The 57,671-nt window shown below is 48.7% G+C and carries 47 protein-coding genes, 1 pseudogene and 1 other annotated feature (1 of these 49 running past the window's edge); of the genes and pseudogenes, 44 read left to right on the forward strand and 4 right to left on the reverse strand.

The features are described from left to right. The first annotated feature begins 137 nt into the window (after window positions 1-137). The 13 genes and pseudogenes from Q0612_RS09835 (at window position 138) to Q0612_RS09895 (ending at window position 16,001) form a co-directional block, all read left to right on the forward strand. Window positions 138-881 carry a 16S rRNA (uracil(1498)-N(3))-methyltransferase gene (locus Q0612_RS09835; RefSeq protein ID WP_298884113.1) on the forward strand — a complete coding sequence of 248 codons (744 nt, stop codon included), beginning with the start codon at window positions 138-140 and terminating at the stop codon, window positions 879-881. Between the two features lie 6 nt (window positions 882-887). Beyond that, a complete protein-coding gene (mtaB, locus tag Q0612_RS09840) occupies window positions 888-2,201 on the forward strand; it encodes a tRNA (N(6)-L-threonylcarbamoyladenosine(37)-C(2))-methylthiotransferase MtaB (protein ID WP_298884115.1) in 1,314 nt (437 codons plus the stop codon). Between the two features lie 30 nt (window positions 2,202-2,231). Further along, a complete protein-coding gene (locus Q0612_RS09845) occupies window positions 2,232-2,636 on the forward strand; it encodes a hypothetical protein (protein WP_298884118.1) in 405 nt (134 codons plus the stop codon). Between the two features lie 69 nt (window positions 2,637-2,705). Next, complete coding sequence (locus Q0612_RS09850) at window positions 2,706-3,044, forward strand: histidine triad nucleotide-binding protein (protein WP_009145890.1); 339 nt, start codon at window positions 2,706-2,708, stop codon at window positions 3,042-3,044. 118 nt (window positions 3,045-3,162) lie between these two features. Further along, entirely contained in the window at window positions 3,163-3,339 is a 177-nt protein-coding gene (rpsU, locus tag Q0612_RS09855; RefSeq protein WP_021720854.1) for a 30S ribosomal protein S21, read from the forward strand. Between the two features lie 15 nt (window positions 3,340-3,354). Further along, window positions 3,355-3,804 carry a GatB/YqeY domain-containing protein gene (locus Q0612_RS09860; protein ID WP_298884122.1) on the forward strand — a complete coding sequence of 150 codons (450 nt, stop codon included), beginning with the start codon at window positions 3,355-3,357 and terminating at the stop codon, window positions 3,802-3,804. A gap of 234 nt (window positions 3,805-4,038) precedes the next feature. Next, window positions 4,039-4,350: a hypothetical protein gene (locus tag Q0612_RS09865; protein WP_298884124.1), complete on the forward strand. Its 312-nt coding sequence runs from the start codon at window positions 4,039-4,041 to the stop codon at window positions 4,348-4,350. A gap of 94 nt (window positions 4,351-4,444) precedes the next feature. Then, window positions 4,445-6,241: a DUF262 domain-containing protein gene (locus Q0612_RS09870; protein WP_298884127.1), complete on the forward strand. Its 1,797-nt coding sequence runs from the start codon at window positions 4,445-4,447 to the stop codon at window positions 6,239-6,241. 3 nt (window positions 6,242-6,244) lie between these two features. Continuing rightward, entirely contained in the window at window positions 6,245-7,024 is a 780-nt protein-coding gene (locus tag Q0612_RS09875) for a hypothetical protein (protein ID WP_298884132.1), read from the forward strand. A 155-nt stretch (window positions 7,025-7,179) separates the two neighbouring features. After that, window positions 7,180-8,094, forward strand: a pseudogene (locus Q0612_RS09880) (class I SAM-dependent DNA methyltransferase); the annotation flags it as partial. Between the two features lie 647 nt (window positions 8,095-8,741). Further along, complete coding sequence (locus Q0612_RS09885; RefSeq protein WP_298884134.1) at window positions 8,742-10,088, forward strand: restriction endonuclease subunit S; 1,347 nt, start codon at window positions 8,742-8,744, stop codon at window positions 10,086-10,088. 45 nt (window positions 10,089-10,133) lie between these two features. Then, window positions 10,134-10,835, forward strand: a complete 702-nt coding sequence (locus tag Q0612_RS09890; RefSeq protein ID WP_298884137.1) for a LytTR family DNA-binding domain-containing protein — start codon at window positions 10,134-10,136, stop codon at window positions 10,833-10,835. Window positions 10,836-11,189: 354 nt separating this feature from the next. Beyond that, the gene (locus Q0612_RS09895) at window positions 11,190-16,001 is read left to right on the forward strand and encodes a YadA-like family protein (RefSeq protein WP_298884139.1); all 4,812 of its coding nucleotides are present in this window, start codon (window positions 11,190-11,192) and stop codon (window positions 15,999-16,001) included. Window positions 16,002-16,726: 725 nt separating this feature from the next. Here Q0612_RS09895 and Q0612_RS09900 read toward each other — a convergent pair. After that, window positions 16,727-17,212 carry a hypothetical protein gene (locus Q0612_RS09900; RefSeq protein ID WP_298884142.1) on the reverse strand — a complete coding sequence of 162 codons (486 nt, stop codon included), beginning with the start codon at window positions 17,210-17,212 and terminating at the stop codon, window positions 16,727-16,729. A 249-nt stretch (window positions 17,213-17,461) separates the two neighbouring features. On the opposite strand from Q0612_RS09900, the gene Q0612_RS09905 reads away from it, so the two are divergent. The 6 genes from Q0612_RS09905 to Q0612_RS09930 all read left to right on the forward strand — a co-directional run bounded on the left by Q0612_RS09905 (window position 17,462) and on the right by Q0612_RS09930 (window position 23,876). After that, the gene (locus Q0612_RS09905; RefSeq protein ID WP_298884145.1) at window positions 17,462-17,935 is read left to right on the forward strand and encodes an NfeD family protein; all 474 of its coding nucleotides are present in this window, start codon (window positions 17,462-17,464) and stop codon (window positions 17,933-17,935) included. A gap of 4 nt (window positions 17,936-17,939) precedes the next feature. Continuing rightward, window positions 17,940-18,947 (forward strand): flotillin-like protein FloA, encoded by a 1,008-nt coding sequence (gene floA / locus Q0612_RS09910; protein WP_298884149.1) that lies wholly within the window; start codon window positions 17,940-17,942, stop codon window positions 18,945-18,947. 14 nt (window positions 18,948-18,961) lie between these two features. Continuing rightward, window positions 18,962-19,528 carry a hypothetical protein gene (locus Q0612_RS09915; RefSeq protein WP_298884152.1) on the forward strand — a complete coding sequence of 189 codons (567 nt, stop codon included), beginning with the start codon at window positions 18,962-18,964 and terminating at the stop codon, window positions 19,526-19,528. A 37-nt stretch (window positions 19,529-19,565) separates the two neighbouring features. Beyond that, window positions 19,566-21,041, forward strand: a complete 1,476-nt coding sequence (gene pap, locus Q0612_RS09920) for a polyphosphate:AMP phosphotransferase (protein ID WP_298884155.1) — start codon at window positions 19,566-19,568, stop codon at window positions 21,039-21,041. A 75-nt stretch (window positions 21,042-21,116) separates the two neighbouring features. Further along, window positions 21,117-22,832: a radical SAM protein gene (locus Q0612_RS09925; RefSeq protein ID WP_298884158.1), complete on the forward strand. Its 1,716-nt coding sequence runs from the start codon at window positions 21,117-21,119 to the stop codon at window positions 22,830-22,832. Window positions 22,833-23,063: 231 nt separating this feature from the next. Beyond that, the gene (locus Q0612_RS09930) at window positions 23,064-23,876 is read left to right on the forward strand and encodes an SH3 domain-containing protein (RefSeq protein WP_298884162.1); all 813 of its coding nucleotides are present in this window, start codon (window positions 23,064-23,066) and stop codon (window positions 23,874-23,876) included. A gap of 70 nt (window positions 23,877-23,946) precedes the next feature. Here Q0612_RS09930 and rpsT read toward each other — a convergent pair whose 3' ends face one another. Beyond that, window positions 23,947-24,210 carry a 30S ribosomal protein S20 gene (rpsT, locus tag Q0612_RS09935; protein WP_293388447.1) on the reverse strand — a complete coding sequence of 88 codons (264 nt, stop codon included), beginning with the start codon at window positions 24,208-24,210 and terminating at the stop codon, window positions 23,947-23,949. A 193-nt stretch (window positions 24,211-24,403) separates the two neighbouring features. Between rpsT and Q0612_RS09940 the strand changes: the two genes are divergently transcribed. From Q0612_RS09940 to glmM, 6 genes are all read left to right on the forward strand, one after another. Continuing rightward, a complete protein-coding gene (locus Q0612_RS09940) occupies window positions 24,404-24,778 on the forward strand; it encodes a MerR family transcriptional regulator (protein ID WP_298884166.1) in 375 nt (124 codons plus the stop codon). A gap of 155 nt (window positions 24,779-24,933) precedes the next feature. Beyond that, entirely contained in the window at window positions 24,934-26,733 is a 1,800-nt protein-coding gene (gene lepA, locus Q0612_RS09945) for a translation elongation factor 4 (RefSeq protein WP_298884169.1), read from the forward strand. A 48-nt stretch (window positions 26,734-26,781) separates the two neighbouring features. Then, window positions 26,782-27,621: a diadenylate cyclase CdaA gene (cdaA, locus tag Q0612_RS09950; protein ID WP_293811114.1), complete on the forward strand. Its 840-nt coding sequence runs from the start codon at window positions 26,782-26,784 to the stop codon at window positions 27,619-27,621. Then, window positions 27,618-28,550, forward strand: a complete 933-nt coding sequence (locus Q0612_RS09955; RefSeq protein ID WP_298884176.1) for a YbbR-like domain-containing protein — start codon at window positions 27,618-27,620, stop codon at window positions 28,548-28,550. The genes cdaA and Q0612_RS09955 overlap by 4 nt, the downstream gene beginning before the upstream one ends. 6 nt (window positions 28,551-28,556) lie before the next feature. After that, a complete protein-coding gene (locus Q0612_RS09960) occupies window positions 28,557-30,161 on the forward strand; it encodes an NAD(P)/FAD-dependent oxidoreductase (RefSeq protein ID WP_298884179.1) in 1,605 nt (534 codons plus the stop codon). A 278-nt stretch (window positions 30,162-30,439) separates the two neighbouring features. After that, entirely contained in the window at window positions 30,440-31,780 is a 1,341-nt protein-coding gene (gene glmM / locus Q0612_RS09965) for a phosphoglucosamine mutase (protein WP_298884182.1), read from the forward strand. A 467-nt stretch (window positions 31,781-32,247) separates the two neighbouring features. Here glmM and Q0612_RS09970 read toward each other — a convergent pair whose 3' ends face one another. Together Q0612_RS09970 and Q0612_RS09975 are read right to left on the reverse strand one after the other, a co-directional pair. Continuing rightward, entirely contained in the window at window positions 32,248-32,388 is a 141-nt protein-coding gene (locus tag Q0612_RS09970) for a hypothetical protein (protein WP_021720876.1), read from the reverse strand. Window positions 32,389-32,417: 29 nt separating this feature from the next. After that, complete coding sequence (locus Q0612_RS09975) at window positions 32,418-33,128, reverse strand: EcsC family protein (protein ID WP_298884187.1); 711 nt, start codon at window positions 33,126-33,128, stop codon at window positions 32,418-32,420. A gap of 222 nt (window positions 33,129-33,350) precedes the next feature. Between Q0612_RS09975 and Q0612_RS09980 the strand changes: the two genes are divergently transcribed. The 19 genes from Q0612_RS09980 to holA all read left to right on the forward strand — a co-directional run. Continuing rightward, complete coding sequence (locus Q0612_RS09980; RefSeq protein ID WP_298884190.1) at window positions 33,351-33,881, forward strand: hypothetical protein; 531 nt, start codon at window positions 33,351-33,353, stop codon at window positions 33,879-33,881. Between the two features lie 1,070 nt (window positions 33,882-34,951). Further along, window positions 34,952-36,781, forward strand: coding sequence for a glutamine--fructose-6-phosphate transaminase (isomerizing) (glmS, locus tag Q0612_RS09985; protein ID WP_293808214.1), 1,830 nt, complete (start codon window positions 34,952-34,954; stop codon window positions 36,779-36,781). A gap of 117 nt (window positions 36,782-36,898) precedes the next feature. Further along, window positions 36,899-38,146 carry a WYL domain-containing protein gene (locus Q0612_RS09990; RefSeq protein ID WP_298884194.1) on the forward strand — a complete coding sequence of 416 codons (1,248 nt, stop codon included), beginning with the start codon at window positions 36,899-36,901 and terminating at the stop codon, window positions 38,144-38,146. Beyond that, complete coding sequence (locus Q0612_RS09995) at window positions 38,133-39,062, forward strand: WYL domain-containing protein (protein ID WP_298884197.1); 930 nt, start codon at window positions 38,133-38,135, stop codon at window positions 39,060-39,062. Before Q0612_RS09990 ends, Q0612_RS09995 begins: the two co-directional genes overlap by 14 nt. A gap of 203 nt (window positions 39,063-39,265) precedes the next feature. Then, complete coding sequence (locus Q0612_RS10000) at window positions 39,266-41,239, forward strand: proton-conducting transporter membrane subunit (protein ID WP_298884200.1); 1,974 nt, start codon at window positions 39,266-39,268, stop codon at window positions 41,237-41,239. Then, window positions 41,236-42,126, forward strand: coding sequence for a respiratory chain complex I subunit 1 family protein (locus Q0612_RS10005; protein ID WP_298884202.1), 891 nt, complete (start codon window positions 41,236-41,238; stop codon window positions 42,124-42,126). Before Q0612_RS10000 ends, Q0612_RS10005 begins: the two co-directional genes overlap by 4 nt. Window positions 42,127-42,136: 10 nt before the next feature. After that, window positions 42,137-42,766: a hypothetical protein gene (locus tag Q0612_RS10010; RefSeq protein WP_021720884.1), complete on the forward strand. Its 630-nt coding sequence runs from the start codon at window positions 42,137-42,139 to the stop codon at window positions 42,764-42,766. Window positions 42,767-42,774: 8 nt separating this feature from the next. Then, window positions 42,775-44,250: a proton-conducting transporter membrane subunit gene (locus tag Q0612_RS10015; RefSeq protein WP_298884206.1), complete on the forward strand. Its 1,476-nt coding sequence runs from the start codon at window positions 42,775-42,777 to the stop codon at window positions 44,248-44,250. A 4-nt stretch (window positions 44,251-44,254) separates the two neighbouring features. Next, window positions 44,255-45,763 carry an NADH-quinone oxidoreductase subunit C gene (locus Q0612_RS10020; protein ID WP_298884209.1) on the forward strand — a complete coding sequence of 503 codons (1,509 nt, stop codon included), beginning with the start codon at window positions 44,255-44,257 and terminating at the stop codon, window positions 45,761-45,763. A 12-nt stretch (window positions 45,764-45,775) separates the two neighbouring features. Beyond that, the gene (gene nuoB, locus Q0612_RS10025; RefSeq protein ID WP_298884212.1) at window positions 45,776-46,498 is read left to right on the forward strand and encodes an NADH-quinone oxidoreductase subunit NuoB; all 723 of its coding nucleotides are present in this window, start codon (window positions 45,776-45,778) and stop codon (window positions 46,496-46,498) included. A 161-nt stretch (window positions 46,499-46,659) separates the two neighbouring features. Next, complete coding sequence (locus Q0612_RS10030; RefSeq protein ID WP_363186529.1) at window positions 46,660-47,142, forward strand: N-acetyltransferase; 483 nt, start codon at window positions 46,660-46,662, stop codon at window positions 47,140-47,142. A 168-nt stretch (window positions 47,143-47,310) separates the two neighbouring features. After that, window positions 47,311-48,063: an exodeoxyribonuclease III gene (locus tag Q0612_RS10035; protein WP_298884217.1), complete on the forward strand. Its 753-nt coding sequence runs from the start codon at window positions 47,311-47,313 to the stop codon at window positions 48,061-48,063. A 270-nt stretch (window positions 48,064-48,333) separates the two neighbouring features. Then, entirely contained in the window at window positions 48,334-50,346 is a 2,013-nt protein-coding gene (uvrB, locus tag Q0612_RS10040) for an excinuclease ABC subunit UvrB (protein ID WP_298884220.1), read from the forward strand. A 61-nt stretch (window positions 50,347-50,407) separates the two neighbouring features. Further along, window positions 50,408-50,604 (forward strand) — a binding site (T-box leader). 60 nt (window positions 50,605-50,664) lie between these two features. Next, window positions 50,665-53,154, forward strand: a complete 2,490-nt coding sequence (gene leuS / locus Q0612_RS10045) for a leucine--tRNA ligase (RefSeq protein ID WP_298884223.1) — start codon at window positions 50,665-50,667, stop codon at window positions 53,152-53,154. Window positions 53,155-53,844: 690 nt separating this feature from the next. Beyond that, entirely contained in the window at window positions 53,845-54,219 is a 375-nt protein-coding gene (locus Q0612_RS10050; protein ID WP_298884226.1) for an endonuclease domain-containing protein, read from the forward strand. A gap of 235 nt (window positions 54,220-54,454) precedes the next feature. Further along, window positions 54,455-55,114: a helix-hairpin-helix domain-containing protein gene (locus Q0612_RS10055; protein WP_298884228.1), complete on the forward strand. Its 660-nt coding sequence runs from the start codon at window positions 54,455-54,457 to the stop codon at window positions 55,112-55,114. Continuing rightward, window positions 55,114-57,261, forward strand: a complete 2,148-nt coding sequence (locus tag Q0612_RS10060; protein ID WP_298884231.1) for a DNA internalization-related competence protein ComEC/Rec2 — start codon at window positions 55,114-55,116, stop codon at window positions 57,259-57,261. The genes Q0612_RS10055 and Q0612_RS10060 overlap by 1 nt, the downstream gene beginning before the upstream one ends. 63 nt (window positions 57,262-57,324) lie before the next feature. Next, window positions 57,325-57,609 (forward strand): helix-turn-helix domain-containing protein, encoded by a 285-nt coding sequence (locus Q0612_RS10065; RefSeq protein WP_040564469.1) that lies wholly within the window; start codon window positions 57,325-57,327, stop codon window positions 57,607-57,609. A 15-nt stretch (window positions 57,610-57,624) separates the two neighbouring features. After that, window positions 57,625-57,671 carry the beginning of a DNA polymerase III subunit delta gene (gene holA / locus Q0612_RS10070; protein WP_298884238.1) on the forward strand. It continues 1,024 nt past the right edge of the window, so 47 of the gene's 1,071 nt are visible here — the first part of the coding sequence; it begins with the start codon at window positions 57,625-57,627; the stop codon falls past the right edge of the window.

Consider the following 57,671-nt stretch of genomic DNA (forward strand, 5'->3'; position numbering starts at 1 on the left):
TCGCCTTACAGGCGACAGCTCCCCCCGAGGGGAGCCTCTCTTGTCCTTTGTGATTCTTTTCTTGCCTCTCCTAGGGGAGAGGTGCCGAACGTAGTGAGGCGGAGAGGGGTATCAATTTTTATAGAAAGGAAACCTATATGCATCGTTTTTTTGTACCGCAATTATATAATGAAACAATGACTATTGAGGGCGTGGATGCACGTCATATCAGTAAGGTGCTGCGCATGCAGCCGGGTGCTCAGTTGCAGATTGTGAGTGACGACGGCGTGAGCGCGCTGGCGGAGATTACAGCGATTGACAGCGAGTGTGTGACTGTGCATTGCTTAGAGAAGCTGGCGGAAAGCCATGAGCCTGCGGTGCGCCTGATTTTGGCGCAGGGCCTGGCGAAGGGCGAGAAGATGGAGTTCATCATCCAGAAGGCTGTGGAGATGGGCGCTTACAGCGTTGTGCCTGTGGCTATGGAGCATTCCGTAGTACGCCTTGACGGTGCGAAGGCTGCCAAAAAGGTGGAGCGCTGGCAGAAGATTGCCGAGTCCGCGGCCAAGCAGAGCAAGCGTGATATTATTCCCGAGGTGCAGCCTGTGCAGACTATGGCACAGATGCTGGCGGCGAATGACTGCGCTGTAAAGATTATTGCTTACGAGTGCGAGGATAAAAAGAGCCTGAAGGCGGCGCTGAAGGAGGCGCAGGCGAAGGGCGCGCTGACAGATTTGCTGCTGATTATCGGTCCTGAGGGCGGCATCAGCGAAGCGGAGCTGGATGCTGCACGCGCAGTAGGCGCTGTGCCTGTGTCGCTTGGCAGACGCATTCTGCGCGCGGAAACGGCAGGACTTGTCGCTATTTCAGCGATTTTTTATGAAACAGGAGATTTAGGAGATTAAACATAGATGAGAAAAATTGCATTTTATACGCTGGGCTGTAAGGTTAATCAGGCCGATACTGCCAGCATGGAGGGGATTTTCCGTGCGTCAGGCTATGAGGTTGTGCCTTTCGGTGAACCGGCAGACGTTTATTTAGTTAATACCTGCGTTGTTACCAATACAGGTCAGCGCAAATCGCGTCAGATTATCAACCGCGCTGTGCGTCACAATCCGCTGTCCCTGGTGGTTGTCACCGGCTGCTATCCGCAGACTGCGCCGGAGGAGGTGCGTGCTATAGAAGGTGTTGATGTAATCATCGGCAATCAGGAGCGCGGCCGCATTGTGGAGCTGGTTGAGGAGGCGCTGGAGCACAAGCGCACGGAGATTCTGGACAATGTGCAGCAGATGACTGTGGACACTAAGTTCGAAGAGCTGGGCGTTGGCACGGAAACAGATAAAACCCGCGCCTTCCTCAAAATTCAGGAGGGCTGCAACCAATACTGCACCTACTGCATTATCCCGTTTGCCCGCGGTCCGCTGCGCAGCCGCAGCCTGGAAAGCATCCGTGAGGAGGTCGGCAAGCTGGTTGCCGCAGGCTACAAGGAGGTTGTGCTCATCGGCATTCACCTTGGCTGCTACGGCAAGGAGCTGGCGAAGGAAGGCAAGCACGTTACGTTGTATGACGCAGTAAAGGCAGCGCTGAGCGTTGAAGGCGTGCAGCGTGTGCGCCTCGGTTCTTTGGAATCCGTGGAGGTGGAGCCGTGTCTGCTGCAGCTGATGGCACAGGAGCCGCGCCTGCAGCGTCACCTGCATTTGCCGTTGCAAAGCGGCTGCGACAAGATTTTGCGCGCTATGCACCGTCCTTACGATACCAAACGTTTTACAGAGCTGGTGAACGAAATTCGTGCGCAGGTGCCTGATGTGGCCATTACTACGGACGTTATCGTGGGATTCCCCGGCGAAACCGAGGAGGACTTTGCGACTACTTTGGAATTTGCCAAGCAATGCGGCTTTGCCAAAATGCACATCTTCCCGTATTCCAAACGCAAGGGAACGCCTGCTGCCGAAATGCCAGAGCAGGTGGACGAGGCAGTGAAGAGCGAGCGTACGGCGCGTCTGGCGAAGGTGGACGAGGAGCTGCATCAGCGAATGCTGCAGAGCACTGTCGGCAAGGTGGAAGAGGTGCTGTTTGAGCAGCCTGTGGACGATGAGCATATGGAGGGCCTGTGCGGTCCGTATCTGCGCGTTGTTGTTCCGGGAACCAAGAAGCTGGCCAACACCATTGCCAAGGTAAAAATTACCGGCATTAAAGAGGATTTTTTGTTGGGCGAATTGAATTAGTATATTATTATTCTAATAGGAGTGATAATAATGATGTTAACTCGTTTTGTGAAAAAAGGTTCTTTGTTATTAGTGCTTTCATTAGTTTTTGTTTCGTCGTTTTTTGTCGGCTGCTCAGCAGAAGTACAGAATTCTAATTCTGTATATGAATTGTATCCGACAACAAACATGTACAATTTTTTGAAATTAAATACCAGTGATGGCAGAATTACCCAGGTACAATATGGCATCAATAAAGACGAAGCCAGATTTGAATGCTCGTTAAATTCTTTACCGCTGGTTGATGCGTCACAGGCACAAAATGGCAGGTTTAAATTGTATCCTACGCAAAATATGTATACGTTTTTGCTTTTAGATACGATAAACGGAAGAACCTGGCAGGTTCAGTGGTCTTTTGATGAGGACAGAAGAGGTATTGTTGGAGAAATAAAATAAAAATTAGCAGGATTTTATTTTAAAAAGTAGAATATAACTAGATACGATAAATGAGAGGAGGGACATGAAATGGCTGAGGATTGTATTTTTTGCAAAATCATTAAGGGCGATATCCCTTCTACCAAAGTGTACGAAGATGATAAAATGATTGCTATCAATGACGTTGCTCCGGCTGCTCCGGTTCATGTGCTGCTGATGCCTAAGGACCACACAGCTAACATCACTACTGCGGACCCCGAGCTGGTTGCATATATGCTGGGCAAGGTTAAAATGATCGCTGAAAAGACCGGAATTGCCGAAAAAGGCTTCCGCGTTGTTATCAACACCGGCGATGAAGGCGGTCAGACAGTAAAACATTTACACATTCACGTAATTGGCGGCAAAGCTTTGGGTTGGCCCCCGTGCTAAACCTTGACAATGCTTGTCTTTTCTTGTATAATTAATCAGTAAGTGTTTTTAGCTGGCAACAGCTGAAAACTTAATTTGCATATACACTTCCCTAAGTGTGTGGAGGGAGGGAGAACAGATGGCAGAAATTAAAGTTGGCAAGAATGAAACTTTAGACAGCGCACTGCGCAGATTTAAAAGAGCAACCCAAAAGGCAGGCATTCTTTCTGAGGTAAGAAAACGCGAGCACTATGAAAAGCCGAGCGTTGCACGTAAGAAAAAATCCGAAGCAGCCAGAAAACGTAAAACCAGATAATTGGAGGCGGGCTGTATGTCTATAAAAGACCAATTGACTGCTGATATGAAGCAGGCCATGAAGGACAGAGAAGCAGGTAAACTGCGTTTGTCTGTTATCCGCATGGTGCGTGCTAATATTAAAAACGTTGAAATCAATGACAAAAAGGAACTTACAGATGATGAGGTTCTGGCTGTCTTGATGAAAGAGGTCAAAATGCGTCAGGATTCTGTTGAGGAATTCCAAAAAGCAGGTCGTGACGAATTGGTTGCCCAAGCTAAGGAAGAAATTGCTATACTGAAAAAATATCTTCCGGAAGCTCTCAGCGATGACGAGCTGAAGGCTATCGTGGCAGAAGTTATTGCTGCTGTTGGTGCTACAAGTCCCAAAGATATGGGCAAGTTAATGCCGGCAGTTATGGCAAAAACCAAAGGCCGTGCAGATGGCAAACGTATTAACGTTATGGTTCGTGAATTGCTCAAATAACAACTGATAACCGTGCTAAGAGAAATCTTGGCGCGGTTATTTTACTTTATAGGGATTATGGGTGAGAGAACTGTATGCTTTTCCTGCGCGGAAAAGTATACAGCTTTTTTATTGCGGCATCTGTGCAGGCAATATCCGCTGTTTTGCGAAAACATATTCAGCAGGTAAATTTTATTTTAAGGCGAATATAAATATATTATTATCATTTTTACAGCTCAAAGGAGGCCGTTTTTTATGGCATCTGGCTTCAGCTTTTTACGCACACAATTTCCCGGTCTGGAAAAAACAGGCGAGTTTGCGGAGCGCTATTTGTACAGCGATTCCAATTCCTGCCTTTTTAAGCTGGGACTGCTGTGCGAAGATATCGTTAATAAAATGTTTGATTTTGACAATATAGCAATGCCTTATCAGATGAAGGATACACTGGTAAACAAAATCCGGTATCTGGTTTGCGGATTTGCGTCAAAGCGGCAATATACCGCGCGCTATGGCAGGCTGGCCTTCTTCTCTAGGCTTGAAAGAAATGCTGCAGGAAAATACTGCTGAGGGCAACGCTGCTTACAATCAGGAGATATTTTTATAGGAATAATTTTCGTGATATAATTACAGAAAAAGATACCGTTAGGAGGTTCTCCAAAAGATGGCTCGATACAATGTAAGTAATTATACCGTAGAGGCACTACTGGCAAGCATTAAGTCCAAGGAAATTGCAATACCAGAAATGCAGCGTCCATTCGTATGGGATGCTTCCAAAGTTCGTGATTTGCTGGATTCCTTATATAAAGGGTTTCCTGTTGGGTATATTATTGTCTGGCAAAATCCTAAGGTGAAACTTAAGGATGGAACAACCGCTGCCGGCAAAAAAGTATTGATTGATGGGCAGCAACGTATCACGGCACTGACTGCGGCGATTGTCGGGCAAGAAGTCTTAGATGATCACTACAAGTGGAAGACGATAAAAATCGCCTTTAATCCCATTGATGAGACTTTTGAAGTAGCCAATTCCGCTAACCAGCGTTCCAGTAAATGGATATCAGATATTTCTGAAGTCTTCAAGATGACGTTTGACTCGTTTAATTTCGTCAACCAGTTTTGCCAGAAGAATGAAATAACAGATCAGGCATCGAAAATCAATGATATCATTAACAGATTGAAGGCAATTCAGAATAATAGCCTTGGTGTTATTACCTTGGCGGACGATTTGGATATTGATAGCGTTACGGATATTTTTATCCGCATCAACTCTAAGGGCGTGGTACTGTCACAGGCTGACTTTGTCATGTCGAAAATTTCCTCGAATACTGAGTATGGAGGAAACATAACCAGAAAGACTATCGATTATTTTTGTCATTTGCTGGAATCTCCAGCTGATTTGAAAGACATTCAGACCAACGACAAAGAATTCGCATCACTGCCAGATTTCTCTGCTATAAGATGGGTGGCAGAAAAGGTGTCACCTATATATAAAACATCTTATACCGATATTTTGCGTGTAGCATTTACTTATAAGTTCAAGCGCGGGAAACTGTCTGATTTGGTAAGCCTGCTCTCTGGACGTGATTTTGAAACGCGCGAATTCCAAATAGAAATAGAAGAGGATTCTTTTAGAAAATTGCATGAAGCAGTATTACAGACCGTAAATAAAACAAACTACGAACGCTTTCTGATGATTGTTGAGTCTGCTGGCATTGTCAGGGGGAGTCTGATTCGCTCGCAAAATGTTTTGAACTTTGCCTATGCGTTGTACTTGGCGTTGCGTGAGAGAAAAGTTGACAGTTCTATCATTGAAAAGATTGTACGTCGGTGGCTGGTTCTCTCCATTTTGACCGGACGTTATTCTGGTTCTCCGGAATCGACGTTTGACTATGATATTAAACGGTTCTTTTCTTCGGATGATCCTATGGCCTATTTGAAACTCACAGAGGCTGGCGATCTTTCTGATGCGTATTGGAATGTCAATCTTGTACAAAGGCTCGATACATCTGTCACCAGCAGTCCGTATTTCAATATGTTCCTTATCGCGCAAGTTAAGGCTCACGATAAAGGCTTTTTATCTGAGCAGATTAGTGTAGAAAGCATGTTGGAAAACAGGGGTGATATTCATCATCTCTTCCCTAAGAATTATCTGACTAAAAATGATTTGCCTAAAGGACAGTACAATCAGGTCGCAAACTATGTGTATTTGCAGCAGGAAATCAATATAAAAATTAGCGATGCAGCGCCTCGTGAGTATATGGCAACTGTTATAGAGCAGTGCAAGACGGGGAAGCCGATATATGGAGGAATTACCGATTTAGACAAACTCAAGGAAAACTTACAGCAGAACTGTATCCCAGAAGGCTTTGAGTTTATGGATATCAACAACTACACTGAATTTCTGGCAAAGCGCCGCGAACTGATGGCGGAAAAGATTCGTGAATATTACGAGGCGCTATAAGTTATGAAAAAATCAAGACTGGAAATAAAGCCAATAAGAAGAAATCTTAGCAGGGTGCTTGATTCAGCCAGGAATGGAAATCCAGAATCCATGCTTAAGTTGGGAAAGCATTATTCGTACTTAAAGTTTGTTGATGAAAAGTATGAAGGCGATAATGCGCTTCTGTTGGGCGTATATTGGCTAAGCAAGGCCGCTCAAAACGGCAAGTGGGAAGCTTGCTATTGGTTAGGAGCCGCGATAGAAACTACTCGTAATAATAACAGTAGCGGTGCCTATTTAAGTGCTTATATTGAGAGGGAGAAGCAAGAAAATACCATATGGCAGAGTGTAATGTCCGAGTTGAACACCGAGGGCTTTTATGAAAATGCCGTGCCGGTATACTACAATGATGTTTGCAAAAACAATGTGGCCGCTATATTGCTTTGGGAGCGTTTTCATTTTGGCTACAGCAGTGGAAGTTTGGACTCACTTGACTGCCAGTATTATAAATGCGCAGCTGAACATGGTATCATTGAAGCCAAGGCCTGTTATGGGGCTTTTAGCAAAAGAGCATGGGATACTTGGTGTTATTGGCTACAAGATGAGTCTCCGGAAGAAGCACTAAAAACGCTAAAAGATGAAGGACGGTCGATTGATTCAATTTATTACTATTACGAAACCGCCAGATACTGGTTGGTGGAGGCACTGAGGGACGGTTACGATGAGGCAATATCAGATTTAAGTAGCCTGATTGCTACTCAGCATATGCTAGATAAATTACGCGAGCCAATTGCCTCGAAATAAAAACTTCATAGAGAAATTTCCGCCGAAGGTAACTACACCCTCGTAACGATGCACCTAGTGTCGTTACGAGGGTGTTCATTTTCTGGACATGTGCGGGCTCGTCGTTTCGGAGTATCGGAATTAAATTCGTTACATTGTATTAATGATAGTCTCCCAACGATCCTGCCTGCGGTACCTTTGGCTTTATGATTGCGGCAAGCAATTTTGTGCGTGAGCAGACGAACGATTTCTTTGATTTGGATGAGGAAACGGCGGAGTTTGAATATACGCAGGCCTTCACCGGCTGCGAGCTGGTGCATGATACGCACCGCTTGGCGCTGATGAACGCCATGCTGCATGACATCCAGAGCAAAATTATTTTGGGCGATACGCTTTCCAACGTGGGCAAGGAGATGCAGGGCTATGACGTAGTGCTGACCAATCCGCCATTCGGTACGAAAAAAGGCGGCGAGCGTGCAACGCGCGACGACTTTACTTATCCGACGAGCAACAAGCAGCTGAACTTTTTGCAGCACATTTACCGCAGTTTGAAGGCTGACGGCAAGGCGCGTGCTGCCGTGGTACTGCCGGATAATGTGCTTTTTGCCGACGGTGACGGCGAAAGGATTCGTGTCGACTTAATGGATAAGTGCAATTTGCACACTATTCTGCGCTTGCCGACAGGTATTTTTTACGCGCAGGGTGTCAAGACCAACGTACTTTTCTTTACGCGCGAAAAAACGGATAAGGACAGCACTAAGGCTGTGTGGTTTTATGATTTGCGCACCAATATGCCGTCCTTCGGCAAGACGAACCCGCTGAAGGCGAGTGACTTTGCCGGCTTTGAGGCGGCCTACACGGCAGAGGACAGAAGTAAGGTAGAGGACGAGCGCTGGCAGTGCTTTACGCGTGAGGAAATTGCGCAAAAGGGCAACAGTCTGGACCTTGGCCTGATTAAGGATGACAGCGTGCTGGATTACGAGGATTTGCCGGACCCGGCGGAAAGTGCGGCGGAGGCTGCGGAAAAGCTGGCGGAGGCCGTGGATTTGCTGCAGAGTGTGGCGCAGGAGCTGAGGAGCTTGCAAAGATAAAGGTAGAGATTGAAGAATGAAGAAAGAAAAAGGCTCCCCTCGGGGGGAGCTGGCGCCCGCAGGGCGACTGAGAGGGGAGTGCTGTTATTATGCTTAGCAATAAAACCCCTCTCCGTCATCGCTACGCGATGCCACCTCTCCCTAAGGAGAGGCTTTCCTGCATCCTGCGCACAAATTCAAAGCTTGCAAAGCTAGGGATTGTGTGGTATATTAGACATAGAAAAGACAAAAAGTTTTAGAAAGCCACTTCTTACCCCGCAAAGTGTAGGAGTGGTTTTCTTTTTATTGAGCACAATTTGAAGCTTGCACAGCAATGAATTATGTGGTATATTAGATATAGAAAAAGACAACCGCCCACAAGGTGGATTGCCGAATTTTGTTAAGAAAAATCCGCTCCGCGCTCGGGAAAGTTGAGGGGCGGTTTTTCTATGTCCGGATTATCTACAATATTGAAAAATAAATGTAAGTAATGCCAGAATGAACATTCCGAAGAGCATTAAATCTTGAAAGGAATAGTTCTTCATAAGCATCACCCCCATTCGTAGAGAATGAAGGCAACACCACCCTGCAACACGGTTGTCAAAAACATTTTATCATAAATTTTAATTTAAAGCAACAAAACGTTTGCTTATAAAGGAGAGCTGGCAATGCCAAAGAAAAAGACAGCATTGACAATAGAAGAACGCTTGCAGCAGACGCTGGTGCCTGCGGAGGAACAGCCTTATGAGGTGCCGGAGAATTGGGTGTGGGTGAGGCTGAAGAGCGTCGCTTCTTGGGGTTCTGGTGGTACTCCGTCAAGAAAGCATGAAGAATATTATAATGGCGATATTTTATGGATAAAGACTGGCGAATTAAATAATGGTTGGATTTACGATACAGAAGAAAAAATAACTGATGAAGGATTGAAAAAATCTAGTGCAAAATTGTTTCCACCATATTCAGTTCTGATTGCCATGTATGGTGCGACGATTGGTAAAGTTGCAATTTTAGGTGTTCCTGCTACAACAAACCAAGCCTGTGCTTGTGCTGTTTGCAATAAATCTTTGTTGTATATGTATTTGTTCTATTATTGCATATCTCAAAAAAATGTATTTATAGAAAAAGGCAAAGGCGGAGCACAACCTAACATATCTCAGATTATTTTAAAACAACATCCCATCCCTCTTCCTCCACTCTTCGAACAGCAACGCATAGTTGAGCGCATCGAGGAGCTTTTTGCCAAGCTCGACGAAGCAAAGGAAAGACTACAGGAGGTTGCGGACAGCTTTGCTGTGCGCAAGGCAGCAATTTTGCACAAGGCATTTACGGGCGAGCTTATTGGAAAGCAAGTAACTGAATTAGTTCCATTGGAAAATTTAGTTGATTTAATTAAAATAGGACCATTTGGATCGTCTTTACATGAATCAGATTATATTGAGAATGGTATTCCTTTAGTTAATCCAAAACATATAGTTCAACAACGTATAGTACCTCAATCAAAGATATCTATATCAGATGAAAAAGCAGAAGAATTATCTTCATATAAGCTAAAGGAGAATGATATAGTCCTTGGTAGACGTGGAGAAATGGGACGTTGTGCACCGATTAGTAATAGAGAAGAAAATTGGATTTGTGGTACAGGTAGTATGATTATTCGCTTAAAGAAAGAGTATGATGCAAAGTTGTATTCTTTGATTTTAGGAAGTCAGGCGACTGTAACTTATCTTGAAAATTCTGCTGTTGGTTCTACGTTAAAAAATCTTAATGAGAAAATAGTTAGGAAAATACCAGTTCCTCAATTTTCTAGTGAAGAACAGCACGAAATCGTGCGCCTCATCGACGACCTGCTGGCGCGTGAGCGCTCTGCACAGCAGGCAACGGAGCGGGCCTTGGCAAGCATCGACCTGATGAAGAAATCCATCCTCGCGCGTGCCTTCCGCGGTGAGCTGGGCACGAACAAAGCGAGCGAAGCGAGCGCGCTGGAGCTTTTGCGGCAGGTGCTGGCGGAAGGCTGAGCATAAGCAAAGAAGAGTATGTTATTATAGGAAAAGAGTGATATTATGCGTATTGTGGCTTGTGATGATGATGTAAGCGAGCTGGAAGAGCTTAAACGGCAACTGCAGGAAATAGGCAGGAAGTATCAGCTGCTTTTGGATATACGTACATTTACTGAAGGGGAGCAGTGCTGTGAATACTTGTTTTTAAATAGCGCTGACATTGTCTTTATGGACATCTATCTGAAGTCTGGTAATGGCGTGGAGTTTGTGCGGCGGTTGCGACAGCACAGGCTTAACTTTAAGCTGGTCTTTCTTACTTCCAGCAATGACTTTGCCATCGAAAGCTATGAGCTGGATGCGGCGTACTATTTGCTGAAGCCTTTGCAGCCGGAAAAGCTGGAGCAGGCGCTGCAGCGCTGCGGTGTTTTTGACAAGGAAGAGTATGTTACTTTTGATACTGCGGTGGAGATGGTAAAGCTAAAGCCCAAGGACATTATCGTTGTAGAGGTGCAGGATAAATACTGTTATATTCACACAGTGCAGCGTACCTATAAGGTGTACAGCTCCATCAACAAGCTGCGGGAAAAGCTGACGCAGGATTATTTTCTGCTGACCTATCGTAGCGTGCTGATTAATATGCATTATGTAGAGGGTGTTTACAGCAATTATTTTTTGCTGGGTAATGGCTTCAAGGCACCAATCAGGGTGCGCGACAGCGCAGCTGTGCGCAACGCCTATATGCAGTGGGCGCTGCTGCAGGATTAAGGATACTTTGTTATAAAGAAAGAGAACCTCCGTTACGGTCATGAAGACTGTTGCGGAGGTTCTTTTTAGTGGGTAGTAAGTAGTGGTTAGTGTGGAGTGGATAGTGATTAGTTTTTAGTGAAAAATGCTTTAACTATTGTTTTGTTTGTTACAGTTTTGAATAAAAAATAATCAAGTAAAGTTGGCAAAATGCGTTTTACGATGAGAACCTGCGCTTTACGATACAAGGCGTTGAATTCACTGAATTTTATGAGATAATGAGCATGATAAAAGTTGTGCGGAAGGCGCCGGAGGCTGCCAGCAGCGGATGGCGCACGCATGGGTTTGGTTTATACTTTAAGGAGGATGATGATTATGACTAGGAAAAAGAGTAATGTCAAGGCGTTGGCCCTTGCCGTAACGTACGCAATTCTCGCAGGGGGGGGCATTGGTCTTGAACCGGTGTATGCTGCGGATGTGACGCTGAGTTTGACCAATGGTGCGATTACAGCAGGAAGCGTTATCGGTACCATTAACGGTACAGTTGGCGGCACAGCTATTGCTGATGGAACTATTACCGACGGTAGCCTTACGAACGGCAAGTTTAGCGGGACGGTTACTCTGACTGGCGATGATATTAAAACAGCAATTGAGGGTGTTGATATTTCCAAGGCGAAGGTAGGCTCTGATGCTACCAGTGGTACTATCGAGAGTCTGGTCAAAAATGTTGGAGATAATAGTAATGCTATTCAGGCTGTCAATGGTCAGGTAACTAATTTAGATAGTAAAGTAGAAGCTTATAATACTAACCTGAATACTAAGATTACTGAGCAAGTTAGTACACTTGATGCTAAGATTAATACCAAAGTAAATGCATCTGATTTTTCAGCTTACCAGGTAAAAAATGATAAGGCCGTAGATACTTTGAAGTATAACACGCAAAAAATCAAATTCAAGAAAGATAATAAGATTACGTCTGAGGATGCTACTTATATAGAAGGTATTACTCATGCTGGCGACGTAAGGCTGGCTAACGGCGAAGTAAGAGCAAAAAGCATAGTTCTTGAAGAAGTCTTTGATGATGGCACTGCCGGGCAAGCAACACTGACTCGTGAAGGCTTGGCAGCTCTTAACAGTATGGTATATGATGAGAATGGCAAAATACATATCGAAGATGGCAAACCGGTTATTCAAGCTGGTAATGGCTCTAAGGTTGGCGGCGTAACATTTGATAAACATAATATTACTGACATTGAGAGCGTAACGATTAACGAAGGAAAAACAAACCAGGTTAAGATTACTGAAGACGGTATTATTGTTGGCTTGACTTCTACTGTAATTGACAGTGAGGGCGTCTATGCCGGAGGCCATGATTTTGGCGGAGCAAAAGCAGCTATTGACGGTAAAGATGGCAAAATTAAAGGTGCAAATGGTGCATTTGGCGTTGATGATAAGGGCAACGTAACGACAACCGGCGATATCCAGGGTAATGATATTACTGTTAACGGTAAGCTCAATGCAAAGGGTGATGCAACTGTTGGCGGTGATTTGAGCGTAGCTGGTGCAGCACACTTTGCTAAAGAAACTACCTTTGCCGATGGTATTAAAACTGATGCAATTAACGAAGCAACAGCTGATAAAGGTGTTACTGTTGATGGCGTTTGGCTGAAAGACAAAGGCATTAGCGCAGCTGACGGTGCATTTACTGTTGATGGTACAAGTGGCAACGTAACGACAACCGGCGATATCCAGGGCAAGAATATTACTGCAACTGGTGCCTTGAAGAGCGATTCTTTGGAAGTGAATAAGGATGCATTTGTTGGTGGCAAGCTGGACGTGAGCGGTGCGACAACTCTGAAAGATACTTTGAACGTCAAAGGAGCGACAACCCTGGAAGATACTTTGGACGTTAAAGGAAATACGTCTGTAGACGGTACGCTGGACGTGACTGGCGCAACAACCTTGGGCAGCACCTTAGCAGTAAAAGGCGACACTACTGTTGGTGGCACTCTTGGTGTAGCCGGCAAAACTACACTGAAAGATGAGCTGCAGGTTGATAAAACAGCAACCTTTGGCACTGCGATAGGCTCGCAGACTGTTATTAAGGGCGATCAGATTGCAACCGGCAGAATTGAAACTGACGCTACCCAGGCAAGTAAAATTGGTGGAGTTACCCTCCAGAATGGCAAAGTCACTGCTACAGACATGACTGTTACCGGAACCATTGATTTTAATAACCTGAAGGTTAAGGATACCCTGACTGTTGGTACTAATACTAAGATTACCGAAGGCACATTGCAGCTTGGCACTGTTGAAGATAATAAGCTGACTGCTGATAAACTCGCTAATATTAATCAGACAATCAAGTCCGGCAAGGTAATTGAGGCTAATTCTGCAAATATTGGCGGAGTAGAAATTAAAGGTGGCAATGTAACAACAACAGGTACTGTTCAGGGAAATACTATTTCTGATGGTGCAGGAGCTACTTTAACTGGTGGTAAGATTACTGCAAAAGAAGGAAAAATCGGTAATGTTGAAATTAGCGCAGCCGGTGCGGTAACAGGTGTCAGTGAAATTAAAGCTAATACCTTTAAGGTTGATGATAATAACTTCCTGAATAACAATGGCATTACTGCAAAAGGCGGCACTATTGGCGGAGCTGTTATCAATGAAACCACTTTAAATATTGGTAGTACTACGTTAGATAAAGCAGAAGGCATTACCACTAATAAATTAAAGATTGCAGGTATGACCTTAACTGGTACAAGCTTAGATACCGGTACTGCTGATTTCCAGGTTAATGGTGTTACCTTTAACCAAGGTAAAGTAACTGCTCAGGCTGACAAAGGCTTTGTTGCCGGCACGTCTTCCTTTAAACAAGATTCCTTAATTGTCGATGCAAATAACAAATTGGAAAAAACCCAAGGCTTAACCACTGAAAAAGCAACTGTTAATGGTACTTTGGATGTTACCGGTAAGGCAACCTTTGGTGCTGCCGGCCAGCAAACTACTATTGAAGGCGATGCCGTTACAACTGATACTTTGAAAGCTAACAAGCTTATCTTAGGTGCTTCTGGTGCTGCTACTGTTGAAGTTGATAAAGATGGTTCTCTGAAAGCAGCTAACGGAAAGTTTGCAGTTGATAAGGATGGTGCATTGAAGGCAGCTAATGGTGCATTTAATGTAGATAAAGATGGCAAAACTACCTTTACTAAGGATGCTGCTAATTTAAGCTCTATTAATGGTGGTAACATTTGGGCGAAAGCAACGGATATTGCTGACAATACAAGCTCTGAATTGACTCACGATTATAAAGGCTTGCATATTAAAGGTAACAAGTCCGGTCAAAAATCTGCTTTTGATTTCGATACTGCTTCCGGCATTGGCACCTTCACTGGTCAGGATAATTCGACTACTAAAATTAACGGTAGCGCTATTCGTTCGGCAAAGAGTGATGGAACTGCTGGCAAGCTTGATGGCGAAAACCTGACTCTTTACAAAGATGGTAATAACCAGACTACAATGTCTGCCGGTAAAGCAACGTTCAAGAGCGATAAGGACAGTCAGCACGGTGGCAAGGAAACCACTATTGATGGTGGCGTAATCACTACTGATACTCTTAATGTTCAACGCATCAACCTTGGCAAAGAAATGGTTAATAGCGATGGCACAACCACTGCTGGTTCGAACCTTTCTATCGACGAACATGGCAATATCAAAGCAGCAGGCGGTAATTTTACTGTAGCTGGTACTGATCAAGGTGATAATAAAGGTGCTCTGCATAACAAGGTTGGCAACACTTCCTTGGAAACTGCTACAACTGGCGCAAGCATGAAGTTTGATACCACTACTCCAACTGGTGGCGTTAAGTCCGAGGTTTCCGTAGCAGACAACAGCGCAAAAATTTCTGCTGGTGCATCCTCTATTGAGGTTAAGAATGACGGCATTACTAATAATGGTAAGACTACGTTCAAGGGTGCCGGAGATGCAACCGTTCCTACGTCTGAAACTACTATCGATGGTAACACTATTAAAACTGGTCATCTGATTACCGATAAGCTGACGATTACTGGCAGCGGTAATGCGGATGGAACTGGAAGCACTCCTGGCTCTATCGCTTTCGGCGGTGACGGCACGATTAGAAGCGATATCAATGATGGAACCAACCATACTACGTTTGAAACTAAAAACGATGGTACGACTACTACCGTAACTAATGGCCAGACTACTACGGAAAACCAGGTTACCGCTGCAGGCAACAGCAACACTGTTAAGCAAGACGATGAGCATAAATCCGAATTCAACCAAGGCTTGACCAGCATCGGCGGCGTGGTAACGAATGGCGAAATTAAGGTAGCGCAAAAATTAGACGGTGCAACTGGCCTGCTTACCAACGAAGTTACTAATGATGAAGGTAAGTGGAGCAAGCTGGAGCAAAGCGGCACTGGCCTGACCTATACTGACAGCGCTAAGCCTGACAATGCAACACGCATCGACAGCAGCGATGTTTCCATCGGTTCTGCAACGAACGATAAAGACCGCATCAACCTGTCCGACCTTGGCCAGATTGACGACCTTGATCAGGAAATCCGCGATAACGAAGTGTACAAGAATAATGAAACCGCAGTAGGCGGCATCAATGCTGAAGCTGCAATTCGCCGCGGTGAGGTTGAACGTCTGGATAACCGCATCAGCGAAGAGGTTACCCGTCTTGACGGACGCATCAACGACGTCAACGACCGTGTAAATAAGGTAGGCGCAATGGCAGCAGCTATCGCTTCCCTGAAGAGCATTGGCTACGATCCGCAGGCTCCGAGTGAATTCAGCATCGGCCTCGGCCAATACAAGGGCGAAACCGGCGTGGCAATGGGCTTCTTCCACTATCCGAACAAGAACTTCATGATTAACGTCAGCCTGTCTACTGCTGGCGGCGAAACCATGGGCGGTATCGGTGCAACCTGGCGCTTCGGCCACAAATCCCCGCAAAAGCTTTTAGAAGAGCAGCGCGAGGAGCAGGCTAAGAAGGAGCTGGCAGCAGCCGAAAAATATCAGGCAGCAGCAAAACTTGCCAAAGAAGCGCAGGAGCGTGCTGAATATGCGGCCAAACTGGCGCGTCAGGCACAGGTGAGCGCAGATAATGCTAAGGCAGCAGCTGATGCAACCCAGGCTAAGCATTTTGGCGAATAAGCTGGCAGCAGGTGCAGTCATAGCAGGATAACAACTGGTTTTCCTATAAATCATCATACTCCGCCAAGCAATGCCCCCTAACTGCTTGCTTGGCAGTTCATGAGGCTGGAATCATCATACTGACCTTATGAACAAAAAAGGCTGGAGTTTGAGCGTTTGCTCAAATTCCAGCCTTAAAACTTGCTAAGCCATATAATCTGTGGTATATTAGTCATAGAGGATGACAACCACCTGCAAAGGTGGGTTGCCTGAGTAAACAAGTTTTAGAAAGCCACTTCTTTACCTGGAAAGTGTAGGAGTGGTTTTCTTATTGTTGCGCACAAATTCAAAACTTGCAAAGCTGTGAATTGTGTGGTATATTAGATATAGAAAAGACAACCGCCCACAAGGTGGGTTGCCTGAGAAAAAGTGTTAGAAAGCCACTTCTTAACCCGCAAAGTGTAGGAGTGGTTTTCTTATGTCCGGATTATCTACAATATTGAAAAATAAATGTAAGTAATGCCAGAATGAACATTCCGAAGAGCATTAAATCTTGAAAGGAATAGTTCTTCATAAGCATCACCTCGATTCCTGAGGAATTAAGGCAACGCCATCCTGCAACACGGTTGTCAAAAACATTCTATCATAAAATTTCAACTAAAGCAATAAAATGTTTGCTTATAAAGAGCTTCATTAAAAAATTTAAGACCTTGGCGTCAGTAAAAACTGACATCAAGGTCTTTTTGTTACGCTTTGCGTCTGAGCATATCGGCAATGCGCTTTTGGTTTTCCATCGCTGTCAACGCTCTTTCATACAGCAGCATCTGCAGCTTGCTTTTGACAGGCTGCAGCTTGGGCGAGCCTTCTATAGTGTAAACGACATTATCGTCCTTATCGGTGTACAGGCTTTTGAGCAGCGCATACTGCGTGCCATCGTTATTATACAAATAAATCTGCGTCATGCTGATTGCTGTTTTCAGCTCCGGCTTGGTGGCCTGCAGCTTAGGCAGCATTTCCTTATTGTAGCGCAGCTCGGCAGACAACAGCAAAAAAAGCTTGTCGCCCTGGCGCAATGCCTGTAAATTATCCTTATCAAGATATAAATCGCCAGCGCTGGTGCTGGTTATTTTCTCCATGTTAGCGTTGTTATCAGTGCCTGTGCCAGCGAAGGCTGTGCAAGTGCAGGCAAGCGCAAAAATCAGCGTCAGTAAAATAAGTAATTTTTTCATCATTAAGTCCCGCCTTTGTTTATAGTAGAAGAATCTTTTCCTTTATCATACAATTTTTGGCGCAATAAGTAAAGCAGCAAATGTGCTTGCTGTGCACGTCTCCAGGATACTGCTTTTTGAATAAATGCGCCAGAAAAATTCTTTTGTTAAAGTATTACAGGCAGCTTTGCTTTTGGCAGCATTAACTTCACATTTACTTCATGCTTTTACTCTGCTATACTATAATTGTACAAGCGTTGAGGAGGTGCAGTCATGCCATTGGAATATTATTTTATGCTGGCGGGTATAGTCCTGCTGCTGATAGAATTTGTGGTGCCGGGCTTCGGAATTTTCGGTGTCAGCGGCATGGTGTGCCTGACAGTCGGCGGCTTTTACGTTTTGGGCGGCAATGCCTGGGCGGCGCTGGTGCTTTTGGCAGTGTATCTGTTTTTGGTGCTGGTGATTACCCTGCTGTGCGTATATCTGCCCAAGGAAAGCAAGTATAATCCCTTTGTGCTGTGGACGCGCCAAAAAAACAGCGAAGGCTACACCGGAGGCAATGACTGGAGCATGCTGGTTGGCAAAAGAGGCAGGGCCTTAACCACGCTGCGTCCTGCAGGCACGATTTTGGTGGACGGCAAGCGTCTTGATGTGAGCAGCCAGGGAGATTATATCGAAAAGTCTGCGCCCGTGATTATCGTGCGGGTAGAGGGCAGCAAAATTTTTGTAGAACAAACGAAGGAGTGACATTATGGATTTATTATTCAGTATGATTTTCGGCAGTGGCTTTGTAGTAGTCCTGGCTATTGCCGGTATCGCGATTTTTCTTAACTTTGTGCCGTTGGGCCTGTGGATTTCGGCCATTGCTGCCGGCGTTAATGTAGGCATCTTCAACCTCATCGGTATGCGCCTGCGCCGTGTGCCCGCGTCACAGATTGTGCTGCCGCTGATTAAGGCGAACAAGGCAGGCCTTGACGTTAATGTTAACCAGCTGGAGGCGCATTATCTGGCAGGCGGTAACGTGGACCGCGTTATTGATGCTTTGATTGCGGCCCACAGAGCGCAGATTGAGCTGAGCTTTGAGCGTGGCTGTGCTATCGACCTGGCAGGCCGTAACGTGCTGGAGGCTGTGCAGATGAGCGTTAACCCCGAGGTTATCGAAACTCCGGTAGTAAGCGCTGTTGCCAAGGACGGCATCGAGCTGAAGGTTAAAGCGCGCGTAACCGTGCGCGCCAACATTGACCGCTTAGTAGGCGGTGCTGGCGAAGCAACGATTATTGCGCGTGTCGGCGAAGGCATTGTAACTAACGTAGGCTCCAGCGCTGACCACAGCAAGGTACTGGAAAACCCCGATTATATTTCCAAAACAGTTTTGGATAAAGGCCTTGATGCAGGCACTGCTTTTGAAATTCTTTCCATTGATATTGCGGACGTAGATGTAGGCCGTAACATCGGCGCTGCGCTGATGACCGACCAGGCGGAGGCAGATAAGCGCATCGCTCAGGCGCGCGCTGAGGAACGCCGTGCGATGGCTGTGGCCAAGGAGCAGGAAATGAAGGCCTATACGCAGGAAATGCAGGCGAAGGTTGTGGAAGCACAGGCTAAGGTGCCGACAGCTATGGCGGAGGCACTGGCTAACGGCCGCTTGGGCGTAATGGATTATTACCGCCTGAACAATATTCAGGCAGATACGCAGATGCGCCGCACGATTGCCGAGGTAAGCCCGGAGGGCGAGGAAAAGCCTGAGGGCAGTAAATAAGCGAGGTGTAGCTTATGGGTGATAATTTAATCCCTCTGCTTTTTGTCATCGTAATGCTGGCCAATGTGTTTTTGGACAGGCGCAAACGCCGCAGACGCAGGCAGCAGGAGCTGCCGCAGGAGCCGCAGCCGACGCAGGCGGAGCAGCAAGCGCAGGCCAAGCCTAAGGACCTTGCCGCCGAATTTGAACGCCGCCTGAAAAAGACGACGGAAGCGGCGCAGGCGCGCCAGCGTCAAAACAGCCAGGGCGTGGTGCATGACGGAACGCGTGTGCGCCGTGATGACGACAGCAGAGTTCACCGTGACGGCGAAGCAATGCACGACCACACTGGCAGGATTCACCGCGAAAATGAAGACCTGGTGCATGACAAGGGGAAGGTTTATTACGATCCCCGTGGTGATTACAGCTACGATGAAGCAAAGATGAACGCTGCTGCGGCAGCGTTCAATGCGCGTTACGCGCAGGCGCAGCCTGCAGCGAAAAAGCGCGTGAAGCTGAAGCATGCGGCACTGGTCAACGGCATTATCATGGCAGAGGTATTAGGAAAACCGCGCGCTCTTAACCCCTATGAGGAGCGCTGATTTTAGATTCTCGCAAACAGTAAGGAGATGTTGCAGAATGCTGGAAAAGCTGGATTTGAGTAAAAAAGTGTCTAAGGAAGATTATAACAAGCAGATGGATGTGCTGGGTGAACGCCTGGGAAAGGCGCAGCGCCTGGCCCGCGACGCCAAAAGACCGATTATCATCGTGTTTGAGGGCTGGCGTGGTGCGCGCCGCAGTGCGCTGATTAACGAGATGATGCAGCAGATGGATGCCCGCGGCTTTAATGTTTATTCCAGCGTGCGCTTGCGCGGTGTTCTGCAGGAGCAGCCGTTTTTCGGCGCCTTCTGGAAGCGTTTGCCGGCGTTGGGACATATTGCAGTTTATCACCGCAGCTGGTATTATCTGAAAAACGCCAACGAGCTGGCAGATAAAGAGGATAACACCAAGTATCCTGCTGTTTCTTTTGAGCATATCAACAACTTTGAAAAAATGCTCACGGACGATAATTATCTTGTGCTCAAATTTTTCCTGCATCTGTCACCGGAGCAGCAAAAGAAAAATATTGCCAAGAATGCCAAAACACTGGGCAAGGCGTGGCGTGACCTGAATCCTGCGATTGATGAAAGCGAAGATTACGATAAATTTTTGCCGCATTACGAAAAAATGCTGGAGGCCACCGATACGGTAAACGCTCCCTGGCACCTGATTGCCGACGATGATCCGCGCAGCGCGCGTCTGGAGGTATTCGGCACGATTGCCGATGCTATCGAAAAGGCCGTACAGATGCCTGTTGAGCCTGCCTCTGATAAGCGCACTGCGGCCACCTACGATGTGCTGAGCAAGATTGACGCCAATAAAGAGCTTACTAAAGAAGAATATAAGGAAAAGCTCGATAAGTACCAGAAAAAGCTGACACAGCTGCAGATTGAAATGTTCAAGGCGCAGATTCCGGTAGTTATCGGCTTTGAGGGCTGGGACGCTGCCGGCAAGGGCGGCGCTATCCGCAGACTGACGGCGGCACTGGACCCGCTGGGCTTCCATGTGCATCCGATTGCGGCGCCGAACGTGGTTGAAAAGCAGTTCCATTATCAGTGGCGCTTCTGGACCAGACTGCCGCAGCCAGGCACTATAGCAATTTTTGACCGCACCTGGTACGGACGTGTCATGGTAGAGCGCATCGAAGGCTTTGCCAAACCGCAGGAATGGCAGCGTGCCTACGATGAAATCAAGGACATGGAGGCACAGTGGAGCGAGCACGGTATCGCCATCGCCAAATTCTGGCTGCAGATTGACAAGGATGAGCAGCTGCGACGCTTTAATGACCGTCAGAATGACCCCAACAAGCAGTGGAAAATTACGGACGAGGACTGGCGTAACCGTGATAAATGGGATGCTTACGAAGCGGCAGTCAACGAAATGCTGGTGCGCACCGATACCTCGTATGCACCGTGGACTGTGGTCGAGGGCAACAATAAATATTATGCCCGCTTAAAGGTTTTGAAAACAGTTATCGACTTGTTTGAATGTAAGCTGGCAGAAAAAAATCAGTAAAATACAGGAGGATATCAGCGTAATTTTGCGCTGATATTTTCTTAATACATTATAGATACTCGGAGAGGAAATGCTTTGTCCTGGATAATCAAAAACTACATTAAAGAAACAAGAGAAAATGAAACCGGCGCGCAGGTGTATCCGCCGGGCTTACGCCATCCGGTAGCCTTTATTTACCCCAATGTCTACCATCTGGGCATGTCGAACCTGGGAATGCACATTCTGTATCAGATGATTAACGAGCGCGGCGACAGTGCCTGCGAGCGCTTCTTTTTGCCGGATAAACGATTGCAGCAGGAGCATATCAAAAGCAAAACACCGCTGCTGAGCTTGGAAAACCAGCGTCCGCTGGCAGATTTTGACGTTATCTTCGTCATGCTGTCCTTTGAAATGGACTATGATAATCTGCTGACGGTGCTGGATTTGGGCAATATCCGCCTGCGGGCGGCGGAGCGCAATCAGCGCGAGCCTTTGGTGATTATCGGCGGTCCCTGTGCCACCTTTAATCCCGAGCCTTTGGCTGCCGTGGCTGACGCCTTTGTTATCGGCGAGGGCGAGGAAACAGTGCAGCACGTTCTGGATACCATCTACCGCGAGGAAAGCAAGCAAGAGCGTTTGGCGGCGCTGGCGCAGGTGCCGGGCGTTTATGTTCCCAGCCTGTATACGGCGCAGTACGATGACGAGGGCGAGTTTACCGCCCTTCTGCCGCAGGAAGGTGCGCCGGCGAAGGTAGCGCGCCAGTGGGCGCGTGATATCGACGCTTATCCGCACACCTCTGCTATCGTTACGAGCGGAACGGAATTTGAGGATATGTTTATCGTCGAGGTGGCGCGTGGCTGCGGCCGTCACTGCCGCTTCTGCATGGCAGGCTACTGCTTCCGCAAGCCGCGTCCACGTAAGCTGGAAAATATTTTGGCAGATATCGCTAAGCGTCCCGAGCGCACGAAAAAGGTGGGCCTGATGGGCGCTGCCGTTTCCGACCATCCGCAGATGGCGGAGCTGACGGAATACTTGGTGGAGCATAAGATACCGTTTTCCGTGGCCAGCATGCGCGCAGATATGCTCACGGAGCAGATTGCGCATGCACTGGCGCAGAGCGGACAGCGCACGATGACCGTAGCACCGGAGGCAGGCAGCGAGCGGATGCGCGCTGCGATTAACAAGGGCATTACGGAGGAGCACGTTTATAATTCTATCGAGCTGGCTGCTGCTGCCGGTATGCGCAACATCAAGCTGTATTATATGATCGGTCTGCCGGGAGAAGAGGACGAGGATATCGTTGAAACGGTGGAGATGATTAAACGCGTGCGTGCCAAGATGGATGCGGTGGGCAACAAGGGCGAGCTGGTTATTTCGGTCAACGGCTTTGTGCCCAAGCCCTTTACGCCGTACCAGTGGGCACCGCTGTGCAATGTGCGCACGCTGAAGAAGCGCTTTAAAATTTTGGGCGACGGCCTGAAGAAGGAAAAGCGCATTAAGCTGATAACCGAATCGCTGAAGGAAACCGTGGTGCAGTCCGTGCTGGCGCGCGGCAGCAGACGCATCGGCGAGGCGCTGCTGACGGCACATGTGGAAGGCCGCAGCCTGAAGCAGGTGCTGAAGGAGCAGGGCCTTGATGCCGAGGAGCTGGCGGAGCGCGAGCTGCAGGTGGGCCAGCCGCTGCCGTGGCAGCATCTGGACATGGGCGTGACGCAGGAGTATCTTGTGGCCGAGCTGCAGCGCAGCGAAAGCGGCAAGTTTACGCCGATGTGCTTTGACGGCTGCCGTCGCTGCGGTGTCTGCCGGGAGTAAGGCTTAGGCAGTGAAATGGCTGCTGCTGATAAAAAAATTAAGCATCCCTACACTTTTTGCAGTAAAAGTGTGGGGATGCTTTTGCTTTTTTACGCTATAATGATGCTGAGAAACACAGCTTTTGCTGCTTCGGAAGCGGTAACAACCCTTCCGTCTGCTCGCCGGTGCTCGCAGCCACCTCCCCTTACAGGGGAGATATATTTGTACCGCAATCAAGGGAGGGATATACATATGAAAAAGAATTTGTTTTTGGGCATGACCTTGGGGATGGCGCTCTTGACCAACACCGCTTTTGCTCATCTCAGCGGCGGTTATCTTTCGGATATTATTGATGAACATCCGCGCTGGCCGTTGGCAACTCAATGTATTGCTACGGATGTTAACTTAAGAACAGAGCCTAACACAAACTGTGAGGTAGTAACCATGCTGCAAAACGGCGATAAATTTTATGCAAGAAAGGTAGTGTTTATACCTAACAGTAAATATGTGTGGGTGTACGGAACTACCGAAAAAGGCTACAGAGGCTACATGTATAACCAATATATAGGTGCGTTGCCTGATGGCCAATATGCTCATTCGGATGAAGGACGTTTTCAGGCTTCGGTAGAGGCAAACTGGATTAACAATCCCGCCGGCTATGCAGCAGGCTCCGGCTATAGCATGGGCAGAGTAGAACATGCCGACGATATGAATATTGCTTATGACCTTAATAAGGTGCAGGTAGGTCCGCGAGTGTTCTACACGAGAGCCTTTGACGGAAAAACCTATCAGGTAGTGATTAACAAGGCTCCCGGCGAGATGGCAGGCTATGCAGTCGGACAGCATTTTGATCAGAAAGAGCGGAATAATTTTTACGATATGATGCGGAGAATCGGCTGGCACGAGTCTGCTGTTGATATTGAGGAGCCGACAAACAGTATCGTGTGGGAAAAATCTGTGCTTGATGCGGATGGCTTTGACAGACCTGCCAAGCAGCTGATTATCACGCTGAATGATAAAGACGTGATTGAGAGCTTTACTTACATCAATTATGATCTTGATTAGCCTGCCTGCAAAAAATTATCCCTGAAATGCAAAAAACCTGCTCTTTTCAGAGCAGGTCAGCTTGTAAGAATTAAGCCATAGCGTTGATTCTCTTTGCAAGTCTGGATTTTTTGCGAGCTGCAGCATTCTTATGGATAATGCCTTTGCGAGCTGCTTTATCGAGCAAACCGGAAGCAGTAGCCATAGTAGCTTGAGCGTCTTCTTTAGCGCCGGTTTTAGCCAGAGCCTCTACTTTGCGGGAAGCATTGCGGAGAGCTGCTTTAATCGGAGCGTTTTTAGCACGACGTTCTGCGTCGGTCTTTACACTGCGGATGGAAGATTTAATGTTCGGCAACGAATTTCACCTCCTGAATTTTCTTGTACTGCATTATTCTACCACGAATGCGAGCATTATGCAAGAGAAAATCACAAATATGCCTGCCTGTTCCTGTAAAAAAATATTTTGCGGACGCTTGACCTGAAGCTGACTCCAAATGCTAAAATAATAACAGGAAGTATGAAAGCAATTCTGGCAGGAGGTTAGCGAGATGAAAATAAACGAAGTAAGCAAAATGTATGACATTACAGCAGATACGTTGCGTTATTACGAGCGTATCGGCCTGATTCCGACTGTGAACCGCAACGAAAGCGGTATTCGCGACTACACCGAGACAGACTGTAACTGGGTAAATTTTGCCAAATGCATGCGTGCAGCAGGCATTTCTGTTGAAAGCCTGATTGAATATGTGGCACTGTTTCAGCAGGGCGACAAAACGCGGGCAGCACGCAAGGAGATTTTAATTGAGGAGCGGGCGAAGCTGCTGGAGCGCATGGCGCAGATGCAGGAAACGCTTGATAAGCTGAATTATAAAATCGATAATTATTACAAGTGCGTTGAATTTGAGGACACCAAACTAAAATAAAATGCACTACGCAGAGAGATAGCTTGGAGCTGTCTCTCTTTTTAGTTTACAGGCTTTGCCGTATAATGGTATAATAATTAGTACTAATAAAACAGGCTCAAGCCAAAAACGGCCTGAAATAATACATTTTAATGAAGGAGCAGGAAGAGTATTTTATGATTGAACAAAATCACATTCGTAACTTTTCTATTATCGCCCATATAGATCATGGCAAGTCTACCCTGGCGGACAGATTGATTGAATATACAGGAACGCTGAGCAAGCGTGAGATGGAGGAGCAGATTCTCGATTCCATGGATTTGGAGCGTGAACGCGGTATCACCATTAAGGCGCAGGCTGTGCGCAGCATTTACAAGGCTCGCAACGGCGAGGAGTATATGCTGAACTTTATCGACACCCCGGGCCACGTAGACTTTACCTACGAGGTTTCGCGTGCATTGGCAGCGTGCGAGGGCGCACTGCTGGTTATTGACGCTACTCAGGGCATTGAAGCGCAGACGCTGGCTAACGTGTATCTGGCGCTGGATAACGATCTGGAGATTATCCCGGTCATCAACAAGATTGATTTGCCGAGTGCTGATCCGGAGCATGTTAAAAAAGAAATTGAAGACGTTATCGGTATTGATGCGTCCGACGCAGTTTTGTGCAGTGCCAAGACGGGCATTGGCATCGAGGACGTGCTGGAAGCAATTGTAGCGCGCGTACCGGCGCCGCAAGGCGCCGCAGAAGCGCCGCTGAAGGCCTTGGTGTTTGACTCCAAATTTGACGCTTACAAGGGCGTAGTTTTATATGTGCGCATTATGCAGGGACGTCTGCGCAAGGGCATGAAGATTCGCATGATGGCAACCGGTGCGGAATTTGATGTTACCGAGGTCGGTTACTTCAAACCGGGCATTGTCAATGTTGATGAGCTGGAGGAGGGCCAGGTAGGCTTCTTTGCTGCCAGCATCAAAAATGTTAAGGATGCACGCGTAGGCGATACCGTAACCGATGCCGATAATCCTGCCGAAAAAGCGTTGCCCGGTTACCGCAAGGCTACACCGATGGTATACTGCGGTTTGTATCCGGTAGAGAATTCCGATTACGATAACCTGCGTGATGCTTTGGAAAAGCTGCAGCTGAACGATGCTTCTCTGGTATTTGAGCCGGAGACATCTACCGCGCTGGGCTTTGGCTTCCGCTGCGGCTTTTTGGGCCTGCTGCATATGGACGTTATCAAGGAGCGCCTGGAGCGTGAATATAATCTGAGCCTGATTACTACCGCACCGAACGTTATTTATGAGGTGTTCCGCACCAACGGTGACGTTGAAATGGTAGATAACCCGTCCCTTTTCCCGGACCCGACCGTTATCGACCATGTTGAGGAGCCTTTCGTTAATGCAACCATCATTGTGCCGAAGGATTATGTAGGCGCTGTTATGGAGCTGAGCCAGGAAAAACGCGGTGAATACGATAACATGACCTATCTTGATGATACCCGCGTAATGATTCACTACGCATTACCGCTGAGTGAGATTATCTTTGACTATTTTGACCGTCTGAAATCCGCTACCCGCGGTTATGCTTCCCTGGACTACGAGCTGTCCGGCTATCGCTATTCTGATTTGGTGAAGGTAGATATCCTGCTGAACGGCGAGCCTGTCGATGCGCTTTCCGCGATTGTGCATAAGGAATTTGCTACCGTCCGCGGCCGTCAGCTGGTTGAAAAGCTGCGCAGCCTGATTCCGCGTCAAATGTTTGAAATTCCGGTACAGGCAGCAATCGGCAACAAGGTTATTGCCCGCGAAAACGTCCGCGCTATGCGTAAGGACGTACTGGCGAAATGCTACGGCGGCGATATCAGCCGTAAGCGTAAGCTGCTGGAAAAACAGAAGGAAGGTAAAAAGCGCATGAAGCAGGTTGGCAGTGTGGAGCTGCCACAGGAGGCATTCATGGCGATTCTGAAAATGGACTAAGGCTTAGCGCTTAGTCGATAGTGTCTGATAGATAGGAGCAATGCAATTATGATGATACAACTGCAAGGCTTGCTTTCGACAATCACATTTTTGGATGTTATAGATATTGTCGTCGTTGCCTATTTTCTTTACCGTTTGTTCCTGATGCTGAAAAACACCCGTGCCGCAACATTGGGCAAGGGCCTCATGGTGCTGATAGGCTTCACGCTTATCTGCCGTTGGCTGAATCTGCATGTTATCAGCTGGCTGCTGGAAAAGAGCATGACGGTGATTATGGTCGCCCTGCCTGTTGTCTTTCAGCCGGAGCTGCGCCGTGCTTTGGAGCAAATCGGCCGCGGCAAGCTGTTCCACAAGGGCAGCGAGCTGGACGAGCAGGAGCTGGAGGAAATGCTGGATTCCGTTGCTCATGCCACTAAGGTGATGAGCAAAAACAAGGTAGGTGCGCTGATGGTTTTTGAGCGCGCTACCGGTCTGGCAGAGCGCATTGAAACCGGTGTGCCGATTGACGGTCTGGTGAGCTCGGGACTGCTGCAGAACATTTTTGTTAAGGATACACCGCTGCATGACGGTGCTGTTATTATCCGCGGCAACCGCGTTGTTGCTGCCTGCTGCCTGCTGCCGCTGACGGAAAACCGTAATCTGAGCCAGGAGCTGGGCACACGTCATCGCGCTGCTATCGGTATGTCCGAGCAGTCCGATGCGATGATTCTTGTTGTCAGCGAGGAAACCGGTACGATTTCCATTGCCCGCAACGGCGAGCTGATGCGTTACCTGACGGTGGATGATGTGAAGGAAATTTTGCGTACGGCAATTTTCCGTCCGCATGCAGCAGTTAAGAATTCTTTGGTTGATAAAATCAAGAGCTTGTGGGGCGGTGAGAAAAAATGAGATTTTTGCAAAGGCTGGCGCGTAAGGAAAACCTGTTGGCAAGGATTATCTGCCTGCTCATGGCCTGTGGACTGTGGGTATATGTAATGACTGACCAAAATCCGATTATCGAGCGTAATATCGAGGTACGTTTGCAGCAGAGAAATCTGCCGCAGAATATGATGGTCTTTAATGCTCCCGATAAAATTCTGGTAAAGGTGCGCGGTTCGCGTGCCAAGCTGAGTTCCGATAATCTGAGTGCTGAAATCAATGCTTCTATCAATTTAAAAAATATAACCGAAGGTCAGCAGAGCCTGCCGATTACGGTAACTTACTCCGGCGGCGAGATTGTATCCGTAACGCCTAAGGAGGTTTCCGTATATGTGGATACGGTAAGCGAGAAAAAGGTTCCTGTTACTACGCGTATCGTGGGAGCTGTGAACGGTGATATGACCATCGGCAACAGTATAATCACGCCGGCGGAGGTTACTCTGCGCGGTGCAACACATCGTATCGATAAGGTAAACCGCGTTGTTGCTCCGATTGATATCAGCAACCATACAGGCAGCTTCCAGACGGAAAGCGAGCTGGTTGCCGTGAGTGATGACGGTTATGATATTCCTAATATGAGAATTATCCCTGAGCGTGTAATGGTGCAGGCCAATATGGTAAGCCAGATGCATTCGCTTGATATTCCGGTTAAGCTGGTTATGAGCGGTGATTTGCCTGCCGGTATTGTTGTTACTAAGACCGAGATTGCTCCGGAGAGCATCCGTGTGACTGCGCCTCCGTCTGTGCTGAAGGAGCTGAAGGATGTTAAGACCAAGCCGGTGGATGTAAGCAAGATAAATGGCAGTACTGTTGTTGCAGCTGAGCTTGATTTGCCGGAAAAGGTAATTCCCGAAAGACGTACAGTGCAGATAAAAATATCGGTAGAAAGGCAGAATTAATTTTAGATGAAGCTGAAAATTAACAATGTGCGTATCAGCCTGCGTCAGGAGCAGACGCTGGAGCAGGCGGTGTGCCGCAAATGCGGTATACCGCGCGATGCTTTGGGCAGTGTGCGGATAGTACGCAAGGCAGTGGATGCGCGCAAGAAGAATGATATCTGCCTCAACTACCATGTGCTGGCAGATGTTGAAACCGGCGGCAGGCAGGCAAAGCGCCTGCTGGCGGACCGTGATATTACACAATATCAGGAGCAGCAGCAGCCGACGCTGAAGCTTGGCACACTGCCGCTGAGCGCACCGCCTGTGGTTATCGGCGCCGGTCCTGCGGGACTTTTGGCAGCACTGCAGCTGGCGGAGCATGGCTATAAGCCGTTGCTTTTGGAGCGCGGCAAGCCTGTGGCGCAGCGCGTGCAAGATGTGCAGCGCTTTTGGCAGACGGGAGAATTTAACCCAACGTCCAACGTACAGTTCGGCGAGGGCGGCGCAGGCACCTTTTCAGATGGCAAGCTGACTACGCGTGTGAATGATCCCATGATGGCCGAAATTTTGCAGCTTTTTGTGGCTGCAGGTGCACCGGAAAATATTTTGTACGAGCACAAGCCGCATGTTGGCACGGATAAGCTGCGTGCGATGGTGCAGGGGCTCAGCCGCCGCATTGCGGAGCTGGGCGGCAGCGTGCGTTATGATGCGCATGTTGTTGATCTGGATATCAAAAATAATGTTGTGCAGGGCGTAATCCTTGACGGCGGCGAAAGACTGGCGGCGGGAGCCGTGGTACTGGCCTGCGGTCACAGCGCGCGCGATACTTACGCTATGCTGGCGCGCAGGGGCGTTGGCATTGTAGCGAAGCCCTTTGCTATCGGCGTGCGCATCGAGCACCCGCAGGAGCTGATTGACAGGGCGCAGTACGGCAGCTTTGCCGGTCATCATCTGCTGGGCGCAGCGGATTACGCACTTGTTTACCATACGCAGGATAAAACACGCACAGCCTATTCGTTCTGCATGTGCCCGGGCGGTCAGGTGGTTGCCGCCGCTTCGGAGGCTGGTGGGGTGGTTGTCAACGGCATGAGCATGTTTAAGCGTGACAGCGGCATTGCCAACAGCGCGCTGGTAGTGAATGTGGACAGCCGGGACTTTGGTGAAGGCGCGCTGGCAGGCGTAGAATTTCAGCGCCGCTATGAGCAGCTTGCTTATGCGGCGGCAGGCAGCAGCTATTATGCGCCTGCGCAAAATCTGGACAGCTTTTTGAAGCGCAGCACGCCGTCCCTGGAGTGCATGGTGCAGCCAAGTTATCGTCCGGGACTGACGGCCTGCAGCTTAGATAAGGTGCTGCCTGCTTACGTTACGGATACTCTGCGCGAGGGCATTACGAGCTTCGGACGCAAGCTGGCGGGTTACGCCGACGGAGGCACGCTGCTGACGGGTGTGGAAACACGCACCTCGGCGCCGGTTCGCATCGAGCGCGACAGACAGAGCTATGTATCGCTGACGCATGATTTGCTTTACCCCTGCGGCGAAGGCGCAGGTTATGCCGGCGGTATTATGAGCGCTGCACTTGACGGCTATCATGTGGCGCGCGCGATTATGGAAAGATTCGCGCCGATGAAGTAATTTAGGTTGGAGAGTAATACAGAGCATTAGGCTCCCCTTGGGGGGACAAGGTGAATTGCCCGTAGGGCAAGAGAGGGCGCCCTGGGGCGGCTGGCGCCCGTAGGGCGACTGAGAGGGGATTTTGCAGTATGCATAGCATTATGTTATGTATCACCCCTCTCCGTCATCGCTATGCGATGACACCTCTCCCCAAGGAGAGGCTTTCGTTTTGCTTTTTTAGCTCAACAATTCCCAACTCACATATAAACGCATTAACATTAGGGAGGTTATTACAAAAAATGGCAAGATTATTTGGTACTGATGGTGTTCGCGGTGTAGCGAACGTAGAGCTTACTCCGGAGCTGGCCTTTAAGCTGGGCTACGCTGCTGCAAAATACTTTGGCCGCGAGGTTTCCTGCCCGAAAATTATTATCGGCAGAGATACACGCCGCAGCGGACAAATGTTGGAAAGTGCTTTGGCAGCAGGTATCTGCAGCGCTGGCGGCAATGCACATCTTCTGGGCGTTATGCCTACTCCGGCAGTTTCCTTTCTGACCAGTGAGGTTAAGGCTAACGCCGGTGTAGTAATTTCTGCTTCTCACAATCCGTTTGAAGACAACGGCATCAAATTCTTCTCTCAGACAGGTTACAAGCTGCCTGACGCAGTAGAGGACGAAATTGCAGCTATCGTTGCTGCACCGATTGATTACACTCAGGCAGTAAGCGGCAGCAGCGTCGGACAGATTATTCATGAAAAGGATTTGTCTGCACTGTATATTAAGCACATTTTGAGCACCGCTTATGCTAAGCTGAACGGTCTGAAGATTGTTATGGACTGCTCCAACGGTGCCAACAGCGAAATCGCACCGGTTATCCTGCGCAGCCTGGGTGCTGAGGTTGTAGCAATTTTCAACGAGCCTAACGGTATCAATATCAACAACGGCTGCGGCTCCACTCATCTGGAGGCTTTGCAGAAGAAGGTTGTCGAGGTTGGCGCTAATGTAGGTATCGCCAATGATGGCGATGCCGACCGCTGCCTGGTAGTTGACGAAAACGGCGAGGCTATGGACGGCGACCAGATTATGTTGATTTGCGCTCTGGAGCTGATGAAACGCAACAAGCTGCATGACAATATGCTGGTAACCACTGTTATGAGTAACGTCGGCCTGCATCAGGCTATGAAGGCTCATGGCGGCAAGACTGTCAAAACCGCTGTAGGTGACCGCTATGTACTGGAAGAAATGCTCAAGCACAATTATTCTATCGGCGGCGAGCAATCCGGTCATATCATTTTCTCCGAATTCGCTAAAACCGGCGACGGCATTCTGACTGCTGTACAGCTGCTGTGCGCAATGGTTCGCAACAACAAGTCTCTGTCTGAGATGAGCGGTGTGATGACTAAATTCCCACAGATTCTGCTGAACGTACGCGTGAAGAATAAAAACGGCTGGGAAGAAAAGGCTGCTATTCAGGAAGTAATCAAAAAATACCAGGAGGAGCTGGGCGAAAACGGTCAGATTCTGGTACGTGCTTCCGGAACTGAGCCTTTAATCCGCATTATGGCTGAAGGACCGAAGCAGGAGCGTCTGGAGCAGATTGCCAACGCTATTGCTGACGTTGTAACTAAGGAGCTGGCATAAGCAGGCTTCCTTGCTGAATGAAGATTAAAAGCAGACCTTTACATCATTTTCGGATGCAATGGTCTGCTTTTGTACTTTGCATATTTTCTTTTTAACGAACATATGTTAAAATATATTTGTGCTACCAGAATACGGTAGGCGGTTGCCCTCTACGGAGGGTTTGCGGCCCTCGATTTGCCGACATCTATATTTTTATAGAAATCTACAAGGAAGAGGGTGGTACTGATGAATATACTGGAAGTTCTTGCATTGCTTGGTTTTGGGCTTGGGTGCATTAAATTTGGGTATGAACTCGGTGAAAACGCAAAAAAATAACCGCCCAGCTCCTACACTAGCGGTTATTTTTAACAGTTAATTTGAAGGGCAACCGTCTATCGGTAGCACTCTTTCTATTTCTATGATAGCACAAAGTAAAGCGTTTGACAACCGTTCTGATTAAATTCACAAATCCCTCACGTCTTATACTATTACTCATCAAAACTCTTGATTACGGAATAAATTATACAGCCGACAACAATCAGCCCGATACCTGCTAATGCGAGGAATGGTGCCGCAGGGAGCAAGAAGGCCATACCACCAATCATGATTAAAATTTTGTTGTCTGGCATAAGAAGCCACCTCACAGTTCTTCACATCGTTATCTTACGTGGTTTTCTCTCAAAGTTTTATGCAAGCGTTCTGCCCCTTTACCGAAGCAGTAATAGCTAAATCCTGCACTAACCACTCCTCCAATCACCGGAAATACTTTAGTAGTAGTTTTACTCAAAGCATCTTTTGTCACTTTAATGCCCACTTGTTTGCAAACTTGTTGTAGCAAGGGATACCAAGCAGTTTTTGTCAAAGCCGCTCTCAAAATATCTTTCCCTACCTTGCCGCCAAGCGACTTAGATATTTCAGCAATAACTTTATTTGCACCACTGACTCCATACATTACACCAATGAACAACAAAATTATTTTTTGAGTTTTTTCGTCTATACTTCCTTCAATAGAAAAAATTTCCGGATAGCCATAAATATAGGCTAATTTCTGAGATATTCTCAGGACATGAGCCAGATACTGTGCCAAATCAGCCGGGATTCCTACTAAACCGCCACAACCAGTAGCAAAGGACAAAGCAGAAACTTTCATCTGCTCGTAATCAATGCAATCTCTTGCAATTTCATGCAAAACACTTTCATTTACTCCAGCTCTAATAGGACTAGTCTGCACAATTCGTGTTACCATTTCACTATCAAATCTGCTAGAAAAATTATTTCGAAGAAATTCTTCTCTCTCAATCTTTACGCCAGGAAACTCTACTGCCACTGCCAATACTTCGTTAAAATCAAAAGGAACTATATTACTCATTTAAACTCCTCCATTCCGTCTATAAATCTATTAAGAAGATAAAGCTTTACTTCACTATACCTCTGTACCTCCGTCAAGCAAATGTCTTTTTTATCTTCACGAAATGTACAGTTACTTTTTAACACTGTTATTTTTTCTCACTTTATCTTTCCTTGCTTATATGTTACACTATAAGCAGCACTTTTCGGTTTCTTTGCAAGAAACTTTTTGGAGGTCCGCACTATGACGAACGACAAACGCGTAATAGAGAATTTAAGAGAAAACTATCAGGAAATAATGTCCAACTATGTCATTATAGCCTATGCTACGTCTCGTCATGGTTCAGTCAGCGTCGGCAAGGTATGCACGCCGCCCCTGTCGTCATTAAGCAATATTAAAAACATCGTCAAGAGCTTTTCTAACACTTCCTGCGACATTTATCCTTCCATCATCAAATACTGCGAAGAAAAAGATATCGCAGAAAACGAACTCTATAAAAAAGCGCACGTCTCTAAAACTGTTTTTTCCAAAATCCGCAGCATGAATGATACCGGCTACAAGCCTAGCAAAAGTACGATTCTCTGCTTATGCCTGGCTTTGGAACTAAATAACAAAGAGACAGAAGAAATGCTCAACATCGCAGGCTACTCTTTATCTGGCGACATCATCGCCGACAAAATTGTCAGCTACTGCATAAGTAAGCGATATTACGACGTTTATGACATCGAAAATCTTATTCTGGAAAAAACAGGTGGAGCATATTTGTACTACTGATAAAACAAGTATACAACAACAGCTATCAAAAAAAGAGAACGCCCAACTACTACCAAACGGTAATAGTTGGGCGTTTGTACGCTATGTGCTCTGTTTTTTGAGCAGAGAAACTTTCACAGCTTGTTCGTTGTATGTGTTCGCTTTTTGTGCTAAAATATTTTTATGGTGCTTCCATAACGGTAGGCGGTTGTCCCTCTGGCAGCAAGATTTTGTATTACTGCAAATCTAATGGCAAGAGGGGGTGAGACCAATGATGACTTTAGATAATCTTATCTCTGTTCTCGGCTTATGTCTGACTTCAGTAGCTCTAGGATTTGCTCTAGGTTATGCGCTAGGTCAAATTCACGTAAAAAAATAACCGCCCAGTCTGCAAAACAAGCGGTTATTTTTTATAACTAAATGTTCAAGGATAACCGTCTATCGGCGGCACCTTTTCTATTTCTATGATAGCACAAAGTAAAGCGTTTGACAACCGTTCTGATTAAATTCACAAATCCCTCACGTCTTATACTATTACTCAAACTTCCCACATAAAAAAGCTGTTTTTAGCTGCTCAAACCCTTATCACATCTAGGACTTACGAATATAAAAACAAAATTCAATTATCTAAGATGGGATTATACTATATGAAGCGCCTGCAGGCAAGCATCAGGCCTTAAAAGTTCAAGGAATCTTTTCTTGACCTGCCAGTCTTCATATTGTAAAATTAAATTAGTCTGAGGATGTGCCGCGTGGGACTGCCTGCCTGCGCGGCTCATTGTCTGTTTGCTCATAAATCAGCAGAGCCTTGTCTTTGCTGCCAAAAGCAGACAGGGAAGGATGTAAGCGCATGTACCGCTCAGGCGGTGGACGAGGAATGAGGTTATCGATCAGTCAGCGGATGCCTCACGGCCGGCTGCAGGCCGCAAACCATGTACAAAGCCCTCCGGTAACGGGGGAGAGAAAAGCACGGTGGCAGAAAGGGCAAAGAATATAATACAGGCTCGCAAGGGAGAAGGTATCAGATACGAGAAAACTTGACGAAGCAGATGATGCCTTACACCTTGCAGCGTAGAGGAGGATTACTACTTATGTGCGGAATTGTAGGTTATATCGGTAATCACGAAGCAGCCCCCTTTTTGCTTGACGGTATGAGCAAGCTGGAGTATCGCGGTTATGATTCTGCCGGCATTGCTGTTTATGAAAACAACAGCATTCGTGTAGAAAAATGTGTAGGCCGTCTGGATGCACTGCGCCAGAAATTGGCAGGCAATATGCCTGTGGGCAATGTAGGTATCGGTCACACACGCTGGGCAACACATGGCCGTCCGTCGGATCGCAACGCGCATCCCCATACGGACAGCAGCGGTAAGTTTGTCGTTGTCCATAACGGTATTATTGAAAACTATCTTGGCCTGAAGGAAGAACTGATTGCCAAGGGACATGAATTCCTGTCCGAAACTGACAGTGAGGTTGTAGCTCATTTGATGGCGGACCAATATGACGGAGATTTCGAAGAAACCGTCAAAAAGGTGCTGAAGCTTATCAAGGGCTCCTACAGTCTGGTATTTATGTGCGAATACGAGCCTGATAAAATCATCTGCACCAAAAAGGATAATCCGCTGATTATCGGCCTGGGCGAAGGTGAAAACTTTATCGCTTCCGATATTCCGGCAATTATCAACCATACGCGCCGTACCTTTATTATGAGCGACGGCGAAATCGCCACGGTAACGGCAGACGGTGTATGGGTGCAGGATATCAACGGCACTCCCATCAGCAAGAAGGTGTTTGAGGTCAACTGGAACGCGGAAGCAGCGGAAAAGGGCGGCTTTGAGCATTTCATGCTGAAGGAAATTTATGAACAGCCCAAGGCTCTGCGCGATACCATGACCAGCCGCTTGGATGCGGAAGCAAAAACCATCGGCTTCCCTGAGCTGAACTGGACAGCCGAGGAGCTGCGTGAAATCAATAAAATCTTTATCGTGGCCTGCGGTACCGCTTATCATGCAGGCATTGTCGGCAAATATTATCTGGAGCAGCTGGCGCGTGTGCCGGTTGAGGTGGATATTGCCAGCGAGTTCCGTTACCGTGATCCGCTTGTTGACGGCAACAGCCTTACTATTGTTATCAGCCAGAGCGGTGAAACCAGCGATACGCTGGCAGCACTGCGCGAGGCTAAACGTCTTGGCTCCCGCACTCTGGCGGTTACCAACGTTGTCGGCAGCTCTATTGCGCGTGAGGCAGACCAGGTTGTTTATACCTATGCCGGTCCGGAAATTGCCGTAGCATCTACCAAAGCTTACACTACACAGCTTCTGGCAATGCTGATGCTGGCGATTTATGTAGGCCGTCTGCGCGGCAGCATGAGTGCCGAGCGTGAGCAGGAGCTGGTGCAGGGTCTGACCTTTGTACCCGAGCAGATTCATAAAATGCTGGAAAACGTGGACCAGATTAAGGTGTTTGCGCGTGAATACGGCAGTAGTGAGGATGCCTTCTTCCTGGGACGCAGCCTTGATTATGCCGTAGCGCTGGAGGGTGCGCTGAAGCTGAAGGAAATTTCCTACATTCATGCGGAGGCTTATGCAGCAGGCGAGCTGAAGCACGGCACCTTGGCGCTGATTGTTTCCGGTGTGCCGGTAATCGTACTGGCAACGCAGATGGATGTATATGATAAAACCGTTAGCAACCTGCAGGAGGTTAAGGCGCGCGAGGCTGTGGTTATTGCCATCGGCTTTGAAGGTGACACCTCTCTGGAAAAATATGCGGACCATGTTATCTACATCCCGCGTACTGACAAATATCTGGCACCGCTGATGGCAGTGCTGCCCTTGCAGCTGCTGGCCTACTATGCGGCGCTGACTCGCGGCTGTGATGTTGATAAACCGCGTAATCTCGCAAAGAGTGTAACAGTTGAATAAAAAATAAATTAACGGCGTAACGGATGCAAAAATCTGTTGCGCCGTTTTTGTAATTACAGAGATACGCTGCTTATGTTATACTAATATTAAATTAGAGCGTAAGGGGAAATAAAGCAGATGGCTTATAGCGAGCTTTTTAAAAATTACAGTGATATCCGCAATTTTATGCGGCGCTTTTATGTGTACGGCTTTGAAAAGCGGCAGGATTTTACCGCTAAAAGCTCCAGAAGCTACGATGATAATCGCCGGCGTCTGGACAGTTGGCTGGAGGATTACATGAGCTTCAAAAGCGAAGCGGACGGCAGAGCCTACCGCATTTCCTTCGACAGCAGCAGTATCAGTCATAATCCCTTGTATAAAAGCTGGAAGGCCAAGAGCTTTACGTCCATGGATATTACGCTGCATTTTTATCTGCTGGATATTCTTGCCGACGGCAAGGCCTATTCGGCGGTAGAGCTGTTGGAGCTGCTGAGCGGCCGTTATTTTAACTGTTTTGATAATCAGCTGCGTCAGCCCGATGAATCGACGGTGCGCAACAAGCTGAATGAATATACTGCGCTGGGAATGCTGCGGCTGGTGAAGCAGGGACGGCGCAATCTTTACTGCTTGGCGCAGGATGAGGTGAACTGGCGCAGCTGGCAGCTTGCCTGCGCCTTCTTTTCCGAGGCGGCGCCTTTGGGAGAGGCAGGCTCCTATCTGCTGGATAAATTTGCCGAGGACTGCGAGGCCTTTGCATTTAAGCATCATTTTATTTTATATACGATGGACAGCAAGCTGCTGTACGAGCTGCTGGAGGCGATGAACAGCAGGCAGTCCGTAACGCTTTACCGCTGTGACAAGGACGGCAGCAGCATACCGCAATACGTTTGCCCCTTGAAAATTTACTGCAGCACGAGGACGGGACGGCAGTATCTTTTGAGCTACAGCTATGCTGCGCAGAAGCTGCTGTTCAACCGTCTGGACCATATCGAAAGTATTGAGGTTAAACGTCCGGAAGAACGCTATGAGGAGCTGCTGCAGATGGCCAAGGAGGCGGCGCCGCACATTTGGGGCGCAGGCATGCTCAGGACGGACAGGCTGGAGAAAATCAGCTTTACGGTGGAGACAGCAGCCGACGAGCAGTTTATTGTGCAGCGCCTGGAGCGCGAAAAGCGCTGCGGCACGGTGCGGCAGCTGGATGCGGAGCATTATCGCTTCAGTGCTGCCGTGTATGATGCGCGTGAGCTGTTGCCGTGGATACGCACCTTTATCGGGCGTATTACCGCCTTTAGCTGCAGTAACGAGAATGTCCAGGAGCTTTTCTTTGAGGATTTGAAGCAAATGGCGTCTTATTATCAGGAGGAGGCAGCAGATGAAAAGCAGTGATATCTTTTTTAACGAAGTATATGGTACATATTTTAGGGTTGTTGGCTTTATTCTGGAGCAGGCGCAAAAGGGTGAGCTGACAACAGAAAAAATAAATCGGATTGTGCAGGAGCAGGCCTTTGGCGACAGCTATCTGACAATACCCAAATCATTGAAAGATTGCGAGTGGCCGTTGCTCCAAAGCGATATGACTACACCGCTGCAGCATACTCCGACGATGCCTCTGACAATTCTGCAACGGCGCTGGCTGAAAACCTTGCTGAGCGATAAGCGGATGCAGCTTTTTAATGTAGATTGTACTGGCCTTGAGGATGTAGAGCCTTTGTTCAGCCAGGAGGAGTTTGTATATTTTGATCGCTATAATGACGGTGATCCTTATGATGATCCGCAGTACAAGCAGCATTTTCGCCTGCTGCTGCAGGCTATAAACGAAAAACGCAGGGTGGAAATCAGCTTTATCAACAACAAAAACGATAACATGCGAAAAAGATATCTGCCAATGCAAATAGAATATTCAGCGAAGGACGATAAATTTCGCTTAAAAGCGGTGTGTGGCAGTTCTTTGCATTATGTGAATGTTGCGCGTATCAAAGAGTGCCGGCTGTTAGAGCAGGACGCTGCAGAGATATGTGAGCAGAAGGCACCAGAGCGCTGCAAGCTTACTGCATTGCTGACGGATGAACGCAATGCTTTGGAGAGGGCGATGCTGCATTTTTCGCATTTGGAAAAGACGACGGAGCGTCTTGATGAAAAGCATTACAGGTTGCATCTGACATACGACAAAAGTGATGCAATAGATATGGTTATCCGTATACTGTCCTTCGGACCGTTATTGCAGGTGCAGGAGCCTGCCAGCTTCATTGAGCTGCTGCGCAAAAGGCTGCAGAAGCAGTTGGCGCTGCAGGCAGATAAGTAAAAGCAAAAATATCATCTGCCAGAAGCTAATTTGATGCCGATGCCTTATTATAAACCACCGGACCTGTGGAATTTCTGCAGGCCCGGTGTATTTTTTTGTATTCTTAACAGTAATTTGCTTTTACGCAATCAACAAATGTGTTATAATTAACGATACATGTCATTTTTGTGAAGAAGTTGAAATTTTTATGTGTAGGTGATGAAATGGAAATGTTTTTAGTGGCTGTGGGCTTCTATGGCATCGGCGTATTAACCATGCTGCTTCCCCACGGCATGCAGCGTGCTGCACACTGGCTTGCTAACAGCGCTGCCCTTTTTGGCAGCGCTGTCTGCGCTTATGCGGCAGGCCTGCTGCTTTTCGGCGGCGTGAGCCCCGCACCCCTGACCTGGGGCTCGTATTCTTTAGGCTGCGATGGCTGGAGCGCAGTCTTTCTGCTTTTGACCGGTATCGCCGGTGTTGTTACCAGTCTGTACGCGCTTGGTTATGCGCGTAGCTATGATGGCAGCCGTCTGCGTCTTTTGGGCGGCATGTGGTGCCTGTTCATCATGTCTATGGTACTGGTGCTGTTGGCAGGCGATGCCTTCAGCTTCCTGCTTTTCTGGGAGATTATGGCCGTAGCCTCCTTTATGCTGGTTAACCATGAATCCGAAAAGCGTGCTACCTGGAATGCTGCCTATCAGTATCTGGTTATGACCAGCGTAGGTACGGCAGCGATTATGATTGCCTTCTTGCTGACAGGCTCTGCCAGCGAGGGCTTCAGCTTTGCTGCTATGGCCAAGAATACGCTGGAGGGCAGCTGGCAGCATCTTGTTTTTGTCTGTGCCTTTGCTGGCTTTGCCTTAAAGGCCGGACTGGTGCCGCTGCATGTGTGGTTGCCTAAGGCGCATCCGGCAGCACCCAGTCACGTTTCCGCGCTGATGAGCGGTGTTATGCTGAAGATTGCTCTCTACGGCTTCGGTCGTTTTATGTTCAGCTTTTTGCCTGCCTGGAATTACTGGTGGTGCGTTGCTGTACTGCTGGCAGGCGTAGTATCCGCATTTTTGGGCGTACTCTATGCTCAGATGGAAACGGATATTAAGCGCGTGCTTGCTTATTCCTCCGTGGAAAATATGGGCGTGATTTTTGCTGCCTTCGGCTGCGGTATGCTGATGAAGGCTTCCGGCAGCAGCTTTTATATGCTTGGCTTTGTGGCAGCGCTGGTGCATGCCTTTAACCACAGCATTATGAAGGTGCTGATGTTTATGTGTGCCGGCAGTATTATGCACGGTACCGGCAGCAAGAACCTGGAGCTGTTCGGCGGCCTCGCACGCAAAATGCCGTATACCGCTGTCTTTGCTTTCGTCGGCTCGCTGGCACTCGCCGCTATTCCGCTGACGAACGGCTTTACCGGTGAATGGCTGGTGCTGCAGAGCTTTATCAGCCTGGGTACAAGCTGCGCCGGGCAGGATATCCGCCTGTGGACGGCTGTGTCCTTTGTTCTGCTGGGCTTTACCGGAGCACTGGCTCTCGGCTGCTTTGTACGCTTCTTCGGCATCACCTTCCTGGGCCGTGCTCGCAGTGAAATTGTGGAGCATGCGCACGAATCCGATAAATTTATGCTCGCTGCTATGGGCGTTGCAGCTGTTTTAGTTGTTGCTTGCGGTCTTTATCCGCTGCCGGTCGTTCGCGCCGCTCTGTTGGCGTTGGGCATGCCTGTTGATCTTGATGCCTTCGGAATGAATCTGGCGTGGGCCGGTGTCGGTACTGCTGTCTGCTACAAGCCGCTGCTGCTGCTGGCTTTGCTGCTGGTGCTGGGTGCAGTGCTGTGGCTGGCTGTTAAGGACTGCTTTGTTGTGGAGGATGTTACCTGGAACTGTGGTACCTATCCGACGCAGCGCCAGCAGTATTCCGCAACCGGCTTCAGTAAGCCGGTACGCCGTGCGTTCGATTATCTGCTGAAGCCTAAGCGTCAGGTAACCTACATGCGCAAGGAGCATGCTTACTTCGGACGTCAGCTTTCCTACAAGCTGGAAATTCCCGATATGATTACGGAAAAACTTTATCAGCCGCTGCAAAAGCATTTTGTAAGTATTTCTAATTTCCTGCGCCGTTTGCAGCAGGGCAGTGTGCGTTTATATGTTGCCTATGTTATGGTGGCAATGATGTTGGTACTGGTATGGGGGGCGCTTTATAAATGATTTTAGAGAATGAATTATTACAGCTGGCCCTCGGTATGGCGCAGGCAATTTTGCTGCTTTTGTGCGCTCCGCTGGTAACCGGCATTGTTAAAAAGGTAAAGGCCTGGATGCAGAACCGTATCGGCAGCAGAATCTGGCAGGAATATTACGATATCCGCAAATGGTGGGGCAAGCCAACTATGCTTACTCCTTATGCCAGCATCACCTTCCGTATGGCACCCTGCGTATATTTTCTGACGACCTTTGCGGCAGCCTGCATGCTGCCGGGCTTCTTAGGCGGTCAGGCCGGCTTCGGCGACGTTTTTGTATTTGTTTATCTGTTGGCCTTGGGACGCTTCTTTATGGCAGTTTCCTCGATGGATGCAGCCACCGCCTTCGGCGGTATGGGCGGCAGCCGTGAGGTTTATGTGGCTGCCTTCGTTGAGCCTGTGGTAATGCTGACCGTGCTTTCCAACGTGCTGCACACCAACAGCACTTCGCTGGCAGGCATGAGCCTGCGTACGGATGAGGTCAACCTGACGGTAGCAGGCGTGCTGACCTGCATTGCCTTCTTCCTGGTGCTGCTGGCCGAAAACAGCCGTATCCCGGTTGATAACCCCGATACGCATCTGGAGCTGACGATGATCCATGAATGTATGACATTGGAATATTCCGGCCGTCTGCTGGCGCTCATCCATTGGGCAAGCCAGCTCAAGCTGCTGGTATTTTTGGTGCTCTTTGCTATGCTGTATCTGCCGCTGGATTTGCCGGTAGTGCTGAAGGTGCTTATCGGTGCGGTAGCAGTAGGCGTAGTAGAAACCTTGAACAATAAGATGCGCCTTTTCAAAGTGCGTGTATATCTGGCCGCAGCGGGCCTGATGCTGCTGTTGGCAGTAGTGGCACAGTAAGGAGGTAACGATGGAATATTTGGTTGTAAGTTTAATGTTTATCGTTTTCCTGCAGACGCGCTTTGTGGAGCTGCGCCGTGCAACTCTGTGCCTGGCGCTGCAGTCTGCTTTGATTGCGGCAGCCTGCCTTGTCGTAGGCATGAGCCATGGCAGCGGCCTGCATGCCTGGCTGCCCGGTGTGCTGACAATTGCCGTTAAGGTGCTCTTTATTCCCTACGCTATTTTGCGCGTGGTAAATCAGCTGCGCGATGAGCGTGAAATTGTCAGCGATATCAATGTTAACTATTCCACCGCTTTTGCAGCCTGCAGTCTGGCACTCGGTTACATGGTAATTGATGGTCTGCTGCCGCAGGCCGAGGGACGCGATATTTTAGCGACCTCTATGTTTATGATTATGACCGGTTTGGCGCTGATTGTTATGCGCAGCCGTGCCATTATGCAGATGATTGGCCTGATTACCTTGGAAAACGGCATTTACCTGCTCGGTCTGATTATGACGGAAGGCTTGCCGCTGATTATCGAGCTGGGCATTTTCCTGGATGTGCTGATTGCTGTTGTTATTCTTGTTATTTTAACCTCGCGTCTGCGTCTGTCGTTTAAAACGACGGATACAAATGTGCTGGACAAGCTGAAAGGGTAGGGGATGTAATGTTAACATATATTTTGATACTGTTATGCCTGCCACCCTTATGCGCGGTGCTGGCACTGGCTGCGGGCTTCGGCAATAATATCCTGCATTGGCTGCACCGTCTGACGGCAACTGCGGTAGGTGTGTGCGTGGCGCTGATGGCAAAGTCCTTTAATCCTGCTGTGCCCTATGTTGATGATTATTTTTACATTGATGCGCTGAATATGTGGGTAATCATTATTATTACCACACTTTATCTGGCAGCAACCTGGACTGCGCGTAATTATCTTACGCGTGAGGAGCGTTGCGGCGTACTCAAGGGCGAGCAGCTGCAGACCGGCCGTTACTTTGCGCTGATGCAGCTTTTCTGTTGGACGATGTTCATCGTACTGCTGGTAAAAAACCTGGGCCTGATGTGGGTAGCAATCGAAGCGACTACCTTAATCAGTGCGCTGCTCATTTCCTTTAAATTTACCCGCGCTGCTCTGGAAGCAACGTGGAAATATATCATGGTTTGTACCGTCGGCATCTGCCTGGCACTTTTGGGTACACTGGTGCTGTATTATGCGCAGCTTGATGCTTTGGGCGGCGAAAAGGCGCTCAGCTGGCTGTATCTGCATGAGCATGCCAACAGCCTGAATCCGGCGATGACCAAGCTGGCACTGCTGTTTATCGTTATCGGCTACGGTACGAAGGCAGGCATGGCGCCGATGCATACCTGGCTGCCGGATGCCTATGCCGAGGCTCCGTCGCTGACCAGCGGTATGCTGAGCGGTGCGCTCTGCAGCTGTGCGATTTATGTGCTGCTGCGTAATCTGGTTATCCTGCTGCCGACAGCGGGTGCTGCGATGATGAGCAGCATGCTGCTGTTCTTTGCTGTGCTGACTGTGGCGATTGCGGTGCCGTTCGTTGTTGTACAGCGTGACGTGAAGCGTATTCTGGCGTACTCCTCTATGGAAAATATCGGCATTATGGTTGCCGGTATCGGTGTATTTTCCGCTTTTTCCCTGAAGGCTGTAATGCTGCATATGTACAGTCATGCGATGATTAAGTTTGTGCTGTTCTATATTGCCGGCACGATTATCCAGGAATATCAGACTCGTAATATGATGCGTATTCACGGTATGATTAAGGATGTACCGCATACTGCGACATTCTGGCTTTTGGGTATGCTGGGCATTTTGGGCCTGCCGCCGATGGGCCTTTTCTTCAGTAAGTTTTACATTATGGCGTCCATGTTCCGTGAAGGACATTGGGTAGCAGGCAGTCTGCTGATTATCCTGCTGGCCGGCGTTTTAATTGGTATTTTGTACCACGGTATGCGTATGCTGTGCGATAAATCGAAGCGTCAGCCCTTGGGCGATTTGCTGGGCGCTACCGACGTACCGGTGCTGGCAGCGCTGTTGCTTTTGACCTGCGTAGTGGGCGCCGGCTTTGAAAATATTCCCTGGCTCAACAATCTGCTGAACCAGGCTGTGCAGATTATAGGAGGCTGAGATAATGCTAGTTAAACCGGAAAATTTGCGTGGTGCTGCCAATATCTGCAGCGACAGCGGCAAGCGTCCGCTGGCTGCCATGTTCGGCGCAGACGAAACGCTGCAGGGCGGCGGTCTGGCCATCTACTGCCTGTTCTATAATGCTGCCAAACGCGATATCGATGTATTGAAGGCACCGTTCCCGGCGGACGGTCCGCTGGAATATCAATCGCTGACTACGCTGCTGCCAGCTGCTGCCTGGTATGAGCGCGAGCTGCACGATATGTTCGGCTTCGAGCCGCAGGGACATCCCGATATGCGTCCGCTGGTGCTGCATGAGAGCTTTCCCGAAGGCTTCCATCCGCTGCTGAAAAAATATCCCAAGGATTACGATGCACGCGGACAGCGTGAATACGAAATGCTTACCTCTCAGGGCGAAGGCCTCTTTGAGGTTCCTGTAGGTCCTATCCATGCAGGCATCATCGAGCCCGGTCACTTCCGCTTCAGCCAGGCCGGTGAGGCTATGCTGCAGCTGGATGCCAAGCTGTTCTTTACCCACCGTGGTATTGAAAAGGCTGTCGAAGGCCTTACGCCGATGGAAGCACTGCCGATTGTAGAACGCATCTGCGGTGCCTGCAGTGTAGCCAATACGCTGAGCTTCTGTCAGGCGGTAGAAAAATGCTCGGAGGCAGAGGTGCCTTACCGTGCGTGGTTAATCCGTACACTGGCTGCGGAGATGGAGCGCTTGTATAACCATGTGGGTGATACGGGCAATATCTGCGCCGGTGTCGGCTTCTCGCCTGTAATCAGCATGGGCACACGTCTGAAGGAATATCTGATGCAGCTTAACGAAATGCTGGCAGGCAACCGCTTCCTGCGCGGTCTGATTATCCCCGGCGGTGTGCAGTATGATGTTACCGACGCGATGCTGGAGGAGGTTGAGGACGTACTGCGCGAGGTAGAGGCTGTTTATGCCGATATGGTGCATATCATGTGGGAGCAGGCGAACTTCGTCAACCGTATTCGTACCACCGGTAGAGTGCGTCCGGATACTGCCTTTGATTTGGCTATGGTAGGCGTGGGTGCGCGTGCCAGCGGCAGTACCCGTGACAGCCGCAAGGATATCGGCTACGGTATTTATGATGAGCTTGATTTTGAGGTGATTATGGAAACAGCGGGCGATGTCGAAGCACGTATCAAGGTGCGTATCGGTGAGGTTGCCCAAAGCCTGAAGCTGGTGCGTCAGCTTATCAGCAAGCTGCGCCGCAACGCGGAAACGCAGCTGGCGGTTGAGCTGGGCGAGCTTAAGCAGGAGGAAGGTCATTTTACCTGGGGCATCAGTGAATCTGCCCGCGGTGATAATCTGCACTGCCTGCTGCTGGACAAGGAAGGCCGCATAGACCGCCTGTTTGTGCGCAGTGCCTCCTATCCTAACTGGCCGGCGCTGACTGTAGCGGTACAGGGTGACATCATTCCTGACTTCCCGTTAATAAATAAAAGCTTTGAGTTATGCTATGCCTGCATAGACCGCTAAGGAGGTGGCAAGATGTTAAAAATGCTGGAGGCAATTCTTCACGGAAAGATTGCTACCGAAAATATTGATACTACGGGCCACAAGCGTCTGCGCGGTCAGCTGCAGTGCGACGGCAGCTGCGACGGCTGCGGTGCCTGTGCCGCTGCCTGTCCGGTAGATGCAGTGAGTGTGGCTGACGGTAAAGCGAAAATAGATTACAGTAAGTGCGTTTTCTGCGGCCGCTGTGTAGAGGCCTGCGCGCGTAAGGCGTTGGTGCACACGAACCATGATGCTTTGGCGCAGATTCTGGCTGACAGTGCCGTTGAAGTCAGCGAGGCAGTCACAGCGAAGCTGGGACGTTCGCTGCATGTGCGTCATCTTGACGCTGGCAGCTGCAATGCCTGCGATTTTGAGCTGGGTGCGATGAGCAACCCTGTTTACGATTTGCACCGTTATGGTATTGCCTTCGTTGCTTCTCCGCGTCATGCGGATATGCTTATGGTTACCGGCGTAGTTACGCGCAATCTGGAGCAGGCGCTGCGTATGACTTATGCCGCTATGCCTGAACCGAAAATGGTTATGGCCTGCGGTGCCTGTGCCTGCGGCGGCGAAACCTATGGCAGCACTTATGCTGTTGTGGGGCGTGCAGCTGACGTGGTGCCGGTTGATATTGCTGTGCCCGGATGCCCGCCGCGACCGGCTGCGATTATTGTGGCTTTGTGTGCTGCGGCAGATATGCTGAAGGAAAGAATGTAACCTTGTTTTAAAAAAGAATTAATCAGTATGTTATTACACTGATTAATTCTTTTTTTGCATTTTTATACTTGTACTCTGCTGTAATACGTGATAATATATAGAAAATCAGTTGCGTTCGATAAACTGATATGGGGAATACAAATGAGGGGGTTTGAAAAATGATTGTTTTTAGACCGGCAACTTTCGGCGATGTAGAACATATACACAAATTGCTGAATTATTATGCAAAGGAAGGCTTGATGCTGCCACGTGCGCGCAATTCGATTTACGAGAATCTGCGTGATTATATTTTAGCGGTGGAAAATAACCGCCTGTTGGGCTGCGGTGCGCTGCATTTTGTCTGGGACCGCTTTGCGGAAATACGCTCGTTGGCGGTGGAACCGAGCCTGCAGAAAACAGGTATAGGTCGTCAGCTGGTGGAGCATTTGGAAAAGGAGGGCATCGAGCGCGGCGTGACGATGTTTTTCACTCTGACCTATCAGCCGGGATTTTTTGCCAAGTGTGATTATATTGAAACGGCGAAGGATAAGCTGCCGCAGAAGGTATGGAAGGAATGCGTGTATTGTCCGCAGTATCCGTATTGCAATGAGATTGCTTTTATCAAGACAACGGTTGATTACGAGCCGTCGCAAATTAAGTTTTAAATTTTAAGAGCTTCCGGGCGCGTTTTGTCATTGCTGATGATGATGCGCTGCGGGCAGCTCTTTTATTTTTGGGCGTGTAATGTTACAATAATCAAATAGAGTAGAAAAATCGCACGGTGGTTTTGCTGCCGCGGTGTCAGATAAATTTACGGAAAAGAGGTTGAACTTATGAAATTATATTCCTGGAATGTTAACGGTTTGCGTGCCTGCATGACAAAGGGCTTTGCTGAATTTTTGCAGGAGGCAGCGCCGGATATTATTTGTCTGCAGGAAACGAAGATGCAGCGTGAGCAGGCGGATTTTGTGTTCCCTGGCTATGAGGAGTATTGGAACAGTGCGGAGCGCAAGGGCTACAGTGGTACTGCTGTTTTTACGAAGGTTAAGCCTTTGGCTGTTACCTATGGCCTGGGACAGGAGGAGCACGATAAGGAAGGGCGTGTGATTACGCTGGAGTTTGAGAGCTTTTATCTGGTGACGGTGTATACGCCGAATTCCAAGGATGGCTTGGCGCGTCTTGATTACCGCATGGTGTGGGAGGATGTGTTCCGTGCCTATCTGCAGGAGCTGGATGCGAAGAAGCCGGTTGTTGTCTGCGGTGATCTGAATGTGGCGGCTGAGGAGATTGATTTGAAGAATCCTAAGACCAACCGCAAGAATGCGGGCTTTACGGATGAGGAGCGTGCTAAGTTCCGCGAGCTGAAGGCGGCAGGCTTTACGGACAGCTTCCGTTATCTGCATCCGGAGGAGGTTAAGTACAGCTGGTGGAGCTATCGCTTTAAGGCGCGTGAGAAGAATGCGGGTTGGCGTATTGATTATTTTGTGGTTTCGGACAGGATTGCGGATAAGCTGCGGAGTGCGGAGATTCACAATGAGGTTTTCGGCAGCGATCATTGTCCGGTAAGCGTTGAGCTGGATGTGTGAATTTCTGGCGTCGCAATTGTATATCGTTTCAATCAGAGCAATTTCTTAACGCAAATTTCGTGTGGAACCAAGACGAAGCGGCGCAAAACTCGCGCTATGCTGACAAATGCTACTATAAAAATTAGGCATAGCGCTCAGACATTGCGCCCATTCTGTGGTTCCGGACACTTATTTGCTAAAATTGCTATTCATTCCACGATATAACAATTGCTCGTTTGCTGCTTAGATTAGTATAGTTATGTTTCTAGTGTTTTACAGTTGGTGATTAGTATGGATTTTAAAATTCAGGCTCCGTTTGAGCCTGCCGGCGACCAGCCGCAGGCGATTGCCAAGCTGGCGGAGGGCGTGGAGCAGGGCCTGCGCACGCAGGTGCTGCTGGGCGCAACGGGTACGGGCAAGACGTATACGATTGCGCAGGTAATCAATAAGGTGCGCAAGCCGACGCTGGTGATTGCGCATAATAAGACGCTGGCGGCGCAGCTGGCGAGTGAGCTGAAGGCTTTCTTCCCGGAGAATGCGGTGGAATATTTTGTTTCGTATTACGATTATTATCAGCCGGAGGCCTATATTCCCCAGTCGGATACGTATATTGAGAAGGATGCTTCGATTAACGACGAGATTGATAAGCTACGCCACAGTGCGACCAGCGCTTTGTTTGAACGCAAGGATGTTATTATTGTAGCCAGCGTTTCCTGTATTTACGGCTTAGGCGCGCCGCAGGAGTATTATGATATGGTGCTGTCACTGCGCCTGGGGCAGATTATCGACCGTCAGAAGATTTTGCATAAGCTGGTGGAGATTCAATATACGCGCAATGATATTGATTTCAAGCGCGGCACCTTTCGTGTGCGCGGTGACGTGATTGAGGTTATTCCGGCGGCCTACGGTGAAAAGGCTGTGCGCATTGAAATGTTCGATGATGAGGTTGACCGCATCGTGGAATTCGATGTGCTGACGGGCGAGATTCTGGCGCAGCGCAACCATGTGGCGATTTTCCCTGCGAGCCACTATGTTACGAGTCGTGAGAATCTTGAACGCGCTATGAATGATATTCGCGAGGAGCTGGACGAGCGTCTTGATGAGCTGAATAAGCATGGCAGGCTGTTGGAAGCACAGCGTCTGGAGCAGCGTACGAATTATGACCTCGAAATGATGCAGGAGATGGGCTACTGCTCCGGCATCGAAAACTATTCGCGCCATCTTGCGGGACGCAAGGCCGGAGAGCCGCCGTTTACGCTGGTAAATTATTTTCCTAAGGATTTTCTGCTGGTGGTGGATGAGTCGCACGTGACGCTGCCGCAGATTCGCGCTATGTATGCCGGTGACCGCTCGCGTAAGGAGATGCTGGTGGAGCATGGCTTCCGTCTGCCGTCGGCCTATGATAACAGACCGCTGACCTTTGACGAGTTTCAGGCGCAGATTAAGCAGGCGATTTATGTTTCTGCTACGCCGGCGAAGTATGAGCTGGAGCAGGCAGACAATGTAGTTGAGCAGATTATCCGCCCGACAGGCCTGCTGGACCCGCAGATTGAAATCCGCCCGATTAAGGGACAGATTGACGATCTGTTGGGCGAAATCAACAAGGTTGCTGCCGCAGGTGAGCGTGTGCTGGTGACTACGCTGACGAAGCGTATGGCAGAAGACCTGACGGAATATCTGAAGCAGGCAGGCGTGCGTGTGCGCTATCTGCATTCGGAAATCGCCACGATTGAAAGAGCGGAGATTATCGACAGCCTGCGTGCCGGTAAGTTTGATGTGCTGGTAGGCATTAACCTGCTGCGTGAAGGCCTTGATTTGCCTGAGGTATCGCTGATTGCAATTCTGGATGCCGATAAGGAAGGCTTTTTGCGCAGTGATACGGCGATGATTCAGACTATCGGACGCGCTGCGCGTAATGCTCACGGTCGTGTTATTATGTATGCCGACCGTATTACCGACAGCATGCAGCGGGCAATAGACGAAACCAACCGCCGTCGTGAAAAGCAGCAGGCGTACAACGAGGAGCACCACATTACGCCGAAGACGATTTACAAGGAGCAGCGCCAGCTGATTAAGCTGACGAAGGTGGCAGATACAGAAGAAGCCGAAGCCTATGGCAGCAGCAAGAAGCTGAAGCAGAAATCAGCTAAGGAGCTGAACACGCTGGCCCGCGAGCTGGAAAGACGGATGCAGGAGGCGGCAAAGGCGCTGGACTTCGAGGCGGCGGCCGAGCTGCGTGATCAGCTGATTATCGTCAAGGGACAGCTGGGGCAGAAGCTGGTGCCGAAGAAAAAGAAAAAATAATGCCGATGCGGAAGTTTGACTTTTCCTGCTTTGCGTTATATAATATACAAGATATTTTTAATCAAATTCTGTGAAGCGGAGCAGTAGTCTGCAGTATCTTTCAGAAAGTCGGCGGTTGATGCGAGCCGGCAGTTAGGGCAGATGAACTCACCGTGAAGAAGCCGCAAGGAAATGTGCGGACGTGATGCTGCGTTAAGGCTAATTGAGTGGCGGCTGTAGCCGCAATCAGGGTGGTACCGCGAATTTTTCGTCCCTGACCTTCTTTAAGGTCGGGGATTTTTTATTTTCGACCAACAATAATACCTGGGAGGTAATGAAATGATTCAAGAAAAGTATGCTCCCCATGATATTGAAGCTAAATGGCAAAAATACTGGGAAGAAAACAAAACCTTTAAAGTAGAGATGGATAAGGATAAACCTAAATCCTACGTTCTGGAAATGTTCCCCTATCCGTCCGGCAACCTGCATATGGGCCACGTTCGTAACTACTCCATCGGCGACGTAATCGCACGTTTCCGCACCATGAAGGGTTTCAATGTTCTGCATCCGATGGGCTGGGACTCCTTTGGTATGCCTGCTGAAAACGCTGCTATCAAACACAACATTCCGCCTAAAAAATGGACTCTGGAAAACATCGCCAACATGACCCGTCAGCTGAAGGCTCTCGGTCTGTCCTATGATTGGGACCGCGAGGTTACCACCTGCAAGGAAGAATATTACAAATGGACTCAATGGTTCTTTGAGCTGTTCTACAAACGCGGTCTGGCAGTTAAAAAGGAATCTGCTGTAAACTGGTGCGACACCTGTAACACTGTATTGGCTAATGAGCAGGTTATCGACGGCAAATGCTGGCGCTGCGACCATGAGGTTGTTAAAAAGGATCTGAGCCAATGGTTCTTCAAAATCACCGATTATGCTGATGAGCTGCTGAAGGATCTTGACCTGCTGCCGGGCTGGCCCGAGCGCGTAAAAACCATGCAGCATAACTGGATCGGCCGCAGCGAAGGCTTGGAATTCTCCTTTGAAATCCCTGCACTTAACGATACTGTTGCTGTTTACACCACCCGTCCGGATACTGCTTACGGCGTAACCTTCATGGCTCTGGCTGCCGAGCATCCGCTGATTAAAAAGATTTGCGAAAACAATCCGAAGGCTGACGAAATCAATGCCTTCTGCGAGCGTGTACGCAATCAGTCCGAAATTGAACGTACCTCCAGCGAATCCGAAAAAGAGGGCGTATTCACCGGCGTATATTGCATCAACCCGTTCACCGGCCGCAAGGTAGAAATCTGGGTAACCAACTATGTACTGTATGATTACGGTACCGGCGCTGTTATGGGCGTTCCTACCGGTGACCAACGTGACTGGATGTTTGCCGACAAATACGGCATTGAAAAAATCGTTACCATCTGTCCGGTTGGCAAAGAGCTGAAGCTGGAAGAAATGACCTGCGCTTACGAAGAAAAAGAAGGCATGCTGGTTAACTCCGGCGAATTCACCGGCATGGAAATGCACAAGGCTATGAGCGCTATCATGGACAAGGCTGAAGCTGAAGGCTTCGGTAAACGCCGTGTAAACTACCGTCTGCGCGATTGGCTGATCAGCCGTCAGCGTTATTGGGGCGCTCCGATTCCTATCATTTATTGCCCGCACTGCGGCGAGGTTCTGGTTCCGGAAGACCAGCTGCCGGTTCGCCTTCCTGAGGACGTAAGCTTTACTGCCGGTGCTAAATCTCCGCTGGCAACCTCCGAAGAATTCGTTCACTGCAAATGCCCGAAATGCGGTGCTGACGCAACCCGTGAAACCGATACTATGGACACCTTCCTGTGCTCCTCCTGGTACTATCTGCGTTATACCGACGCACACAACGACAAGATGCCGTTTGACAAGGAGCTCAATAACTATTGGGGTCCTGTAGACCAATATATCGGCGGTATTGAGCATGCTATTCTGCATCTGCTGTATTCCCGCTTCTTTGTAAAGGTTCTGCGTGATGCAGGCCTGGTTGATTACGATGAACCGTTCAGCAACCTGCTGACTCAGGGCATGGTAATCAAAGACGGTGCTAAGATGAGTAAATCTCTGGGTAACGTTGTTTCTCCGGAAGAAATTCTTTCCAAATACGGTGCTGATACTGCGCGTCTGTTCATCCTCTTCGCTGCTCCGCCTGAAAGAGAGCTGGAGTGGAGCGACCAGGGCGTTGAAGGTTCCTTCCGCTTCCTGAACCGTATCTGGCGTATTGTACAAGCTTTTGAACCCGTTCTGGCACAAAAGGTTACCGAATACGATCACAGCAACCTGAGCGAAGCAGACAAGGACCTGCGCCGTGTACTGCATAGCAGCATTAAGAAGGTTACCAACGATATCGAAACCCGCTTCAACTTCAACACTGCTATTTCCACTATGATGGAACTGGTTAACGCTCTCTATGCTTATAAAGAAGCTGCCAAAGAGCTGAATGCAGGTCTGGTTTACGAAGCAATTTCCGACCTCATCAAGATGATGAGTCCGTTTGTTCCGCATATCACCGAAGAACTGTGGCGTGGTGCTATCGATGCCAACAGCAGCGTACATGAACAAAGCTGGCCTGAGTGCGATGAAGAAGCGCTGAAGGTTGACAATGTAGAAATCGTTCTGCAGGTTAACGGCAAGGTTCGCGGTCGTCTGACTGTTCCGGCTGAAGCTACCAAGGAAGAGCTGGAGAAGATTGCTATGGCTGACGCTAACGTTCAGGCTCACATCGGCGATGCAACCGTACGTAAGGTTATCTGCGTACCCGGCCGTCTGGTAAACATCGTAGCGAAGTGAGACCCGATTTGTAACGAGCGTAAGCGAAGTTAGAAATCGAAAAGGTCGAACGAATCCCCGTTGCGACCGAACAGGGAGCAAAGGAGGGGGAAGTGAGACCCGATTTGTAACAAGCGTAAGCGAAGTTAGAAATCGAAAAGGTGGAACGAATCCCCGTTGCGAGCGGATAGCGAGCAAGAAGAGGGGGAAAATAAAAGTAAAAATAAAATTTGTCGCGAGCTTTAGTATTACTGGCCACTAACCACTAATAACTAACTGCGACCACCGCAGTTACAGCTGTCCTGCAGCAGGCAGTTTCCGCAGACTGTAGCGCGGACAAAAAAATAAGCAGTGCATGTCAGCAATGACATTATTTAGTAGTACTAAATAACGCTTACATTTTCAGAGTCTCTGAGAATAACGTAATTGTTATTCTTGGGGGCTCTTTTTGTTTTTTTGTGATGTTTATTCAGCGATTAATTTAAAGGAGGCTCCCCTAGGGGGGAGCTGTCACCCGCAAGGGTGACTGAGAGGGGATAGCGTTCAGAAAGAGTTCAAACAATAGAACCCCTCTCCGCCTCGACAAGCTCGGCACCTCTCCCCGAGGAGAGGCTCAGTCTACTGTTGTACGTCATATGAGAGGCTCCCCTAGGGGGGAGCTGTCATCCGCAAGGGTGACTGAGAGGGGAGAATACCTAAAGGAGGATAACTATGTTTAATAATTTATCGGATAGACCAACAAAAGATTTTGCGAAAAAATTACGTAAGGCAATGACTAGACAGGAACTTCATCTATGGTATGATTTTTTACAAAAACATAGGTGTAAGTGGTATAAACAAAAGCCAATAGGTAAATATATTGCAGATTTTTATTGTGGACATGTTAAGTTGATAGTTGAACTGGATGGTAGTCAACATTACGAAGATAAGCATGCGAAATATGATGAAAGAAGAACAGCTTATTTTAATGATTTGGGAATAACAGTAATAAGATTTCCTAATAATGCTATTGATAAAAATTTTAATAGCGTTTGTGATGAGATAGAGAAGGTTGTGTCTGCGTTGGAATTGATTATGAAAACGTGAGAAATAAAACTTTAAAATAGGCTCCTGCTAGGGCTGCTGCATCAGCAATGGTGACTGAGAGGGGATAGAGTTCAGAAAACAGCTGCACAGAAAAACCCCTCTCCGCCTCGACAAGCTCGGCACCTCTCCCCAAGGAGAGGCTCAGTCTGCCGATTCACGTCATATGAGAGGCTCCCTAAGATAGGCTCTAATTTTGGTTCTAAAATATTTTTCAACACCCTAAGGAGGTATCACCATGCAAGCAAAAGTAAAAAAACTGATTTTCATCACTGTTCTCCTCACAGGCTGTATCATCACCAGCCTTATAAGCACCGATGACAAAGCAAAAGCGTTGCCTGGCGGCAGCAGCCTGCCGCAGTCTGCGCAAGGTGCTGTTACATCAAAAGCAGCTCAGGCAAAAACAGTACGCGTGCAGGTGAGCGGCGCAGTGCTGGAGCCGGGAATTTACGATGTGCCTGCCAACTGCAGAGTGGAAGAGGCCATTGCTGCTGCCGGTGGCCTGACGGAAAATGCCGATAGTGAACGTGTCAACCTGGTGCGTAAGGTGCGCGATGGCATGCAGATAAGAGTGCCGGTGCAGAAGACTACACGGACAAGCAGAACTCAGAGGAAAAAGGATCAGGCAAAGTCCGATTTAGGTGAGAGTGCGTTAGGAAAGTCAGGCGGTGCTAAAGCAGGCCCAGGCAGAAACAACAGCATGATGCAGAGCGTGCGCATCAACAGCGCAAGCACCAGTGAGCTGCAGCAGCTGCCGGGCATTGGCCCGGCGCTGGCGCAGCGTATTGTGGAAACAAGAAGCAGCGGGCGGTTCAACAGCGCGGATGATTTGCTGCGTGTGCCGGGAATCGGCAAAGCCAAGTTGGCGAAGCTGCGTGATTATGTGGAGGTAGATTAGTGCTGCAGAAAATACGTTATTTACGCTTATTTTTGCCCTTCATGCTGCTTTGTGTACTGCTCTTTCGTCTGCTTACGGTGCCGCCTTCTGCCGAGCAGCAGCTTGCTGCCTGCTTCGGGCGGCAGCTGGTTGTGCAGGGAGCAGTGGAGCCTTTGAGCGTACGCAGACTGGATGGCTTCAGCAGTGCGGTTCTGCGTTGTCAAAAGGTGTATAGCGATACGGAGCTTGCTTACAGCGGATGCTTGCGCGTGAGCGTGAAGGGTGAGCTGCCGCAGGCAGGCTGTGTAGTGCTTAAGGGAACGCTGGAGCAGCTGGACAGCCTGCGTAACCCCGGAGGCTTTGACGCTGCCAGCTATAACAGAGTGCAGGAGCTGGGCGGACGTTTGAGCAAGGCGCAGCTGCTAAAGACAGAGCCGCAGGTTTTGTGGTGGCAGCGCTTTGCCTTGTGGAACAAAAAGCTGAGCGAGCGCATGGAAGCAGCTGCCGATGGTGAATATGGGGCGCTGCTGAGCGGTATGGTGCTTGGCGGCAGCAGCAGGCTGGATGAAGAAACGCGTGAGCTGTTTACGGATAATGGTCTGGCGCATCTGCTTTCTGTTTCAGGTACGCATATTGTGCTGCTGACAGGTTTGCTGCTTGCTTTGCTGCAGTGGGTGCCGCTGCCCTGGCGTAAGGTTATTGTTATCACTTTGTTGATTGCTTATGCGTTGCTCTGTGGCTTGCGCCCGCCGGTGCTGCGGGCGCTGGCTATGAGCAGTGTACTGCTGCTTGGCGGCAGCGGTGCGGAGCGCGGACGCTTGCTGTGCCTGGTGGCGGCACTGCTGTTGTGCCTGCAGCCGTTATGGCTGGCCGATATCGGTTTTCAGCTATCGTTCGGGGCGGCGGCCGGACTTTTGTGGTTGTTGCCAGTTTGCCAAAGGCTGCTGCCGCAGGCTTTACCTGCGCCGATAGGCGAGGCGGCAGCAGTTTCAATGGCAGCACAGCTGGCTGTGCTGCCGCTGGAGGTTTACTATTTTCACCAATTTTCGCTGATTGCCCTGGTAAGCAATATCGTGCTTGTGCCGGTGTTGGAAATAGCAGCGCAGTTGGCACTCGTGGGTGCGCTGTTGCCTTTCTGCGGTGATTATTTGCTGCAGCTTGCTGCCTGGCTGACAGCGCAGGTGCTGACACAGGCGCGCTTTTTTGCCGACCTGCCGTACAGTACTGTAGTTATCGGCAAGCTTCCTGCCTATTGCTTTGTAATCTATTATGCAGGGCTGTTTGTGTGGGCTGATTTCCCCTGGCTGCAATTTTGGAGCAACAGGGAGCGTCGCTGCATCCTGCTTTTGCATGCCTTGCTGCTTGCCGGGACGCTTGCTTATCAGCAGTATCACACGCTGCCGTTGGCCTGCTATTTTCTGGACGTTGGGCAAGGTGATTGCGCTGTTATTGTTACGCCGTCACAGCATGTGGCAATTATTGATACCGGCGGCTTGAAAAATATCTCGACTGCTACGCGCGTGATTACGCCGTTTTTGCGCTATCTGGGCAAGCGTGAGGCAGATATTCTGCTCTTAAGCCACTATGATTTTGACCACGTCGGCGCTGCGGCGGATTTGCTGCGACAGCTGCGGGTGAAAAAGCTGCTTCTGCCTAACGAAGCGTTGACGGAGGAAAGCAAAAGGGTGCAGCAGGAAATTTTGGCGCAGGCCGGTAGGACGCAGGCGCATGTTGTGCAGAGCGGTGAACGCTATGCGTTGGATGATAATGCGGAGCTTGTTTTAGTTGATGTACCGCAGCAGGCTGTGCCGGGAAACGAAGCCAGCACGCTGGCGGCGCTACACAGCGCGCAGGGCAGCGTGCTGTTTACAGGCGACATGGGGGAAGAACGCGAGCGAGGGCTGCAGCTGCAGCAGTACACTGTGCTGAAGGCAGGACACCACGGTTCGCATTACAGCAGCAGTATGGAATTTCTGGAGCAGGTGCGGCCAAGGCTGACAGTTATTTCCTGCGGGCGCGGCAACCGTTACGGCCATCCGCATCAGGAAACGCTGGAGCGTTTGCAGGCCATAGGCAGCAATGTTGTCAGAACTGATGAATTGGGGTGCATTAAAGTTGTTTTTGACGCAGAGGGAATAAAATGCTATGGCTACGCGGATTTACAGTGAAGCTGTTGTCAAAATATAACTCATAAGTTATAATTAAAGGAGAAGAATTAAGGAGTGAGGAAAGTGAAAAATAGTGCAGTGGGCTATGAATGGCAGGATGTAAGAAAGAATATTTTTACACCGGAAGAAATTTCCGCAAGTGATTTGCGAGTTGCCTTAATTGGTGAACTTATCAAGGCACGTCAGGATAAGGGAATAACCCAAAAGCAATTGGAGCTTTTGAGCGGAGTAAAGCAGCCTGTAATTGCGAGAATGGAAAACGGTACATCTATTCCTAAAATCAGTACAATCTTAAAAATACTTGCACCTTTGGGCAAGACCTTAGCCATTGTACCGTTAGAAAAATAATAAGAGGGAATACAGATGGATATTAAACCGGAAAACCTGATTTCACTATTGCAACAGCATAA

It is taken from the genome of uncultured Phascolarctobacterium sp. (genome assembly GCF_937920985.1).
Classification (GTDB): Bacteria; Bacillota; Negativicutes; order Acidaminococcales; family Acidaminococcaceae; genus Phascolarctobacterium_A.

What these genes read in the sequence shown, in the direction of transcription:
- Q0612_RS09835 (WP_298884113.1), top strand. Translation starts at nt 138, where the DNA reads ATGCATCGTTTTTTTGTACCGCAATTATATAATGAAACAATGACTATT.
- mtaB (WP_298884115.1), top strand. Translation starts at nt 888, where the DNA reads ATGAGAAAAATTGCATTTTATACGCTGGGCTGTAAGGTTAATCAGGCC.
- Q0612_RS09845 (WP_298884118.1), top strand. Translation starts at nt 2,232, where the DNA reads ATGATGTTAACTCGTTTTGTGAAAAAAGGTTCTTTGTTATTAGTGCTT.
- Q0612_RS09850 (WP_009145890.1), top strand. Translation starts at nt 2,706, where the DNA reads ATGGCTGAGGATTGTATTTTTTGCAAAATCATTAAGGGCGATATCCCT.
- rpsU (WP_021720854.1), top strand. Translation starts at nt 3,163, where the DNA reads ATGGCAGAAATTAAAGTTGGCAAGAATGAAACTTTAGACAGCGCACTG.
- Q0612_RS09860 (WP_298884122.1), top strand. Translation starts at nt 3,355, where the DNA reads ATGTCTATAAAAGACCAATTGACTGCTGATATGAAGCAGGCCATGAAG.
- Q0612_RS09865 (WP_298884124.1), top strand. Translation starts at nt 4,039, where the DNA reads ATGGCATCTGGCTTCAGCTTTTTACGCACACAATTTCCCGGTCTGGAA.
- Q0612_RS09870 (WP_298884127.1), top strand. Translation starts at nt 4,445, where the DNA reads ATGGCTCGATACAATGTAAGTAATTATACCGTAGAGGCACTACTGGCA.
- Q0612_RS09875 (WP_298884132.1), top strand. Translation starts at nt 6,245, where the DNA reads ATGAAAAAATCAAGACTGGAAATAAAGCCAATAAGAAGAAATCTTAGC.
- Q0612_RS09885 (WP_298884134.1), top strand. Translation starts at nt 8,742, where the DNA reads ATGCCAAAGAAAAAGACAGCATTGACAATAGAAGAACGCTTGCAGCAG.
- Q0612_RS09890 (WP_298884137.1), top strand. Translation starts at nt 10,134, where the DNA reads ATGCGTATTGTGGCTTGTGATGATGATGTAAGCGAGCTGGAAGAGCTT.
- Q0612_RS09895 (WP_298884139.1), top strand. Translation starts at nt 11,190, where the DNA reads ATGACTAGGAAAAAGAGTAATGTCAAGGCGTTGGCCCTTGCCGTAACG.
- Q0612_RS09900 (WP_298884142.1), bottom strand. Translation starts at nt 17,212, where the DNA reads ATGATGAAAAAATTACTTATTTTACTGACGCTGATTTTTGCGCTTGCC.
- Q0612_RS09905 (WP_298884145.1), top strand. Translation starts at nt 17,462, where the DNA reads ATGCCATTGGAATATTATTTTATGCTGGCGGGTATAGTCCTGCTGCTG.
- floA (WP_298884149.1), top strand. Translation starts at nt 17,940, where the DNA reads ATGGATTTATTATTCAGTATGATTTTCGGCAGTGGCTTTGTAGTAGTC.
- Q0612_RS09915 (WP_298884152.1), top strand. Translation starts at nt 18,962, where the DNA reads ATGGGTGATAATTTAATCCCTCTGCTTTTTGTCATCGTAATGCTGGCC.
- pap (WP_298884155.1), top strand. Translation starts at nt 19,566, where the DNA reads ATGCTGGAAAAGCTGGATTTGAGTAAAAAAGTGTCTAAGGAAGATTAT.
- Q0612_RS09930 (WP_298884162.1), top strand. Translation starts at nt 23,064, where the DNA reads ATGAAAAAGAATTTGTTTTTGGGCATGACCTTGGGGATGGCGCTCTTG.
- Q0612_RS09940 (WP_298884166.1), top strand. Translation starts at nt 24,404, where the DNA reads ATGAAAATAAACGAAGTAAGCAAAATGTATGACATTACAGCAGATACG.
- lepA (WP_298884169.1), top strand. Translation starts at nt 24,934, where the DNA reads ATGATTGAACAAAATCACATTCGTAACTTTTCTATTATCGCCCATATA.
- cdaA (WP_293811114.1), top strand. Translation starts at nt 26,782, where the DNA reads ATGATGATACAACTGCAAGGCTTGCTTTCGACAATCACATTTTTGGAT.
- Q0612_RS09955 (WP_298884176.1), top strand. Translation starts at nt 27,618, where the DNA reads ATGAGATTTTTGCAAAGGCTGGCGCGTAAGGAAAACCTGTTGGCAAGG.
- Q0612_RS09960 (WP_298884179.1), top strand. Translation starts at nt 28,557, where the DNA reads ATGAAGCTGAAAATTAACAATGTGCGTATCAGCCTGCGTCAGGAGCAG.
- glmM (WP_298884182.1), top strand. Translation starts at nt 30,440, where the DNA reads ATGGCAAGATTATTTGGTACTGATGGTGTTCGCGGTGTAGCGAACGTA.
- Q0612_RS09970 (WP_021720876.1), bottom strand. Translation starts at nt 32,388, where the DNA reads ATGCCAGACAACAAAATTTTAATCATGATTGGTGGTATGGCCTTCTTG.
- Q0612_RS09975 (WP_298884187.1), bottom strand. Translation starts at nt 33,128, where the DNA reads ATGAGTAATATAGTTCCTTTTGATTTTAACGAAGTATTGGCAGTGGCA.
- Q0612_RS09980 (WP_298884190.1), top strand. Translation starts at nt 33,351, where the DNA reads ATGACGAACGACAAACGCGTAATAGAGAATTTAAGAGAAAACTATCAG.
- glmS (WP_293808214.1), top strand. Translation starts at nt 34,952, where the DNA reads ATGTGCGGAATTGTAGGTTATATCGGTAATCACGAAGCAGCCCCCTTT.
- Q0612_RS09990 (WP_298884194.1), top strand. Translation starts at nt 36,899, where the DNA reads ATGGCTTATAGCGAGCTTTTTAAAAATTACAGTGATATCCGCAATTTT.
- Q0612_RS09995 (WP_298884197.1), top strand. Translation starts at nt 38,133, where the DNA reads ATGAAAAGCAGTGATATCTTTTTTAACGAAGTATATGGTACATATTTT.
- Q0612_RS10000 (WP_298884200.1), top strand. Translation starts at nt 39,266, where the DNA reads ATGGAAATGTTTTTAGTGGCTGTGGGCTTCTATGGCATCGGCGTATTA.
- Q0612_RS10005 (WP_298884202.1), top strand. Translation starts at nt 41,236, where the DNA reads ATGATTTTAGAGAATGAATTATTACAGCTGGCCCTCGGTATGGCGCAG.
- Q0612_RS10010 (WP_021720884.1), top strand. Translation starts at nt 42,137, where the DNA reads ATGGAATATTTGGTTGTAAGTTTAATGTTTATCGTTTTCCTGCAGACG.
- Q0612_RS10015 (WP_298884206.1), top strand. Translation starts at nt 42,775, where the DNA reads ATGTTAACATATATTTTGATACTGTTATGCCTGCCACCCTTATGCGCG.
- Q0612_RS10020 (WP_298884209.1), top strand. Translation starts at nt 44,255, where the DNA reads ATGCTAGTTAAACCGGAAAATTTGCGTGGTGCTGCCAATATCTGCAGC.
- nuoB (WP_298884212.1), top strand. Translation starts at nt 45,776, where the DNA reads ATGTTAAAAATGCTGGAGGCAATTCTTCACGGAAAGATTGCTACCGAA.
- Q0612_RS10035 (WP_298884217.1), top strand. Translation starts at nt 47,311, where the DNA reads ATGAAATTATATTCCTGGAATGTTAACGGTTTGCGTGCCTGCATGACA.
- uvrB (WP_298884220.1), top strand. Translation starts at nt 48,334, where the DNA reads ATGGATTTTAAAATTCAGGCTCCGTTTGAGCCTGCCGGCGACCAGCCG.
- leuS (WP_298884223.1), top strand. Translation starts at nt 50,665, where the DNA reads ATGATTCAAGAAAAGTATGCTCCCCATGATATTGAAGCTAAATGGCAA.
- Q0612_RS10050 (WP_298884226.1), top strand. Translation starts at nt 53,845, where the DNA reads ATGTTTAATAATTTATCGGATAGACCAACAAAAGATTTTGCGAAAAAA.
- Q0612_RS10055 (WP_298884228.1), top strand. Translation starts at nt 54,455, where the DNA reads ATGCAAGCAAAAGTAAAAAAACTGATTTTCATCACTGTTCTCCTCACA.